General features: G+C 69.8%; 50 protein-coding genes and 1 tRNA gene (1 of these 51 cut by a window edge). 31 read left to right on the forward strand and 20 right to left on the reverse strand.

Going from position 1 to position 55,826, the window contains the following annotated elements; translation table 11 throughout:
• Positions 1–1,000, reverse strand: partial view of a purple acid phosphatase family protein gene (locus ACWDEW_RS07055; protein WP_450510388.1) — the 5' portion only. 563 nt of this gene lie to the left of the window's left edge; the window shows 1,000 of its 1,563 coding nt (coding positions 1–1,000); its start codon is at positions 998–1,000; its stop codon lies beyond the left edge, outside the window.
• Positions 1,001–1,142: 142 nt separating this feature from the next.
• On the opposite strand from ACWDEW_RS07055, the gene ACWDEW_RS07060 reads away from it, so the two are divergent.
• The 11 genes from ACWDEW_RS07060 to cimA all read left to right on the forward strand — a co-directional run bounded on the left by ACWDEW_RS07060 (position 1,143) and on the right by cimA (position 14,429).
• A complete protein-coding gene (locus ACWDEW_RS07060) occupies positions 1,143–2,186 on the forward strand; it encodes a 3-isopropylmalate dehydrogenase (protein ID WP_019068675.1) in 1,044 nt (347 codons plus the stop codon).
• Positions 2,187–2,449: 263 nt separating this feature from the next.
• The gene (locus tag ACWDEW_RS07065; RefSeq protein WP_450510390.1) at positions 2,450–3,538 is read left to right on the forward strand and encodes a branched-chain amino acid aminotransferase; all 1,089 of its coding nucleotides are present in this window, start codon (positions 2,450–2,452) and stop codon (positions 3,536–3,538) included.
• A gap of 106 nt (positions 3,539–3,644) precedes the next feature.
• Entirely contained in the window at positions 3,645–4,715 is a 1,071-nt protein-coding gene (locus tag ACWDEW_RS07070; RefSeq protein ID WP_450510392.1) for a hypothetical protein, read from the forward strand.
• Between the two features lie 15 nt (positions 4,716–4,730).
• Complete coding sequence (locus tag ACWDEW_RS07075; RefSeq protein WP_450510394.1) at positions 4,731–6,032, forward strand: KamA family radical SAM protein; 1,302 nt, start codon at positions 4,731–4,733, stop codon at positions 6,030–6,032.
• Positions 6,033–6,065: 33 nt separating this feature from the next.
• Positions 6,066–6,212 carry a hypothetical protein gene (locus ACWDEW_RS07080; RefSeq protein ID WP_450510395.1) on the forward strand — a complete coding sequence of 49 codons (147 nt, stop codon included), beginning with the start codon at positions 6,066–6,068 and terminating at the stop codon, positions 6,210–6,212.
• 82 nt (positions 6,213–6,294) lie between these two features.
• Positions 6,295–6,975, forward strand: coding sequence for an urease subunit gamma (gene ureA, locus ACWDEW_RS07085; protein WP_450510396.1), 681 nt, complete (start codon positions 6,295–6,297; stop codon positions 6,973–6,975).
• Positions 6,948–8,642 carry an urease subunit alpha gene (locus tag ACWDEW_RS07090; RefSeq protein ID WP_450510743.1) on the forward strand — a complete coding sequence of 565 codons (1,695 nt, stop codon included), beginning with the start codon at positions 6,948–6,950 and terminating at the stop codon, positions 8,640–8,642. The genes ureA and ACWDEW_RS07090 overlap by 28 nt, the downstream gene beginning before the upstream one ends.
• A gap of 50 nt (positions 8,643–8,692) precedes the next feature.
• Positions 8,693–9,709, forward strand: coding sequence for an agmatine deiminase family protein (locus tag ACWDEW_RS07095; RefSeq protein ID WP_450510398.1), 1,017 nt, complete (start codon positions 8,693–8,695; stop codon positions 9,707–9,709).
• Between the two features lie 23 nt (positions 9,710–9,732).
• Positions 9,733–10,335 carry a TetR/AcrR family transcriptional regulator gene (locus ACWDEW_RS07100; protein WP_450510400.1) on the forward strand — a complete coding sequence of 201 codons (603 nt, stop codon included), beginning with the start codon at positions 9,733–9,735 and terminating at the stop codon, positions 10,333–10,335.
• Between the two features lie 121 nt (positions 10,336–10,456).
• Positions 10,457–12,514, forward strand: a complete 2,058-nt coding sequence (locus ACWDEW_RS07105; RefSeq protein WP_450510402.1) for a hypothetical protein — start codon at positions 10,457–10,459, stop codon at positions 12,512–12,514.
• 310 nt (positions 12,515–12,824) lie between these two features.
• The gene (gene cimA, locus ACWDEW_RS07110) at positions 12,825–14,429 is read left to right on the forward strand and encodes a citramalate synthase (RefSeq protein WP_450510403.1); all 1,605 of its coding nucleotides are present in this window, start codon (positions 12,825–12,827) and stop codon (positions 14,427–14,429) included.
• A gap of 7 nt (positions 14,430–14,436) precedes the next feature.
• On the opposite strand, the gene ACWDEW_RS07115 is transcribed toward cimA, so the two are convergent.
• Together ACWDEW_RS07115 and ACWDEW_RS07120 are read right to left on the reverse strand one after the other, a co-directional pair.
• Positions 14,437–14,925, reverse strand: a complete 489-nt coding sequence (locus tag ACWDEW_RS07115; protein WP_450510404.1) for a hypothetical protein — start codon at positions 14,923–14,925, stop codon at positions 14,437–14,439.
• A 7-nt stretch (positions 14,926–14,932) separates the two neighbouring features.
• Positions 14,933–16,807 (reverse strand): ricin-type beta-trefoil lectin domain protein, encoded by a 1,875-nt coding sequence (locus ACWDEW_RS07120; protein WP_450510406.1) that lies wholly within the window; start codon positions 16,805–16,807, stop codon positions 14,933–14,935.
• Between the two features lie 134 nt (positions 16,808–16,941).
• On the opposite strand from ACWDEW_RS07120, the gene ACWDEW_RS07125 reads away from it, so the two are divergent.
• Together ACWDEW_RS07125 and ACWDEW_RS07130 are read left to right on the forward strand one after the other, a co-directional pair.
• Entirely contained in the window at positions 16,942–19,953 is a 3,012-nt protein-coding gene (locus ACWDEW_RS07125; RefSeq protein WP_450510408.1) for a glycoside hydrolase family 3 protein, read from the forward strand.
• Between the two features lie 127 nt (positions 19,954–20,080).
• Positions 20,081–21,424, forward strand: a complete 1,344-nt coding sequence (locus ACWDEW_RS07130) for a hypothetical protein (RefSeq protein ID WP_450510409.1) — start codon at positions 20,081–20,083, stop codon at positions 21,422–21,424.
• 6 nt (positions 21,425–21,430) lie between these two features.
• On the opposite strand, the gene ACWDEW_RS07135 is transcribed toward ACWDEW_RS07130, so the two are convergent.
• Both ACWDEW_RS07135 and ACWDEW_RS07140 read right to left on the reverse strand, forming a co-directional pair.
• Positions 21,431–22,954: a WD40 repeat domain-containing protein gene (locus ACWDEW_RS07135; RefSeq protein WP_450510411.1), complete on the reverse strand. Its 1,524-nt coding sequence runs from the start codon at positions 22,952–22,954 to the stop codon at positions 21,431–21,433.
• Positions 22,955–23,015: 61 nt separating this feature from the next.
• Positions 23,016–23,441 carry a MarR family winged helix-turn-helix transcriptional regulator gene (locus ACWDEW_RS07140; RefSeq protein WP_450510413.1) on the reverse strand — a complete coding sequence of 142 codons (426 nt, stop codon included), beginning with the start codon at positions 23,439–23,441 and terminating at the stop codon, positions 23,016–23,018.
• A gap of 62 nt (positions 23,442–23,503) precedes the next feature.
• Between ACWDEW_RS07140 and ACWDEW_RS07145 the strand changes: the two genes are divergently transcribed.
• Complete coding sequence (locus ACWDEW_RS07145) at positions 23,504–24,571, forward strand: FUSC family protein (RefSeq protein WP_450510415.1); 1,068 nt, start codon at positions 23,504–23,506, stop codon at positions 24,569–24,571.
• Here ACWDEW_RS07145 and ACWDEW_RS07150 read toward each other — a convergent pair.
• Positions 24,535–25,197: a response regulator gene (locus ACWDEW_RS07150; protein WP_450510417.1), complete on the reverse strand. Its 663-nt coding sequence runs from the start codon at positions 25,195–25,197 to the stop codon at positions 24,535–24,537. The two genes, ACWDEW_RS07145 and ACWDEW_RS07150, sit on opposite strands and share 37 nt — an antisense overlap.
• The gene (locus ACWDEW_RS07155) at positions 25,194–26,426 is read right to left on the reverse strand and encodes a sensor histidine kinase (protein ID WP_450510419.1); all 1,233 of its coding nucleotides are present in this window, start codon (positions 26,424–26,426) and stop codon (positions 25,194–25,196) included. Before ACWDEW_RS07155 ends, ACWDEW_RS07150 begins: the two co-directional genes overlap by 4 nt.
• Positions 26,427–26,620: 194 nt before the next feature.
• On the opposite strand from ACWDEW_RS07155, the gene ACWDEW_RS07160 reads away from it, so the two are divergent.
• Genes ACWDEW_RS07160 through ACWDEW_RS07170 form a run of 3 tightly spaced genes read left to right on the forward strand, consistent with a single transcriptional unit; the run spans position 26,621 to position 29,852 of the window.
• A complete protein-coding gene (locus ACWDEW_RS07160; RefSeq protein ID WP_450510421.1) occupies positions 26,621–27,565 on the forward strand; it encodes an ABC transporter ATP-binding protein in 945 nt (314 codons plus the stop codon).
• Complete coding sequence (locus tag ACWDEW_RS07165) at positions 27,562–29,109, forward strand: hypothetical protein (protein WP_450510422.1); 1,548 nt, start codon at positions 27,562–27,564, stop codon at positions 29,107–29,109. The genes ACWDEW_RS07160 and ACWDEW_RS07165 overlap by 4 nt, the downstream gene beginning before the upstream one ends.
• Positions 29,106–29,852, forward strand: a complete 747-nt coding sequence (locus tag ACWDEW_RS07170; protein WP_450510424.1) for an ABC transporter permease subunit — start codon at positions 29,106–29,108, stop codon at positions 29,850–29,852. Before ACWDEW_RS07165 ends, ACWDEW_RS07170 begins: the two co-directional genes overlap by 4 nt.
• On the opposite strand, the gene ACWDEW_RS07175 is transcribed toward ACWDEW_RS07170, so the two are convergent.
• Together ACWDEW_RS07175 and ACWDEW_RS07180 are read right to left on the reverse strand one after the other, a co-directional pair.
• A complete protein-coding gene (locus ACWDEW_RS07175; RefSeq protein WP_450510426.1) occupies positions 29,833–30,108 on the reverse strand; it encodes a DUF397 domain-containing protein in 276 nt (91 codons plus the stop codon). The two genes, ACWDEW_RS07170 and ACWDEW_RS07175, sit on opposite strands and share 20 nt — an antisense overlap.
• Entirely contained in the window at positions 30,108–30,926 is an 819-nt protein-coding gene (locus ACWDEW_RS07180; protein WP_450510428.1) for a helix-turn-helix domain-containing protein, read from the reverse strand. The genes ACWDEW_RS07175 and ACWDEW_RS07180 overlap by 1 nt, the downstream gene beginning before the upstream one ends.
• A 112-nt stretch (positions 30,927–31,038) precedes the next feature.
• Between ACWDEW_RS07180 and ACWDEW_RS07185 the strand changes: the two genes are divergently transcribed.
• Positions 31,039–31,452 carry an ATP-binding protein gene (locus ACWDEW_RS07185; protein WP_450510430.1) on the forward strand — a complete coding sequence of 138 codons (414 nt, stop codon included), beginning with the start codon at positions 31,039–31,041 and terminating at the stop codon, positions 31,450–31,452.
• Here the strand turns inward: ACWDEW_RS07185 and ACWDEW_RS07190 are convergent.
• On the reverse strand, positions 31,445–31,891 hold the full coding sequence (locus ACWDEW_RS07190) for an anthrone oxygenase family protein (protein ID WP_450510745.1): 447 nt from the start codon (positions 31,889–31,891) through the stop codon (positions 31,445–31,447). The two genes, ACWDEW_RS07185 and ACWDEW_RS07190, sit on opposite strands and share 8 nt — an antisense overlap.
• Positions 31,892–31,982: 91 nt before the next feature.
• Here ACWDEW_RS07190 and ACWDEW_RS07195 point away from each other — a divergent pair, with 91 nt between their 5' ends.
• Together ACWDEW_RS07195 and ACWDEW_RS07200 are read left to right on the forward strand one after the other, a co-directional pair.
• On the forward strand, positions 31,983–32,561 hold the full coding sequence (locus ACWDEW_RS07195) for a TetR/AcrR family transcriptional regulator (protein WP_450510432.1): 579 nt from the start codon (positions 31,983–31,985) through the stop codon (positions 32,559–32,561).
• 127 nt (positions 32,562–32,688) lie between these two features.
• A complete protein-coding gene (locus ACWDEW_RS07200) occupies positions 32,689–33,867 on the forward strand; it encodes a hypothetical protein (protein WP_450510434.1) in 1,179 nt (392 codons plus the stop codon).
• A gap of 24 nt (positions 33,868–33,891) precedes the next feature.
• On the opposite strand, the gene ACWDEW_RS07205 is transcribed toward ACWDEW_RS07200, so the two are convergent.
• The gene (locus ACWDEW_RS07205; RefSeq protein WP_450510436.1) at positions 33,892–35,073 is read right to left on the reverse strand and encodes an MFS transporter; all 1,182 of its coding nucleotides are present in this window, start codon (positions 35,071–35,073) and stop codon (positions 33,892–33,894) included.
• A 54-nt stretch (positions 35,074–35,127) separates the two neighbouring features.
• On the opposite strand from ACWDEW_RS07205, the gene ACWDEW_RS07210 reads away from it, so the two are divergent.
• Complete coding sequence (locus ACWDEW_RS07210; RefSeq protein ID WP_450510438.1) at positions 35,128–35,874, forward strand: AraC family transcriptional regulator; 747 nt, start codon at positions 35,128–35,130, stop codon at positions 35,872–35,874.
• The gene (locus tag ACWDEW_RS07215; RefSeq protein WP_450510440.1) at positions 35,867–36,937 is read left to right on the forward strand and encodes a DNA glycosylase AlkZ-like family protein; all 1,071 of its coding nucleotides are present in this window, start codon (positions 35,867–35,869) and stop codon (positions 36,935–36,937) included. The genes ACWDEW_RS07210 and ACWDEW_RS07215 overlap by 8 nt, the downstream gene beginning before the upstream one ends.
• Here the strand turns inward: ACWDEW_RS07215 and ACWDEW_RS07220 are convergent.
• Entirely contained in the window at positions 36,924–37,532 is a 609-nt protein-coding gene (locus tag ACWDEW_RS07220) for a YceI family protein (protein WP_450510441.1), read from the reverse strand. The genes ACWDEW_RS07215 and ACWDEW_RS07220 overlap by 14 nt on opposite strands.
• Positions 37,533–37,933: 401 nt before the next feature.
• Here ACWDEW_RS07220 and ACWDEW_RS07225 point away from each other — a divergent pair, with 401 nt between their 5' ends.
• The 3 genes from ACWDEW_RS07225 (at position 37,934) to ACWDEW_RS07235 (ending at position 40,390) form a co-directional block, all read left to right on the forward strand.
• Positions 37,934–39,517: an acyl-CoA carboxylase subunit beta gene (locus tag ACWDEW_RS07225; RefSeq protein WP_043259487.1), complete on the forward strand. Its 1,584-nt coding sequence runs from the start codon at positions 37,934–37,936 to the stop codon at positions 39,515–39,517.
• Positions 39,518–39,574: 57 nt separating this feature from the next.
• The gene (locus tag ACWDEW_RS07230; RefSeq protein ID WP_019068709.1) at positions 39,575–39,763 is read left to right on the forward strand and encodes an acyl-CoA carboxylase subunit epsilon; all 189 of its coding nucleotides are present in this window, start codon (positions 39,575–39,577) and stop codon (positions 39,761–39,763) included.
• A 99-nt stretch (positions 39,764–39,862) separates the two neighbouring features.
• Positions 39,863–40,390: a hypothetical protein gene (locus tag ACWDEW_RS07235; protein WP_450510442.1), complete on the forward strand. Its 528-nt coding sequence runs from the start codon at positions 39,863–39,865 to the stop codon at positions 40,388–40,390.
• A 57-nt stretch (positions 40,391–40,447) separates the two neighbouring features.
• Here ACWDEW_RS07235 and ACWDEW_RS07240 read toward each other — a convergent pair whose 3' ends face one another.
• The 8 genes from ACWDEW_RS07240 to ACWDEW_RS07275 form a co-directional block, all read right to left on the reverse strand.
• Positions 40,448–41,029, reverse strand: a complete 582-nt coding sequence (locus tag ACWDEW_RS07240) for a GTP-binding protein (RefSeq protein WP_009314218.1) — start codon at positions 41,027–41,029, stop codon at positions 40,448–40,450.
• Positions 41,010–41,582, reverse strand: a complete 573-nt coding sequence (locus ACWDEW_RS07245) for a DUF742 domain-containing protein (protein WP_026178547.1) — start codon at positions 41,580–41,582, stop codon at positions 41,010–41,012. Before ACWDEW_RS07245 ends, ACWDEW_RS07240 begins: the two co-directional genes overlap by 20 nt.
• A 94-nt stretch (positions 41,583–41,676) precedes the next feature.
• Positions 41,677–42,090: a roadblock/LC7 domain-containing protein gene (locus tag ACWDEW_RS07250; RefSeq protein WP_005479603.1), complete on the reverse strand. Its 414-nt coding sequence runs from the start codon at positions 42,088–42,090 to the stop codon at positions 41,677–41,679.
• A 10-nt stretch (positions 42,091–42,100) separates the two neighbouring features.
• Complete coding sequence (locus ACWDEW_RS07255; RefSeq protein ID WP_450510445.1) at positions 42,101–45,421, reverse strand: nitrate- and nitrite sensing domain-containing protein; 3,321 nt, start codon at positions 45,419–45,421, stop codon at positions 42,101–42,103.
• Between the two features lie 401 nt (positions 45,422–45,822).
• A complete protein-coding gene (locus tag ACWDEW_RS07260) occupies positions 45,823–46,398 on the reverse strand; it encodes a GTP-binding protein (RefSeq protein ID WP_006375318.1) in 576 nt (191 codons plus the stop codon).
• Positions 46,379–46,777, reverse strand: a complete 399-nt coding sequence (locus ACWDEW_RS07265) for a DUF742 domain-containing protein (RefSeq protein ID WP_019058642.1) — start codon at positions 46,775–46,777, stop codon at positions 46,379–46,381. Before ACWDEW_RS07265 ends, ACWDEW_RS07260 begins: the two co-directional genes overlap by 20 nt.
• 111 nt (positions 46,778–46,888) lie before the next feature.
• A complete protein-coding gene (locus ACWDEW_RS07270) occupies positions 46,889–47,302 on the reverse strand; it encodes a roadblock/LC7 domain-containing protein (protein ID WP_005479910.1) in 414 nt (137 codons plus the stop codon).
• 9 nt (positions 47,303–47,311) lie between these two features.
• Complete coding sequence (locus tag ACWDEW_RS07275; protein ID WP_450510447.1) at positions 47,312–51,163, reverse strand: sensor histidine kinase; 3,852 nt, start codon at positions 51,161–51,163, stop codon at positions 47,312–47,314.
• Between the two features lie 571 nt (positions 51,164–51,734).
• Between ACWDEW_RS07275 and ACWDEW_RS07280 the strand changes: the two genes are divergently transcribed.
• The 6 genes from ACWDEW_RS07280 (at position 51,735) to ACWDEW_RS07305 (ending at position 55,749) form a co-directional block, all read left to right on the forward strand.
• The gene (locus ACWDEW_RS07280; protein WP_431253189.1) at positions 51,735–51,920 is read left to right on the forward strand and encodes a hypothetical protein; all 186 of its coding nucleotides are present in this window, start codon (positions 51,735–51,737) and stop codon (positions 51,918–51,920) included.
• 79 nt (positions 51,921–51,999) lie between these two features.
• On the forward strand, positions 52,000–52,776 hold the full coding sequence (locus ACWDEW_RS07285) for a fumarylacetoacetate hydrolase family protein (RefSeq protein ID WP_019068715.1): 777 nt from the start codon (positions 52,000–52,002) through the stop codon (positions 52,774–52,776).
• Positions 52,760–54,244 carry a glutamate--tRNA ligase gene (gene gltX / locus ACWDEW_RS07290; RefSeq protein WP_450510449.1) on the forward strand — a complete coding sequence of 495 codons (1,485 nt, stop codon included), beginning with the start codon at positions 52,760–52,762 and terminating at the stop codon, positions 54,242–54,244. The genes ACWDEW_RS07285 and gltX overlap by 17 nt, the downstream gene beginning before the upstream one ends.
• A 146-nt stretch (positions 54,245–54,390) precedes the next feature.
• Positions 54,391–54,789, forward strand: a complete 399-nt coding sequence (locus tag ACWDEW_RS07295) for a hypothetical protein (protein ID WP_450510451.1) — start codon at positions 54,391–54,393, stop codon at positions 54,787–54,789.
• 64 nt (positions 54,790–54,853) lie between these two features.
• Complete coding sequence (locus ACWDEW_RS07300; protein WP_450510453.1) at positions 54,854–55,585, forward strand: HAD family hydrolase; 732 nt, start codon at positions 54,854–54,856, stop codon at positions 55,583–55,585.
• Between the two features lie 92 nt (positions 55,586–55,677).
• Positions 55,678–55,749, forward strand: a tRNA-Gln gene (locus ACWDEW_RS07305).
• Positions 55,750–55,826: the final 77 nt, after the last annotated feature.

The following is a 55,826-nucleotide window of genomic DNA, read 5'->3' on the forward strand; positions in this document are numbered from 1 at the left end:
TCTGCTTCCCGCCCGTGTAGCCGAGGTTGGCGGTGATCTCGTACGACACGTCGTTCGCGTCCAGCGCCACGACGCCGACGTTGCCGTAGACGAAGGAGTACACACCCGGCGCGTGCGAGGGGTCGAAGCCGTTGTCCGGGAGGGACCAGCGGGCGAGCTGGCCGCCGTAGCCGTCGGGGGAGTACCAGGCCTCCATGTCGTGGTTGCCGGTCGTCACCATCCACGGGACGGTCCGGGAGACGCCCTCGTTCTGCTTGAGGAACAGGTCCCAGTACGTCGGGTCGTAGCCGTCCGTCGTCTTGCCCTGCCCGTTGGTGTCGGCGTAGCAGATGTCGCCGGCGTGCAGATGGAAGGCCGGGTTCTCGCGCAGGACCACGCGGTCGTTGGCCGCTGCCGCGTTGCTCACGCCCTGGTCGCCGAAGGCCGTGAACACGAACTTCCCCGGGCTCGCCGGCGCGGTACGGAAGGAGGCGATCGTCGAGCGGTGGGCCGGGGCGGCCGGGTCGAAGCCCTCGTGGCCGACGCCGTAGTAGTACGTGGTGCCGGGGCGGAGGCCGTCCAGGGCCGCGTGGACGTAGTACTGCTCCACCGCGGGGCGGACGCCGGTCAGGCCGGGGGTGTGCAGGGGGCGTACCTCGGCGGTGATGCGGTGGCTGAGGTCGTCGGGCCTTGGACCCACCCGTACGTACGGCTTCCTGACCGCGAACGGCACCTGCCAGGAGATCCGCATCTCCGTCTTCGGGTCGGCGCCGAAGGCGAGATGGCGGCCGAAGGGGGTGACCACGGCACCGGGCACCTTCGACGTGGCGGGGGTGGGGGTCGCCGACTTGCTGTCGGTGGCGCTCTTTCCCGCGCACCCCGTCAGCAGCCCGCCCGCCACCGCGCCCGCCGACACCAGCGTGCGGCGCCGGGTCAGCTTGGTGCGAAGGTACTCGTACTGCTCGGCCATGCTCATCCGGACCGCGAGGTGTTCCGGGATGCCGACGTCGGGTGTCTCCATGTCGATGAAACTCCCCCAGGAGTCCAACGGGCGCCATGCGTAAGGGTGAACGTACGTCGAACGGCCGACACCGTACCGCGAGGCGCGTCCGCATCATGGACACCCGGTGTCATCCCATGGGACGCGGAGTACGGTGTCGGGCATGTCTCGCAGCATCGATCTCGCAGTGATCCCCGGTGACGGCATCGGTCAGGAAGTCGTGGCCGAAGGTCTCAAGGTCCTCTCCGCCGTCCTTCCGCAGGACGTGAAGCTGGAGACCAAGGAGTTCGACTTCGGCGCCCGCCGCTACCACGCGACCGGTGAGACCCTCACCGACGCCGACCTGGCCGCACTGAAGCCGCACGACGCGATCCTGCTGGGCGCGATCGGTGACCCGAGTGTCCCGTCCGGGGTCCTTGAGCGCGGCTTCCTGCTGAAGCTCCGCTTCGCCTTCGACCACCACGTCAACCTGCGGCCGAGCAAGCTGCTCCCGGGTGTGGCGACCCCGCTCGCCGGTGAGCCGGAGATCGACTTCGTCGTGGTCCGTGAGGGCACCGAGGGCCCGTACACCGGCAACGGCGGCACCATCCGCAAGGGCACCGAGCACGAGGTCGCCACCGAGGTCTCCGTCAACACGGCCTTCGGTGTCGAGCGCGTGGTCCGGGACGCCTTCGCCCGCGCCCAGGCCCGTCCGCGCAAGAAGCTCACGCTGGTCCACAAGAACAACGTGCTGACCTTCGCGGGCCACCTGTGGACGAACGTCTTCAACAAGGTCGCGGCCGAGTTCCCCGAGGTCACCACCGACTACATCCACGTCGACGCGGCGACGATCTACCTCGTCACCGACCCGGCCCGCTTCGACGTGATCGTCACCGACAACCTCTTCGGCGACATCATCACCGACCTCGCCGCGGCCGTCTCCGGCGGCATCGGCGTCGCCGCGAGCGGGAACATCAACCCGTCCGGCGAGTTCCCCTCGATGTTCGAGCCCGTGCACGGCTCCGCGCCCGACATCGCGGGCCAGGGCAAGGCCGACCCCACCGCTACGGTCCTGTCCGTCGCCCTCCTGCTGCGTCACCTCGGCTACGAGTCCGAGGCCGTGCGCATCGAGGAGGCCGTCTCCGCCGACCTCGCGGAGCGCACCGGCAAGCCCGCGCGCAGCACCACCGAGATCGGCGACGCGCTCGCCGTACGAGTAGCCGGCTGACCCGCCGCACTACTCGAAATCTCTCGCAGTATTTCGAAGCCGCCGGGTCGCAACCGCACCCGGCGGCTTTTCTTACGTCCCCGCCGGGTGCCACCATCATCCCTGGGTCGCATTCACGCCGTTTTCGTCCACGGTCCACCACGCGCGATAATCGAACGCGGAGCCGCGGAATGAGGCAATGCTCGGACGTCCTAACACTGGCCACTGGCAGTCGAGGGCGTGAGCGCGGCCCGTCACACACAACCGGTGAAGGACAACCACTCATGACGACGCCCACGATCGAGCTCAAGCCCTCGGCCTCGCCACTTTCCGCCGCCGAGCGCGACGCGATTCTGGCGAACCCCGGGTTCGGCCGCCACTTCACCGACCACATGGTGACGATCAAGTGGACCGAGGGCCGCGGCTGGCACGACGGCCAGCTCGTGCCGTACGGCCCGCTCTCCCTCGACCCCGCGAACATGACCCTGCACTACGCGCAGGAGATCTTCGAGGGCCTCAAGGCCTACCGCCAGGCCGACGGCTCCGTCGCCACCTTCCGCCCCGAGAAGAACGCCCGCCGCTTCCAGACCTCCGCCCGCCGCCTCGGCATGCCCGAGCTGCCGGTCGAGACGTTCATCGAGGCCTGTGACGTGCTGGTCCAGCAGGACCGCGACTGGGTCCCGGCGCACGGCGGCGAGGAGTCCCTCTACCTGCGCCCGTTCATGATCGCGACCGAGGTCGGCCTGGGCGTGAAGCCCGCCAACGAGTACCTCTTCCTGGTCATCGCCTCCCCGGCCGGCGCCTACTTCCCCGGTGGCGTGAAGCCCGTCTCCATCTGGGTCTCCGAGGACCACGTCCGCGCCGTCCCCGGCGGCATGGGCGACGCCAAGACCGGCGGCAACTACGCCGCCTCCCTCCTCGCCCAGGCCGAGGCCGCCGAACAGGGCTGCGCCCAGGTCTGCTACCTCGACGCGGTCGAGCGCAAGTGGGTCGAGGAACTCGGCGGCATGAACCTGTACTTCGTGTACGGCAACAGGATCGTCACCCCCACCCTCACCGGCTCCATCCTGGAGGGCGTCACCCGCGACTCCCTCCTCACCCTCGCCCGCGACCTCGGCTACGAGCCCGAAGAGGGCCGGATCTCCATCGACCAGTGGCAGCGCGACTCCGAGAACGGCACGCTGACCGAGGTCTTCGCCTGCGGTACGGCCGCGGTCATCACCCCGGTCGGCACTGTCAAGCGCACCGGCGCCGAGTGGCAGCAGTCGGGCGGCGAGCCCGGCGAGGTGACCCTGCGCCTGCGCGGCGCCCTCCTCGACATCCAGCGCGGCGACACCGTGGACAAGCACGGCTGGATGCACCCCCTGGGCTGAGCGGGGCTCCCGGTCGAGGGCCGGAAGCCGGTTCGACGCGTATCGCCTCCCCCGTGCGGGTATCCACTGATTCCGCAGGAGACGGGAACACGGGGGAGGGGACGCGGTGAGTGGTGGGCCGATACCGCGACTGCGCTGGCTGCTGCGCGCGTTACGCACTCCGCGCCGCCCGCAGAGCCTCACCGTGCTCGTGCTGCTCGCCGCTGCCGCCGGGCTGCTGCTCTGGCGGGCCGACACGATGGCCAACTACAGCGAGAACCTCGCCCTCAACCTGGGCACCGACCTGGTCGGCGTGGTCATCACCGTCTTCGTGATCGGCCCGCTGATCTCCCGGGCCCAGGAGGGCCGGGTCCGCGAACACACCCGGCTCGACTACGAGTGGTTCGCCGCGCAGGTGTACGGCTCCACGTCCAACGTGAAGGTCCTCGACACCTTCTCCAACCTCTTCGGCCCGCAGTTCTCCGAGCGCCTCTACCGCGGTGTCCGCTCGGCCACCGCCCACGGCGCCCGGGTGCAGATCCTGCTCCTGGACCCCGACTCCCTCGCGGTGATCCTGCGCGGGCGTGAACTCGGCGAGCAGAGCGCCGACATCCGCCGCGACATCATGCGCAACCTGCGCACCCTGGACCGGTTCGCCGAGCGGCTCGACGAGCACTCCCGGAGCCTGCTGGAGGTACGGCTCTGCTCGACCTCCCCCGGCGTGACCCTCTACCGCTGGGACGAGCGCTGCCTCGTCTCCTTCCTCACCGTCGGCCGACTCTCGGGCGAGGGCGTCCAGTTGGAGGTCGCGGTCCGCTCCCCGCTCGGCACCTTCGTCGAGCAGCGCTTCGACGAGCTGTGGCAGCAGGGCAAACCGATGGACCACTTCACCCATCTGCCGGTCACCCTGGTCGACGCGGCCGACGGACGGCGGGAGTTCAGCTGCCGCTTCGTCTACGTCGACGACCGCCTGTACGTCGAGGCCCCCGACCTCGTCACCTACCTGGCGCGCCGCCGCCTCGACCAACTCTCCGCCCACAGCGGGGTGCTGGGCCCGGGCGAAGCGCACGAGGTCATCGTCGTGGACGACCGCAGCGAGCTGCACGGGCGGCTCATCCACCACTTCACGGAGAAGTACGATGCGCAGGCGGCGGCCTTCGTGGAACTACGGCCGCCTACGGTCCTGGTCACGGAATAGAGGGCCCCGGCACACATGAGCTCAGCGCACCACCCCCGCTTTCGCGCCTTCACGCCCCGTGACCTGGACGGACTGCTGAAACGCGTGTCCCTGACGGCCGCCGAACGGCTCGCCCTCCGAGCCGTCTCCACGGTCCTGCCCTTCCGCACGAACAGCCACGTCGTCGACGAGCTGATCGACTGGTCGGCGGTGCCGGACGACCCGATCTTCCGGCTGACGTTCCCGCAGGCCGGGATGTTGCCCGAACCCGATCTCAAGCAGATGGCCGACCTCCTCTCCCAGGAGGCACCGAAGGCCGAAGTCCTGCGCGCGGCCCACGAGATCAGGATGCGGCTCAACCCGCACCCGTCGGGCCAGCTCGACGCCAACGTGCCCGTGCACGAGGGCGAGCGGTTGGAAGGCCTCCAGCACAAGTACCCGGAAACCGTGCTGGTCTTCCCGCGCCAGGGGCAGACCTGCCACGCCTACTGCACGTACTGCTTCCGCTGGCCCCAGTTCGTCGGCGAGTCCGAACTCCGCATCGCCACCGACGACATCGCGACCACGTCCGCGTACCTCCGCGCCCACCCCGAGGTCACCAGCACGCTGATCACCGGCGGCGACCCCCTGGTCATGAGCACGGAGGTCCTTCGCCGCTACGTCGACCCGCTCCTCGACATCGACACGGTCCGCTCGATCCGCATCGGCACCAAGTCCCTCGCGTTCTGGCCGTACCGCTTCACGACCGACCGCGACGCCGACGACCTGCTGCGCCTCTTCGAGAAGGTGGTGGCGAGCGGCCGTCACCTCGCCCTGATGGCCCACTTCACCCACCCCCAGGAGCTGCGCCCGCCGGTCGTACGGGAGGCGATGCGCCGGGTACGGGGCACGGGCGCCGTGATCCGCTGCCAGGGCCCGCTGGTGGCCGGCATCAACGACAACGCCGACGCCTGGGCCGAACTGTGGGACGAGACGACCACGCTCGGCGCGGTGCCGTACTACCAGTTCGTCGAGCGCGACACCGGCCCCCAGGGCTACTTCGGCGTCCCGCTGGCCCGCGGCCACCAGATCTTCCGCGACGCCTACGCCCGTGTCTCCGGCCTCGCCCGCACGGTCCGCGGCCCGGTCATGTCCGCGATGCCCGGCAAGGTCTGCGTCGACGGCATCGCGGAGGTCGCCGGCGAGAAGGTCTTCGTCCTCCACCTGATCCAGGCCCGCGACCCGTCCCTGGTCGACCGCCCGTTCTTCGCGGCCTACGACGAGACCGCGACCTGGTTCACCGACCTGAAGCCGGCGTTCGGGGCGAGCGAGTTCCTGCCGGGGCTGGAGGTGGGGTGAATGGGCGCCGCGTCATCACAACCGTCGGCCGCGGTGGCCGGTCTTTCCCTGGCCCTGGCCTTCTTGGTGTCGCTCGTGATCGCGCTGCTCGCCGTGATCGTCAACGGGAGTCCCGGCAGCCGGTTCATGGGCACCCTGCCGATGGCCGCCACCGGGTTTCTAGAGCACCGCACAAGCTGACATCGAACCACTTCAAACGGACTTGTTTCCTTTTTTCGTGAGCCGAGTTTAGAGTGCTGCTCTAAACGAAGGGACGACCCCTATGCGGCTCACCCCCACCGAACGCGACCGCCTGCTGCTCTTCGGTGCCGCCGAGCTGGCCCGCGCCCGCAAGGCGCGCGGTCTCCGGCTGAATGTGCCGGAGGCCACCGCGCTCATCGCGGACACCGTGTGCGAGGCCGCCCGGGACGGTCTCAGGCTCGCACTCGCGATCGAGCGGGCCTGGTCCGTATTGGGGCCCGACGACGTCCTGCCGGGTGTCGCGGACGTCGTCACCGAGATCCATGTCGAGGCCGTCTTCGACGACGGCTCCCGGCTGGCGGTCGTCTCCGACCCCATCGGCGGCGGACTCGGCGGCGAGGCACCGGGCGCGCTCCTCCCCGGACCCGCGCACGCCGAACCCGAGGCGGTCGTCCGGCTCACCGTCACCAACACCGCGACCGTCCCCGTCTCCGTGACCTCCCACTTCCACTTCTTCGAGGCCAACCCGCGCCTCGACTTCCCGCGCGCCGAGGCCTACGGCATGCGGCTCGCCGTACCCGCCGGGTCGTCCGTCCGCTTCGGGCCGGGCGAGAGCGCCGAGGTCGGCCTGCTGCCGATCGGCGGCGAGCGGATCGCCATCGGTTTCGCCGGGCTCGTCGACGGACCGCTGGACGCACCGGGCGCGAAGGAAGAAGCCCTGCGCCGGGCAACCGCCTGCGGTTACCTGGGAGTCGAGCTGTGAACCCGTACGAGTACGCCGCCACCCACGGCCCCCGCGCCGGCGACCGGCTCCGCCTCGGCGACTCGGGCCTGACGATCCGCGTCGAGTCCGACGCGCAGCGCTACGGCGACGAGTTCCTCGCCGGCTTCGGCAAGACGGCCCGCGACGGACTGCACCTCAAGGCCGCCGCCGTGCGCGAGACCTGCGACGTCGTCGTCAGCAATGTCGTCGTGATCGACGCGGTGTCGGGCATCCGCAAGGTGTCCATCGGGATCCGGGAAGGCCGGATCTGCTCGATCGGGCGGGCCGGTAACCCCGACACCCTCGACGGGGTCGACGTCGTCGTCGGCACCGGTACGTCCATCGTGTCCGGCGAGGGGCTCATCGCCACCGCGGGCGCGGTCGACACCCACGTCCATCTGCTCTCACCTCGCATCATGGAGGCATCTCTCGCCTCCGGGGTCACCACGATCATCGGGCAGGAGTTCGGCCCGGTCTGGGGCGTCGGCGTCAACTCGCCCTGGGCGCTGCGCCACGCCTTCAACGCCTTCGACGCCTGGCCGGTCAACATCGGCTTCCTGGGCCGGGGTTCGTCGTCCGACGCGGCCCCCCTGGTGGAGGCGCTCGCCGAGGGCGGCGCGTCCGGCTTCAAGGTGCACGAGGACATGGGCGCCCACACCCGCGCGCTGGACACGGCGTTGCGGGTCGCCGAGGAGCACGACGTCCAAGTCGCCCTGCACAGCGACGGGTTGAACGAGTGCCTGTCCGTCGAGGACACCCTGCGGGTACTGGAGGGCCGGACGATCCACGCCTTCCACATCGAGGGCTGCGGCGGCGGACACGTGCCGAATGTCCTGAAAATGGCGGGAGTTGCGAACGTCATCGGCTCCTCCACCAACCCCACCCTGCCCTTCGGCCGGGACGCGGTCGCCGAGCACTACGGCATGATCGTCTCCGTCCACGACCTGAAGACCGACCTGCCCGGCGACGCGGCGATGGCCCGTGACCGCATCCGCGCCGGGACGATGGGCGCCGAGGACGTCCTGCACGACCTGGGCGCGATCGGCATCACCTCGTCCGACGCGCAGGGCATGGGCAGGGCGGGTGAGACGGTCCGCCGTACGTTCGCGATGGCCGGGAAGATGAAGGCCGAACTCGGTGCACCGGAGGGCCACGACAACGAACGGGTCCTGCGCTACATCGCCAAGCTGACCATCAACCCCGCGATCGCCCACGGACTTTCGCACGAGGTGGGGTCGCTGGAGGTCGGCAAGCTCGCCGACATCGTGCTGTGGCGGCCCGAGTACTTCGGCGCGAAACCGCAGCTCGTGCTGAAGTCCGGATTCCCGGCCTACGGAGTGGTCGGCGACCCCAACGCGGCGACCGACACCTGCGAACCCCTGGTCCTGGGACCGCAGTTCGGCGCCCACGGTACGACCCCCGCCGACATCTCCGTGGCGTTCGTCGCGCAGGCGGCCCTGGACCAGGGCGGGGACTCCATGCCGACTCGCCGTCGCCGGGTGGCAGTTCGCAGCACACGCGGCATCGGCCCCGCCGACCTGCGCCTCAACTCCCGTACCGGAGCGGTCGACGTCGACCAGCGCACCGGCCTGGTCACCCTGGACGGCGAGCCGATCCGCTCCGAGCCCGCCGACTCGGTCTCCCTCAACCGCCTCTACTTCCTCTAGAACCTCAGAACTCAGAACTCGGAACTACGACATAGGACTTGGGACTTCTGATGAGCTTCCGTATGCCGCCTGAGTGGGCACCGCACGAGCGGACCTGGATGGCCTGGCCAGGACCCAACCCCACCTTCGCCACCGCCGAGGAGCTGGCGGAGGCCCGTACCGCGTGGGCGGCCGTGGCCCGTGCCGTGCGCCGCTTCGAACCGGTGACGATGGTGCACGGACCGGGCCAGGGCGAGTCGGCGCGCGAGCTCCTCGGCCCGGACGTCGACCTGGTCGAGCGCGACCTCGACGACGCCTGGATGCGGGACATCGGCCCCACATTCGTCACCGACGGCCGCGAACTGGCCGCCGTGGACTGGACGTTCAACGGCTGGGGCGCCCAGGACTGGGCCCGCTGGGAGCACGACTCCACGATCGCCCGCCATGTGGCGGACCTCGCCGGAGTACCGGCACTCAGCAGCCCCCTCGTCAACGAGGGCGGCGCGATCCACGTCGACGGCGAGGGCACGGTCCTCCTCACCGAGACGGTCCAGCTCGGCGAAGGCCGCAACCCCGGCTGGACCCGCGAGCAGGTCGAGGCGGAGATCCACGCCAGGCTCGGCACCACCAAGGCCATCTGGCTCCCGCACGGCCTCACCGGCGACTACGGCGTCTACGGCACCCAGGGACACGTCGACATCGTCGCGGCCTTCGCCAGGCCCGGCACCGTACTGGTCCACAGCCAGCGCGACCCGGCCCACCCGGACCACGCCCGCTCCCAGGAGTACCTGGCCCTCCTGCGCGCCGAGACCGACGCGAAGGGCCGCCCCCTGGAGGTCGTCGAGGTCCCGGCACCGACCGTCCTCAAGGACGAGGACGGCGACTGGGTCGACTACTCCTACATCAACCACTACCTCTGCAACGGCGGGGTCGTGCTCTGCGCCTTCGACGACCCGCAGGACGAGATCGCGGCCGGCGTCTTCCGGCGCCTCTTCCCCGAGCGGACGGTCACGCCGGTGGACGCCCGTACGATCTTCGCGGGCGGTGGCGGCATCCACTGCATCACGCAACAGCAGCCGAGGGGCTGAGGACGGCGAGAGGGAGGCGGGCGATGGCCGGTGCGCGGAAGAACGCGCCGCCGCGCGAGGACGTCCTCGCCGCAGCCATGGGCATGATCGCCGAACGCGGTCTGGAGAAACTCACCATGGCGGCGCTCGGCCGCGAGGTCGGCATGAGCAGCGGCCACCTCCTCTACTACTTCCACTCCAAGGACGAACTGCTCCTCCAGGCCCTGGAGTGGAGCGAGGGCAGACTGGGCGCCGAGCGCGGACGCCTGCTCACCCGCACCGGAGCCACGGTCCGCGAGCGTCTCGACGCGTACGTCGACCTGTACGTCCCGGAAGGCCACCGCGATCCGCACTGGACCCTGTGGCTGGAGGTCTGGAACCGCTCGCAGAACGCCGCCGACGACGCCCGCGACCGGCAGGCCGCCATCGAGGGCGTCTGGCACCGCGACCTGGTCGCGCTCATCGCGGAGGGTGTGTCACGGGGCGAGTTCCGCCGCGTCGACCCGGACCGTTTCGCCGCCCGGCTCCGTGCCCTCCTCGACGGTTTCTCCATCCATGTGGCGATCGGCCTGCGCGGCACGGACCGGGCGCAAGTTCTCGGCCACGTAAGGGAGTTCATCGACGAGGGGCTCCTCGCGGACGCCTGACGGGGCGCCCGGGTTGTACGCAGAGGTGCGCATTGACCCGAGGTGCCCGGTGCGCTTGCATCCCAGTGAGTCCCCGGTGCGGGACCGGGGGGAAGACGAGGTTTCGGGGGAAACCATGTTCATGTCCAGACGCACCGCCGGCATGTCCTTGGGGGCCGCGCTGCTCCTCGCGCTGAGCGGTGCCGCCGTCCCGGCCGACGCGGCACCGCACCGGCCGCCCGGCGCGGAACGGGTCAGCACCACGGCCGACGGCGGCCAGGCCGACGGATCGTCCGCCGATGCCGCGATCAGCGCCGACGGCCGGTCCGTCGTGTTCGCGTCGACCGCGCCGAGCTTCGGCTGCGCGGGGTACTTCAACTGCCTGCGGCTGAAGGACCTGGCCACCGGCGGGCTGACCGCGATCGACCTGGGGCCCGGCTACATGTACGGCTCGCCCGTGCCGAGCGCGGACGGGAGCCGTATCGGCTACTCCGCGGGCACCCGGTTCACGGCGCCGTACCTGTACGACCGTGCCACCGGCGGCTCGACCAGGCTGTGGCCCGAGAACCCGCCCGGATTCAACGAGTTGGGCCGCGTGGAGTCCCTCAGCCCGGATGGCACGCACGTCGCGTACACCCTCGGCAACCGCAACGGACCGCAGGCCACCCGGCTCCTGTACGTCCGCGACACGGCCACCGGCGCCGACGAACTGGTCTCACCGGCCGAGGAGGGCGACAAGAACGGGGCCTCGGTGAGCGCCGACGGCGAGCGGGTCGCCTACGGCGTCCGCACCGGCTCCGAGGAGGATCCGGCCGACGTCTACGTCAAGGACCGCGCGACGGGCGAGCGGACCCAGGTCGACAAGGGCCTCGGCGCCGCCTACCTGGTCCGCGTCACCGCGGACGGCCGCCGCGTCCTCCTCGACGCCGAGGGCGGTCTGTACGTGGTCGACCTGCGCACCGGGACATCCCGGCGGGTGGCCGAGGGCAACCCCTCCGCGGCCACGGCGGACGGCCGGTACGCCGTCGTCTCGGGCGCGGACGGCACCCGGGTGCGGGACCTGCGGACCGGGCGGAAGGGAGCCGCCCTCCCGGCGTACGCCCAGGTGGGACCGGACGCGCTGACCGCGGACGGGCACACGGTGCTGTTCGCCTCGGAGGCGCCGTACCTCGTGCCGGACGACACCAACAGGGCATCGGACGTGTTCGTCTACACGGGGAAGCTCGCCACCCACCCGGCCCCGATGCCGTACGTCACCGAACGGATCAGCGGCACGCGGGACGGGCAGCAGCTCACCACCGCGTCCCACGATCCGATGCTCGCCGACGGACGGAACCTCTCCTTCACGTCGGACGGCACGGTCTTCGTCAACGCGCCCGGCGGCATCTCCCAGGTCAGCGACAGCGCCCAGAAACCCTCGTCCGAAGGGACCCCCTGCACCAGCGGGCGCATGGTCGGCTATGTGGCGCCGCACGCGACCGACGGCGCCCCGGAGGTCTTCGTCCGTGACCGCTCGGTCGGCAAACTGGGCGGCATCGGCTCCTACCAGGGCGTCCGCTTCACCTGGATGGGACAGCCCGCGATCGACCCCGGCTGCCAGTGGATCACCTACGCCGCCACCCTGCCCGCCACCGCCGCCGACCCCTCGCCCCAGCCCCGCGTCTATCGCTTCAGGTTCAACGGCGGCACCACCGACGTGGTCAGCGCCCCCACGGGCGGGGCGGCCGGTCGTCCGTCCATCGCCGACAACGGCCGGTACATCGCCTTCGAGCAGGGCGGCGCCGTCTACGTCCGCACCCTGGACACCGGCGCCCTGGAGAAGGCCGGCGACAGCGCTTCGGCGCCGTCCCTCAGCGCGGACGGCCGCAAGGTCGCCTTCCGGCACGACGGGGCCGTCTACGTCCGCGACCTCGACGCCGGGACCACGACCCGGGTCGGCCGGGGCGCAGAGCCCTCGCTCTGCGGGGACGGCACGCGGGTCGCGTACACCTCGGGACGCTCCGTGTACCTGCTCGATCTCCCCACCGGCAAGCGGCAGTTGATGAGCGTCGACCGCTGGGGCGGCCGTAACGACCTGCCGGCCCTGCACCCGTCGGTCAACGCCGAGGGCACGGCCGTCGCGTTCGAGTCGGCGTCGCCCGACCTGGTGCCGGGGGACACCAACGGGGTCTCGGACGTGTTCGTGCGCCAGGTGAGTTGATCAACCGACTGTTCGCATCATGAGACGGACGGTGAGCGCGGAGGCGGTCTGTGCCAGACTGCCCCCGTGTTCTCGTTCGCCACGATTATTGGCAGCAGGCGCGCCGGTCCGCAGTGACCGCCTCGTACGACCAGGTACGGGCGATCACCGTCGTCTCTCGACCCGCGCGCAGACCTCTCGCACCCGCGAGGGGTTTTTCGCTTTTCTGGCCCACCTTCAGCCGGGAAAGCAGTGCGAGGGATCATTGAGGGACGGTGGAGCCGGTCATTCCGGTACAGACCGAGATTCAGATCCTCAGGAGCCAGACACCATGACGGAAACCAGCGCACTCGACGATGCGTTCCACGTCTTCGACACGACCCTGCGTGACGGCGCGCAGCGGGAGGGCATCAACCTCACCGTCGCGGACAAGCTGGCCATCGCCCGGCACCTGGACGACTTCGGCGTCGGTTTCATCGAGGGCGGCTGGCCGGGCGCCAACCCGAGGGACACCGAGTTCTTCGCCCGCGCCCGGCAGGAGATCGACTTCAAGCACGCGCAGCTGGTCGCGTTCGGCGCCACCCGCCGCGCCGGCGCCAAGGCCGCCGAGGACCCGCAGGTCAAGGCGCTCCTGGACTCCGGCGCCGAGGTCGTCACCCTCGTCGCCAAGTCCCACGACCGGCATGTCGAGCTGGCCCTGCGCACGACCCTCGACGAGAACCTGGAGATGGTCCGCGACACCGTCTCCCACCTGGTCGCGCAGGGTCGCCGCGTCTTCGTCGACTGCGAGCACTTCTTCGACGGCTACCGCGCCAACCCCGAGTACGCGAAGGCCGTCGTACGGTCCGCCGCCGAGGCCGGCGCGTCCGTCGTGATCCTCTGCGACACCAACGGCGGGATGCTCCCGGCGCAGGTCCAGGCGGTCGTCGCCACCGTCCTCGCCGACACCGGCGCCCGGCTCGGCATCCACACCCAGGACGACACCGGCTGCGCGGTCGCCAACACCCTCGCCGCCGTCGACGCGGGCGCGACCCACGTCCAGTGCACGGCGAACGGCTACGGTGAGCGCGTCGGCAACGCCAACCTCTTCCCGGTCGTCGCCGCCCTGGAGCTGAAGTACGGCAAGAAGGTCCTCCCGGACGGAAAGCTCCGCGAGATGACCCGCATCTCGCACGCGATCGCCGAGGTCGTGAACCTCACCCCCTCCACGCACCAGCCCTACGTCGGCGTATCGGCCTTCGCCCACAAGGCCGGCCTGCACGCCTCCGCGATCAAGGTCGACCCCGACCTGTACCAGCACATCGACCCCGAGCAGGTCGGCAACACCATGCGCATGCTGGTCTCCGACATGGCCGGCCGCGCCTCCATCGAGCTCAAGGGCAAGGAACTCGGCGTCGACATCAGCGGCGACCGCGAACTGGTCGGCCGGGTCGTGGACCGGGTCAAGGAGCGCGAACTCAAGGGCTACACCTACGAAGCGGCCGACGCGTCCTTCGAACTCCTCCTCCGCGCCGAGGCGGAGGGCAAGGCCCGCTCCTACTTCCAGGTCGAGTCCTGGCGCGCGATCGTCGAGGACCGCCCCGACGGCAGCCACGCCAACGAGGCCACCGTCAAGCTGTACGCCAAGGGCGAGCGCATCGTCGCCACCGCCGAGGGCAACGGCCCGGTCAACGCCCTCGACCGCGCCCTCCGGGTCGCCCTGGAGAAGATCTACCCCCAGCTCGCCAAGCTCGACCTCGTCGACTACAAGGTCCGCATCCTGGAAGGCGTCCACGGCACGTCCTCCACGACCCGCGTCCTGATCTCCACGTCCGACGGCTCGGGCGAGTGGTCGACGGTGGGCGTCGCGGAGAACGTCATCGCCGCGTCCTGGCAGGCCCTGGAGGACGCGTACACCTACGGCCTCCTCCGCGCGGGCGTCGAGCCCGCCAAGTAGGCCGTCCTCAGCAGGAGTTCTCGGCGAGTTTCTCGAACTCGCCGAGGCTCATGGCCTTGTCGTCGGCCCAGACCTGGCCGGGTTTCAGGGCGGACAGGTCCTTGGCGGTGAAGGTGACGGTGCCGGTGTACTCGTAGTCGGGCTCGGCCTTGCCGAAGGCGAGTTCGTACGTGTAGCCCGGCACCACCCGCTGCGGGCCCACGGGTGTGGCGTGCCAGACGGCCGGTGGTGAGAACAGCGGGAACCGTGCGTCGGCCCCGCGCCGGTCGTCCTTCGCGTCCCAGCCCGAGAGGTTCTTCTCGGGATCGCCGTGCGTGCCGAAGAGCGACAGCCCGGTGATCTTGTCCTCGCCGCACGGCCGCACCACCGCCGTGAAGCCCCCGCGCGCATCGCGCTGTACGGCGACCAGCGGCCGGATCTCGGCCCCGCACCCGCTCAACACCAACGCGCCGGCGACCGTGCCCAGCACGGCCGCCGCCCCCCGTGTACGTTTCATGACCCTCCTACTGCAGATGCCACTTCTGGTTGGCGGCTCCCGTGCAGGTCCAGATCTGCGCCCGCGTCCCGTTCGTCGACGTATTGCCCGTCACATCAAGGCACTTGTTGGCTGCCGTATTCACCACATCACCGGTCGCGGAGTTGTACGACCACTGTTGCGCGGCGGTTCCGTTGCAGTCGTACAACTGCACCTTCGCCCCGTCCGCCGTCGAGGCCGACGTCACGTCGAGGCACTTGCCGAGCGCCCGCACCGTGCTGTCGGTGCCCACGGTCCACTGCTGCGCGGTCGAGCCGTTGCAGTCGTAGAGCTGGACGGCCGTGCCGTTGGTGGTCGAAGCACCGGCCACGTCAAGGCACTTGCTCGCCAGGCCCACGAACGCACCGGTCTGGGCGCCCCCGCCGGACTGCGTCCCCGTCCAGGTGAAGGTCGCGGACGTCTTGCCGGGGAGGGAGTAAGTCGCGTGCTGGCCGCCCCAGTTGATGGTGACGGTCTTCGCGGTGGACGCGTCGTTGTACGCGATCAGCGCCTTCGAACCGTCCGGGTTGCGCCACGCCACGTTGGGCACGTTGGTGGAGGCCGTAGAAGCGATCCGCTGGGCTCCCGGCCGTACGAACTTCGTCAGCTGGCCCATCGTGTAGTACTCGACCGTGTAGTCGACGGTCCCGCTCGCGCCGTCACCGTTGTGCACGGTGATGAGACCCGTGCAGGTGCCGCAACCGCCGTTGTGCGGGCCCATGTTCTGGTCCACCGCGAGCGACCACTTGGTCACCGACTTCGCCCAGTTGCGGGTGTAGTCGATGATGTTGTTCATGTCCTCGCGCTGCTGGTTGGCGATCCAGGTGCCGCCGGAGTGCTCGGTGCCGAAGGCGTCCAGCGTCGGGTACTGGTTGTGCACGGTGGTCTGCTTGGTGACGCCGCTGATGTCGCTGTAGCCGTGCCAGGCGATGCCGCCGAAGTTGGGGTTGGAGCGGACGGCCGCGTCGTCGACCGTCGCCGCCGCGTAGGAGTCGTAGACGTCCCAGTTCCAGTCGTGCGCGAGGACCTTCGTGGTCAGGCCGGACGCGTTGAGCTTGGGCAGCAGCTCGCTCTTGGTGAAGTAGGCGAGCCCGGACGCGTTCCAGCTCATCGACGGGTAGCCGGAACAGCAGGTCGGCTCGTTCTGGACGGTCACGTACGAGACCGGAACGCCCTGGTCCTTGTACGCCTGGAGGTACTTGACGAAGTAGTTGGCGTACGCGCCGTAGTCCTCGGACTTCAGCCAGCCGCCGTTGAGCGAGCCGCTGTCCTTCATCCACGCGGGTGCCGTCCATGGCGAGGCCATGACAGTCAGAGAGGGGTTGAGGGAGAGCGCCTGCCTGGTCAGCGGGACGACGTCCGCCAGGTCGTGCGCGATCGAGAAGGAGGTGAGGTTCGGGTCGGTCGCGCCGGAGGCCACGTCGTCGTACGTGTACCCGTACCGGGCCAGGTCCGAGGCGCCCATCGGATTGCGCAGGAACGACAGCCCGATCCCGTCCGTCGGCGAGAACAGTTTGGTCATCGTCGCGTTCCGGGTCGCCGTCGACAGCGCGCCGCTGCTGTTCATCAGCCAGGCCGCGGTGTCCGTGAAGGACGCGCCGCCGCCGGTGAAGGTCTGGTAGCGGGTGTTCTCGTCGACGGTGATGTTCTCGCCGCTGCCGCCCGTCCCGGACGAGAAGGCGAACGGGGTCTGGGCCTGGAGGCCGCGCGTGACATGGCGTCCCGCGGCGTCGTCGGTGGTGGTGAGCCAGGCCGTGACCTGTTCACCGGCCGCGTGCGCGGGGGGTACGGCCGCGGTGAAGCCGGCCACGGAGAGCAGCCCGGCGAGCAGCAGCCGGGCCGTGCGGGGGGTTCTCCTGGACATGGATGCGTTAGCCCTTCCTGACGAGACGTCTTGACGGGTCTGCGGGCCGTTAGTTAACTCACGGCGTGATCTAAGTCATGAGTGAACTGTGCGATCCCAGAGTGAACCAGAGCTCCAGAGCCGAGGGAAGGTCCATGCCAAGAACCGCCCTGCTCGTTTCCACCGCCCTGTGCGCCGCGCTGCTGTCACCGGCCGCCGTGTCCCAGGCGGCAGCCGCCGCCGACCCAGCCCCCACCCCCGTCGACCGCTTCGAGGGCGAGGTGCCCTTCGCGAGCCAGCCCGCCGAGGGCATCTTCACCTGGGGCAGCGACAACGACGACCCGCCCCAGCTGGCCCTGACCGCGAGACCCGACGCCCCCGAGGGCGACAAGGTACTCACGGGCACCTACGACATCAGCGGCTACGGCGGCTTCACCCACGACTTCGCCGCGACCGAGCCCGCCCACGACTGGTCCGCCCACCAGGGCATCCGTTTCTGGTGGGACGGCCGGAACACGGGCAAGTCGACCAACTTCGAAATCAAGGACGGCGGCGCCAACGGCGAGGCCTCCGAGCTGTGGACGACGTCCTTCACGGACGACTTCACCGGCTGGAAGCAGATCGAGATCCCGTTCACCAACTTCGTGTACCGCACGGACTACCAGCCCGTCGGCGGCATCGACCACGTCCTCGGGCTGACGCAGATGTGGGGCTACGCGGTCACCCTCCCCGTCGGCATCCACAGCCAATTCGCCATGGACGACGTCGAGTTGTACGGCAAGGCGGATCAGTCCCTGCGCGCCAACGTCACCACCGACTCGGCCGTCTATCCGGTGAAGGAGGGCGGTACGGCCACGGTCAAGGTCACCGTCGCCACCACCGGCTCCGCGCCGATCGACGACCCGGTGACCGTCGCCTACACGTCCGACGGCGGCACCGCCACCTCCGGCAAGGACTACACCCCGGTCTCCGGCACCCTCACCTTCCCGGCGGGCACCGCGTCCGGCACCACGCAGACCGTCACGGTCCGCACGCTGAAGGACAGGTCCGCCGAGAACGCCGAGACGATCCCGCTGAAGCTCACGGTCACCGGCGCCAAGGCCCCGGCCGAGACGCCCCAGGTCGTCATCGACGCGCACGGACTGCCGTATCTGGACAGCAAGTTGCCGATCAAGAAGCGCGTCGCCGACCTCGTCAAGCGCATGTCGCTGGAGGAGAAGGCCGGGCAGATGACCCAGGCCGAGCGCGGCGGCATCGGCACGGGCGCCGACATCGCCACCTACGACCTCGGCTCACTGCTCTCCGGCGGCGGCTCGACCCCGACGCCCAACACGGCGGTCGCCTGGGCGAAGATGATCGACTCGTTCCAACTCCGGGCCCAGGCAACGCGGTTCCAGATCCCGCTGATCTACGGCGTCGACGCCGTCCACGGCCACAACAACCTGGCCGGCGCCACGATCATGCCGCACAACATCGGCATCGGCGCCACCCGTGATCCCCAACTCGCCGAGAAAACAGGCGCGGTGACGGCCAGTGAGGTCCGCTCGACCGGTGTCCCGTGGGACTTCGCGCCCTGCCTCTGCGTCACCCGTGACGAACGCTGGGGCCGCTCCTACGAGTCCTTCGGCGAGGACCCGGCGCTCGTGCAGTCCATGGAGACGATGATCCAGGGCCTCCAAGGCGCCGCGAACGGAAGGCAGTTGAAGGACGACGACAAGGTCCTCGCCACCGCCAAGCACTTCGTCGGCGACGGCGGCACGGCCTACGGCTCCTCCACCACCGGCACCTACACCATCGACCAGGGCGTCACCACGGTCACCCGCCAGCAGCTGGAAGCCATCCACCTCGCCCCCTACCAGACGGCGGTCGACCGGGGCATCGGCACGGTCATGCCGTCCTACTCCTCGCTCGACATCGTCGGCGACGGCCTCGGCCCGGTGAAGATGCACGCCCGCGCCGACATGATCAACGGCGTCCTCAAGAACCGGATGGGCTTCGACGGCTTCGTCATCAGCGACTGGAACGCCATCGACCAGCTCCCCGGCGACTACGCCTCCCACGTCGACACGGCGGTCAACGCGGGCGTCGACATGATGATGGTCCCGTACAGCTACAAGGACTTCACCTCGACGCTGATCGCCGAGGTGAAGGCGGGCCACGTCACCGAGAAGCGGATCGACGACGCCGTGTCCCGCGTCCTCACCCAGAAGTTCAAGCTGGGCCTCTTCGAGAAGCCGTACGCCGACACGAGCAACGCGGCCCAGATCGGGTCCAGTTCGCACCGGGCCGTGGCACGGCAGGCGGCGGCCGAGTCGCAGGTGCTGCTGAAGAACGCGGGGGGCGTGCTCCCGCTGAAGAAGTCTCAGAAGGTCTACGTCGCCGGTTCCAACGCCGACGACCTCGGCAACCAGACCGGTGGCTGGACCATCACCTGGCAGGGCTCGTCCGGCACGAACACCACCGGCACGACGATCCTGCAGGGCATGAAGAACGCCGGCGGTGACGTCACCTACTCCAAGGACGCCTCCGCCCCGACCAGCGGCTACGACGTCGGTGTGGTCGTGGTCGGCGAGACCCCGTACGCCGAGGGCGTCGGCGATGTCGGCAACGGCAACGACCTGACGTTGACCCCCGCCGACCAGGCAGCCGTGGACAAGGTGTGCGCGGCGATGAAGTGCGCGGTGCTGATCGTCTCCGGGCGCCCGCAGCTGATCGGCGACCGCCTGCCGAAGATCGACGCCCTGGTCGCCTCCTGGCTGCCGGGCACCGAGGGCGACGGCGTGGCCGACGTCCTCTACGGCAAGCGCTCCTTCACCGGCCAACTCCCGGTCACCTGGCCGAAGTCGGAGGCCCAGCTGCCGATCAACGTCGGCGACACGACGTACGACCCGCAGTTCCCGTACGGCTGGGGTCTGACGACCGGGTCGAAGGCGCCGACGGGTGGCGCGTCCACGCTGAAGGCGCTGGAGGCCGCGGCGGCGAAGGCCCGGTCGGCGGCGACGGGCAAGGCGCTCGTCACCCAGGCGCGGCTGATCGTCCAGCAGAAGGTGGGGCAGAACATCACGGCGGCGGTGTCGAAGCCGTTCGCGGACGCGGACCATCTGCTGCTGACCGGGAAGTACGGCGCGGCCGTAAAGAAGCTGGAGGAGGCTTACCGGGCGGCGTGAGGGAGCCGTTGTAGGGGCGTGTGGGGTTGTCGGTCGGCTGCGGCTTCGTCGTGGCGCGCCCACGCGGCGGAGCCGCATATCGATACTTCCCCGCGCCCCTATGGGGCGCTTCCGCTAGCGTCGGATTATGAAGGTCGTCGCTTGGAGCCGGAGCCTCCCGGGGTTGTTCGTGGCCCTGCTGCTCACCGCGCTGACCATGGTGTCCCCGGCCGCCGCGGACACCGGCGTCTCGACGATCGGCCGGGCCCTGCGCGAGGGGCCGGTCTACGTCGACCCGGCGGCTTCCGGACTGCCGTCCGCCGACGCGCTCGCGCAACGCATCAAGAAGGCCGACAAGCCGGTCTTCGTCGTGGTCCTCCCGGCCGGCTACCCGACGGCGAACCTCTTCACGAACCTCCGCACCGCCACCGGCATCACCGGCCTCTACGCGATCCGCCTCGGCGACCGTTTCGACGCCCGCGCGGACTCCTCGGTCCTGTCGAACGCGGCCGTGAAGAACCTGGTCGCCAGCGTGCAGGGCGAGGACGCGAAGACCCAGCTCAACGACTTCACCGACCGGGCCATCGCCAACATGGGCGGCTCGGCGCCCGCGTCCTGGGGCGGCTCTTCCAGCAGCAACGGAGTCTCCGGTACGGCGCTGATCGTCGCGGGTGGGGTCCTGGTCGCCGGTGGCGCGGGGGCGTACACCCTCGTACGGCGTTCCCGCCGCCGCAGGCTGGAGGAGCAGCTGGCCGCGCTGGACAAGCTGCGGGTGGTGGTCGACGAGGACATCACCGCGTTCGGCGAGGAACTGGACCGTCTCGACTTCCACCCGGCCGAGCCACGCGCCGACGACGCGATGCGCGCCGACTACGAGCGTGCCCTCGACGCCTACGAGCAGGCGAAGACGTACATGGCGGCGGCCACGAAACCCGAGGACGTCCGGGCCGTCACCCAGGCCCTGGAGGACGGCCGGTTCTCGCTCGCGCAGCTTGCCGCCCGGCGCGAGGGCCGTCCGCTGCCCGAGCGCCGCGCCCCCTGTTTCTTCGACCCGCGCCACGGCCCCTCGGTCGCCGACGCCACCTGGACCCCGGCCGGCGGCGCGCCCCGCGAGGTGCCGGTCTGCGCGGCCGACCAGGCTCGGCTCGCGGACGGCCGGGACCCGATGATCCGCGAGGTCGACACGGACTACGGCCGCCGCCCGTACTGGGACGCGGGCCCGGCCTACGGTCCCTGGGCGGGCGGCTACTTCGGCGGCGGCCTCCTCCCCGGCCTCCTCGTCGGCACGCTGCTCGGCAGCATGATGGCCACCCCGTCCTACGCCTCCGACTACGGCACCGGCTACGGAGACTTCGGCAGCGGCGGCTACGACGGCGGGGACGTCTCCGGGGCGGACTTCGACCCCGGGGACTTCAGCGGCGGTTTCGGGGGAGGGGACTTCGGAGGGGGCGGCGACGGGGGAGGCGGCGGCGACTTCGGCGGCGGTTTCTGAACCGCGTCAGGTCACGATGGCCGCCGTGTCCCACACGATGAGTGTTTTGCCGCGGTCCAAGGTCATCAGGTGTTTGCGGTCGGGCGACATGCGGCAGTCGAGTACGAGGTCCGTGTGGGCCACAAGGGTGTGCAGGAGCTCGCCGGTGCCGGTCGACCGGATCTGCACTTCTTCGCGGGCGGGGACGGCGAGCCATTCCTCCGTGGTGGCGAAACGCGTACCCCTCAGCTTGAGCGTGAAGCGCTCGCGATGGCCGGGCAGTTCCAGCACTCGGAGCGTGTCCAGGTCGCCGATCGCGATCCATGAGCCGTCGGCGGCGAGGCCGAGCCGGTGGACCGACTGCGGCTGGGCGGGCAACTCGGCGAGCAGCCGGCCGGAACGCGGGTCCCAGAGCAGGATCTGCCTGCCGAGGCCACGGGTGGCCAGGGTCTTCCCGTCGGCGCTGAGCGTCAGATGCGACATGCCCTTCGTCGTGGGTTTCGTGCCCCGGCGTTCGTTGGTGAGCGGGTCGACGAAGCTGCCGGTGAAGCAGTTGTAGGCGATCCACATGCCGTCCGGACCGTGCACGGACTCGTCCACGGTGCCGACCTTGAAGGGGAGCCTCTCCTCGCCGCTGACGGCGTCCCAGGCCCGTGCCTTCTCGCCCGCGCTGCTGGTGATGAAGAAGCTGCTGTCCGGAGAGACGCCGCAGTGGTGGATCGTGTCGGTCAGGTCGGGGATCACTCGTCGCAGGGCCTGGGTCTCCACGTCGTGGACGTGGACACGCCCCTTGGCCCCGACCGTCACCAGCCAGGTGCCGTCCGGTGACAGGGCGAAGTCCCAGGGGGACGCCGACAGCCGCAGCACGGCACGGACCGCCGAAGGCGGCTGCGGGGTACCGAGGGTCCGCAGCAACTCGGCCTGCTGCGACTCCGAATGGCCGACTGCGGCCAGATCGTCCAGCAGGCCCTGCGTTCCGAGCCGCTGGATCTTGGCGGTCTGCCAACCCGGGGAAGCCACGAGCGCGGCGGCCTGAGCCGGGTCGCTGTGGTGCAGGTGCCACACCAGGTGCCGCCACCAGTACGTGGCGCCGGCGGGCAGCGCCTGCCACGGGTCACCGGGTTTGAGCAGGGCGAAGGCGTTGTTCACGAGCCGCCCGTGCCAGTCGGCCTCTTCCTCCGCCGACCAGCGCGACTTCAAGCGCTCGTGCAGCTCCTGCGGGACGGTCAGCCACCGCCGGCCGTCGTCGGCCGTCCTGATGCGCATGAGGCCCACGCGATGGAGGTCCTCGAACAGGCCCAGAGTGCTGTGGATGTCGCCGTACTCGTGTCCCACTTCGTCCCAGGCCGCGGTGAGTTCGCTCACGCTCAGTTCGACGCCCGGGGGGACGATCGCCAGACGCCGGACATGGAGGGATTCCGTACGCCTGCGATCCAGGCTCTCCAATGCCCTGCCGACATGGTCGTCGCCCCAGTCCTCATGGCCTGTCTCCCGCTGCCAGCGCTCGATGAACCAGCGGTCGCGCCGACGCTGACGCCACTTCCCGATCACCTGTGCCTCCCCCTTCACCCGGAGGTTCAGTGAAACAGCTCGAACGCCCGTACGCAGGCATTCAGGGCGCATCGGCCAACCGCTCCATCAGCGCCCCCGCCAGCTCCAGCACCCCCCGCTCCGTCGCGCTCAACGAGGCCAGCGCGCCCGCCAGCCACACATCCCGCTCGGCCATGTCCCGGTCCAGCGCCCGCCGCCCTTCTGCCGTCAGCGTGAGCACGGACTGACGCCGGTCCACGGTGCCCGGCTCGCGCGCGATCAGTCCCTCCGCCTCCAGTTCGGCGAAGGTCCGGGTGAGGGACTGGGGCCGCTGCCGCTCGGCCGTCGCGATCTCGCCGGGTGTCGCCGACCGATGCCGGTGCAGATGCCCGAGCACGATCAACTGGTTCGGACTGAGCCCGCTCTCATTGCCGCGCTCCTGCCGCAGCCGCCGGTTCAGCCGGACGACACCGCGACGGATCCGGGCGGCTTCGAGGTGATGATCCATGTCAGAGATGGTACGTGAATTCTTACTATCCATGCATGGATTGCCCGGCTACTGTGGAGCAAGTGACCGCAAAACTGATACGCAATGCGTACGAAGCGGCCCTGACGATGACCGCTGTGCTGCTCTGCTGGGGCATCGCCCTCTGGCTGGAGGGCGCCGAAGGACTCCACACGGACGTGCTGGTCCTCGCCGTCGCCCTGACCCTCACCCTGTCCTCCACCCAGCGCACCGCCGACACCCGCCGCAGGCTCACCGCACTCGCACTGCTGCCCGTCACCGCCGGCGCCTCGATCTTCCTCGGCAGGTTGCTGGCCTCCCACTACACACTCGGCGCCGCCGTCTACACGGCGGGCATGGCGCTGGCCATCTGGATCCGCCGCTACGGCCCCGTCGCCACGAAGGCCGGCACGCTGCTGGCCCTCCCGCTGGTGGCCCTCCTCGTCGTACCGGGTCCCGCGCTGCCGCCCAAGGCACAGAGCGGGCTGGTCACTTGGGGCTGGTCCGCGCTGGTCGGGGCGCTGTCGTGCGGGGTGGTGTGGCTGGTGCAGGGTCTGGGGGACCGGTTCGGGCCCCGGCCCTGGCGGGCCGAACCCGACCCCGGACAACCGACGCGCCCCTCCCGCCTCCACCCCCGCCCCAGCACCCGCATGGCCCTCCAGATGGCGGCCGGGATCGCCGCCGCCTTCGCCGTCGGGCGGCTGTTCTTCGACGACCACTGGCCGTGGGTGGTCCTCACCGCGTACGTCGCCGCGAGCGGCAACCGGGGCCGAACGGACGTACTGCGCAAGGGAATTGAACGGCTCGCCGGGGCCGCGGTCGGCACCCTGCTGGCGGCGGGCATCGCGTCGATCGGCGTCACCGGCGACACCTCCGTGGCGCTGATGTTCGCCGTCCTCACGGTCGCTTTGTGGCTGCGTCCCCTCAACTACGCCTACTGGGCCGCCGGGATGACCTGCGCCCTGTCCCTCCTCCTCGGCTACTTCGGCCAGGACGCCCTGCACCTGCTCCCCACCCGGCTCGAAGGGATCGCGGTCGGCGCGGTGCTGTCGGTGGCGTCGGCGTGGTGGCTGCTGCCGGTGGCGCGCGCCCGCCGTCAGCCCGTTCTCGGCACGACCAGCCCCGTCTCGTAGGCCATCACGACGGCCTGTGTACGGTCCCGCAGTCCCAGTTTGGACAGGATGCGGCTGACGTGGGTCTTCACGGTCTCCTCGCCGACGTGCAGGCGGACGGCGAGCTCCGGGTTGGACAGGCCTTCCGCGAGCAGCCGCAGGACGTCGGTCTCGCGTGGGGTGAGGGCGTCGAGTGCGGTTCGTGCAGGGGCGGTTCGGGGGCGCTGGCGCGCGAACTCGGAGATGAGCCGGCGGGTGATCGCGGGGGCGAGGAGCGCCTCGCCGGCCGCCACGACCCGTACCGCGTCGAAGAGGCGCTCCGCCGTCACGTCCTTGAGGAGGAAGCCGCTCGCCCCCGCGGTCAGCGCGTCGTAGACGTGTTCGTCGAGGTCGAAGGTCGTGAGGACGAGCACGCGTGGCGCGTCCGGGCCCTGGAGGCGGGCGGTGGCCTCGATGCCGTCCATGACCGGCATCCGTACGTCCATCAGGACCACGTCGGGGAGCTGTTCGCGGCAGACGCGTACCGCCTCGGCCCCGTCGTGGGCCGTGCCGACGACGGTGAAGTCGTCCTGGGTGGCGAGGAGTCCGGCGTAGCCGGCCCGGACGAGTTCGTGGTCGTCGGCGACGACGATACGGATCGCTGTCATGCCGGTCCCTCCTCGTCCGGGTTGACGGGCAGACGGGCCTCTACGAGGAATCCGCCGCCGGGTGCGGGGCCGGTGCGCAGGGTGCCGCCCACGGTGGCGGCGCGCTCGTGCATGCCGAGGAGCCCGTGGCCGGAGTTGTGGCTGGCGGGTTGCCCGGGTCCGTTGTCGCGGACGCGCACCACCAAGTCCTCGTCCCCGTACCGGAGTTCCACGTCCACGGCGGCGCCGGGTGCGTGCCGGCGGGCGTTCGTCAGGGCCTCCTGCACGATGCGGTACGCCGTGACCTCGATGCCGGGGTCGAGCGTGGTGACCGGCCCGCTGATGATGAGGCGCGTGCGGGAACCGGCCGCGTCCCGTGACTCGTCGACGAGTTCCATGAGTTGACGGAGACCGGGCTGTGGCCGCCGCTGCACGCCGGTGTGCGCGTCCTCCCGCAGCACTCCCAGCAGCCGCCGCATCTCGGTGAGGGCGGTGCGCGCGGTGTCGCCGATGGCGAGGAGGCGGGTGGCGCCCTCGGCCGGCAGCCCGGGGGTGGTGAGGCGGGCGGTCTCCGCCTGGACGGCGATCATCGAGATGTGGTGGGCGACGACATCGTGCAACTCCCTTGCGATACGCGCCCGTTCGCCCCGGGCTGCGTGTTCGAGGAGGGTGTCCGCGAAGGCCTGTTCCGTGACGCTGTGGGCGAGGGCGGTGCTGCGCACATGGTGGGCGACGCCGGTGGCCGCGGCGGCGGAGGCGAGGGTCGCCACGAGGACGGCGACGATCCGGGTCGGGTCTTCGTGGCCGGCGAGCGCGATCACGACGTACGGCAGGACGAACAGCCCGCCGAGCGCGGTGGCTCCGGTCCGCCCCAGCACGTACACGCAGACCAGTTGGGCCACGACCCCGCCGACGGTGAGCATTCCGAAGGGCACGAGGGACAACACGCAGGCCGCACTGATCGCGACGGCCGCACCGCTCCGGGCGAACCGTCCGGTCCCGGTCCCGAGGACGAAGGGGAGCGGGACGGTGGTGGCGAGCGCGAGCAGCAGCAGCGAGGCGAAGCCCCTGGCCAAGTCGCCGCCGCGCAGCAGAACTTCGGAAACCGCGAGCACAGCCAGGCCGCCGGGCACGACGAGAACCGCAGGCCGCGACACGCCGGCACGGCCCGTGCGTCCCACGGCGGCCAGCCGCTCCAGGCCCGGGCCCCGAACGGTCCCGGGGTCTCGGCCCGGCTCCCCGATAGGCATCGGCCCGTTTCCCTCCGCCGCGACGGCGCTCACCTCGACGGCGTTCTCCGGCGGTGCCGAACTCTCCGTACCCGACGACCCCTCCACGCCCACCCGGACATTGTGACGACCCCCGTTCCGCCCGGCGTCCCCCTCGGGAGGGACCTCCGCGGCGTGACGACACGGTCTGGGGGGCGCGCCTAGCCTCCCTCACCATGAGCGACGCAACCATCGAAGTCCGCGACTTACGGAAGCGGTTCGGCCGGACCCTCGCGGTCGACGGCCTCTCCTTCACGGTCGAGCCCGGCACGGTGACCGGATTCGTCGGTCCCAACGGCGCGGGCAAGTCCACCACCATGCGCTCCCTGCTCGGCCTGGACACCCCCGACGAGGGCCGGGCCCTGATCGGCGGACACCCCTACCACGCCCTGCGCACCCCGCTGTTGGAGGTCGGCGCCCTCCTGGACGCCGCCGCCCTGCACCCCGCCCGCCGGGGCCGCGACCACCTGCGCTGGCTGGCCAACTCGCACGGGCTGCCGATGCGCCGCGTGGACGAGGTCCTCGAACAGGTCGGCATGGAGCAGGCGGCCCGGAGACGGGCGGGGGGCTACTCCCTCGGGATGCGCCAACGGCTCGGCATAGCCGTCGCGTTGCTCGGCGACCCGCCGGTTCTGCTGCTAGACGAACCCGTCAACGGCCTGGATCCCGAGGGCATCCAGTGGATCCGCACCCTGCTCCGCCACCTTGCCGCCGAAGGCCGGGCGATCCTTGTCTCCAGCCACCTGATGAGTGAACTCGAAGACACCGCAGACCACTTGGTGGTCATCGGCCGGGGACGTCTCATCGCCGACACGGCAGTCGCCGACCTCCTCGCTGCGGCCTCCGGCGACCGGGTACGGCTGCGCACGAGCAGTCGTACGGAAGCGATGGAACTGCTCGCCCGGGAGGGCGGCACGGTGGCCGTCACCGATCGCGACACGCTCACCGTCACCGGCCTGTCCGCCGAGCGGATCGTGGAACTGCTCTCCGCCTCCCGGGTCCCGTTCGCCGAAGTGGGCGCGCATCGGGCGTCGTTGGAGGAGGCGTACATGGAACTGACCAGGGAGGCGGTCGAGTTCACGTCGACGGCCACGGACGGGGACGAGGTGACGTCCCGATGACGACGACACCGACGACACCCACGAGGACGGTTCCCCCGTACCGCTCGGCCCTGCACCCGGCCCGCGCCGGCTTCGGCCGTCTGCTGCGCGCCGAGTGGACGAAGTTCTGGACGGTCAGGGCCTGGCCGCTGGTGCTGGCGATCGCCGCGGTGGTCACGGTCGTGGTCTGCCAGTTGGGCGCGAGCGGTTCCAGCGTCAGCGGCGGGCCGCCGGTCGTCCTCGGCCCGGGCGGCGAGGTCGTCAACGACTCCTTCCGCTTCACCCACCGCGCACTGACCGGCGACGGCACGGTCACGGCGCGCGTCACCGGCCTGAAGGACGCCTCCGGCAAGGGACTCGGACCCTGGGCGAAGGCCGGGATCATCGTCAAGTCGAGCCTGAAGCCGGGCTCGCCGTACGCGGCGGTGATGGCGACCCCCGGCCACGGCGTCCGTATGCAGTGGAACTTCACGCACGACAAGGCGGGCCCGACCAGCGACCTGACCGAGGCCCCGCAGTGGCTCCGCCTGCAAAGGCTGGGCGGGAAACTGACCGGCTACGCGTCGGTGGACGGTCAGAAATGGACCCGGCTCGGGGAGGTGCGGCTCGACGGGTTGCCCTCGACGGTCCAGGTGGGGCTGTTCCTGGCAGCCCCGGTCAACGAGATCGTCCACCGCTCCTTCGGCGGCACGAGCGAGGTGGCCGGCAGCGGCCAGGCCACCGGCACCTTCGACCACCTGACCCTCCAGGGCAGTTCGACGGACAGCGCCTGGTCGGCCACGGACGTCGGCGCCCCCGACCCCGACGCCCCGCCCGGGAACAGCCGGCCGGGCGCTTCGACGGTGTCCCCGACCGGCACCTACACCCTCACCGGCCAGGGAGACATCGCCCCCGACGAGAACAACCCCGACATGGTCCAGATGAGCTTCCAGGGAGTCTTCGTGGGCCTCCTCTTCATGGTCGCCCTGGGCACGCTCTTCGTGACGACCGAATACAAACGGGGTCTGATCCGTACGACGTTCACGGCGACGCCGTCCCGGACGAAGGTGCTCGCGGCGAAGGCGACGGTGATCGGGCTGATCACCTTCTCGACGGGCCTGCTGTCCACGGCCATTGGCTTCACCGTGGCCCAGAAGACCCTGCGCTCGAACGGCTTCAAGCCGCCCCAGTTCCCCGACCTCTCCCTGCTGGAGAACCCGGCGTCGAGGGCGGTCGTGGGCAGCGCGGTGCTGCTCTCCCTGGTGGCGGTCCTGGCCCTGTCCCTGGGAGTGGTCCTGCGCAGCAGCGCCGGCACGATCGCCACGGTGGTGGTCCTCGTGATCCTCCCGCAGATCCTGTCCTTCGCCCTCCCGCTCCCCGTCGCGCAGTGGCTGCTGCGGGCGACACCGGCGGCGGCCTTCGCCATCCAGCAGGGCCTCACCCACTACCCCCAGGTCCAGCACAACTGCCTCCCGGAGAGCGGCTGTTATCCCCTCACCCCCTACCACGGCCTGGCGGTACTCGCGGCCTACGCGGCGGCGGCGCTCCTGCTGGCGGTCTGGACGCTACGGAGGCGGGACGCGTGAGGTCACTGCACGCCGAATGGACCAAACTCCGCACACTGCCCAGCACTTGGTGGCTCCTGGCGGCAACGGTCGCCCTGACGGCGGCGGTCGGGGCGGCGGCGGTCTCGTCGCTCACCACCCGGGTGTGCCCGACACCGGCCGCCTGCCACGAGGACACGGTCAAACTGGCCCTCACCGGAATCCAGTTGAGTCAGGCGGTCTGCCTGGTCCTCGGCGCGCTGTCGATAGGCGCGGAGTACGCCACGGGCACGATCCGCACGACGCTCACGGCGATGCCGGGGAGATGGCGGGTCCTGGCATCGAAGGCGGCGGCTCTGTCACTGCTGACGGCATCGGCGGGAGCCCTCGCGGTCCTGGCCTCCCTGGGCCTGGCCCACCTGATCCTGCCGCCCCCGACGAACACCGCGACGCTCCGGGCGGCGGCCGGCTCGATCCTCGTCCTCGTCCTGGTGACGCTCCTGGGCCTGTCCCTGGCGACCCTGCTCCGCGACACGGGAGGCGCGATCACACTGGGCCTGGGCGTCCTCTACGTCGTCCCGCTCCTGTCCCACCTCGTCAGCTCCCCGACCTGGCAACACCGTTTCCAGCGCTGGGCCCCGATGCCGGCGGGCCTGTCCATCCAGGCGACAACGAACCTGGACAGGTTGGCGATCGCTCCGTGGCCGGGCCTGGGGGTTCTGGCGGCCTACGCGGTGGGCCTGTTGGGGGTCGGGGGAGTGTGGTTCAGGCTCCGGGACGCGTGACTTCGCCGAGGAACGTGGTCCAAGTCCTGGGGGAGACGGTGAGGATGGGACCGGCGGCGACCTTGGAGTCCCGGACGTGGACGGCGGAGGGGTGGGCGGCGACTTCGATGCAGTCCCCGCCCTCGCTGCTGCTGTAGCTGGACTTCCGCCAGGCGTAGGCGACTTCGATGCAGTTGCCGCCTTCGCTGCCGCTGTAACTGGACTTGAACCACGCCAGCTCGTCCGGTCGGTGCTGCTGCCGTGCTGCGGTGTTCATCAGTCTCCTAGCAGTCCGTTCAAGAGGCGCACACTCTCGGCAGGAGTGAGAGCCTGAGACCGCAGCATTCCATACTTGTGGTGATAGTCGCTGACCTCGTCGGGATCATCCACGAGGAAGCTTGCCCGCTGCACCTCCAGCCAGACCAGGCGATCGTGCTCAGGCGTTTCCAGCAGCACCATGGGACCGTCGAGACAGGCGTGCGGAGTCCGATCCATCGGCATGATCTGCAAGCTCATGTTCACCGGCTCGGTGAAGTCCAGCAGCTGCTGAATCTGCGTCCGCATGACCTCCGCACTGCCGACCTGCCTCCGCAGGACGCTCTCCTCGATGATGAAGTGCCCGACCGGCGGCCGTTTGCGCTGCCAGATCAACTGCTGCTGCATCCGGTTGTCGACCCACTGCTCGGCTGTCTCGTCCCCGAGTGCTGGATAGCGGTACTCGAAGACGGCGCGGCAGTAGTCCCTGGTCTGGAGAAGCCCTGGAATGACCAGGCTCTCGTACGACAGGATGCTGAGCGCCTCCTGCTCATTGTCGACGAGCCCTTGCGCGAACGCGGGCATCCGCTCCCGCACCGGCAACTTGTCCACCAGCGCGAACAACGCCCCACCCGTACCGAGCAGTTCATCGAACTCCACCGCCCGGTAGTCCTGCAACGCCAGCCGCCCCTGCTCGATCGACCGGATCGTATCGACGTGCAGATTCGCGAGCTCGGCGAACCGCTCCTGCGTGAGCCCCGCCTTCCGCCGGAAATGGGCGACCAGCCCACCCACCGCTTCCCAAGTGCCGACCTTCTTGGGCCTCTTCGCCGATTGCATGCGTGTCCCTTTCCCCCGCGCACACCCGAAGACGTCGTAGTGAGGTCGTAGCAATGAGAACTACGACCTCACTCACTGACCCACGATAGTGACTCCCTGTGACAGTGGTCCCGTGAATGAACAACTCCAACAAGGCCACACCCGCGAGGCGTTCTACCGCCGGGACCGCAGATCGGTCGCCCTGGCCCGCGACTTCACCCGGGAGACGATCACGTCCTGGTCGGTCACGGACCGGATGGACGACGCGCTGCTCTGCGTAAGCGAGTTGGCGACCAACGCGATCCTCCACGGTGTACCGCCGGGCCGGGGCTTCGCCCTCCACCTCTCCCTGCACCCCGACGGAGTCCTCCGTATCGAGGTTCACGACAGCGGCACCACCGAACTCCGCAAGGTCCGCACCCCGTACCGACAACTGGACGCGGAGGAGGGGCGAGGTCTGATGCTGGTCGCCGCGCTGTCGGACAAGTGGGGGGTCGGGGAACGGTCGCCCGGCACGGTGGTGTGGTGCGAGTTCGCGCTCAGGTGAGGGCCGCTGCAAGAAGAGCGAACGCGGCGATGATGACGGCGACGCGGACGTAGTGGTAGCGGTCCCAGCGGTTCATCTGCTCCTTCCAGTCGTCGGGCCGGTTCTCGGGGGTCCATGTCTTGCCCCGGTTGTTGATCGGGACGAGCAGCAGGATCGACATGATCACGCTCACGATCAGCAGTCCGGCGGCGGTGACGACGAGGCCGGCGCCGTCGTGGTGCCATCCGGCGACGGCCCAGACCGCGCTCAGGACGAGCGAGCCGATGTACCAGACCGGCATCACCGCGCCGAGCATCCGGCCCCCGTGGGCGCGGCCGAGCTGGCCGCTGTCCTCGGGAAGGGCGTTGAAGATCCGGTTCATGACGAAGGCGACGGAGAACTCCACCCCGACCATCACGCCGACGACCACGGTGGTGAAGACCTCAAGTGCGGTGAGCATCATGACTCTCCCTGATTTCTAGCATTGCTAGACGATGAGGCAACGCTAGACCTACTGCCGCTCGAATGTCTAGCGGTGCTAGGGTCGAACCATGTCGGTACAGGAACGCAAGGAGCGCGAACGGGCGAGCCGTGAGCGCCTCATCTTGGCGACGGCCCGCGAACTCGCCGAGCAGCAGGGCTGGGACGCGGTCACCACCCGCAGGCTGGCCGAGCGCATCGAGTACAGCCAGCCCGTCCTCTACAGCCACTTCCGCGGCAAGCGGGAGATCATCGGCGCCGTAGCCCTCCAGGGCGCCACGGAGATGGCCGCGGAGCTGCGGGCCGCGGCCTCCGCCGCGAAGGGCCCGCACGCCCGGGCCGCCGCCATCGCCCGCGCCTACCTCGACTTCGCCGAACGCAACCCGGCGGTCTACGACGCCATGTTCCAGCTCGACGGCGGCCTGGCCTTCGCGCAGGAGGACACCCCCGAGCCGCTGAAGGGCGCCTTCGCCGCCCTGCTGGAAAACCTCGACGCGGTCGCCGGAGAGGGAGTCCAACCGGGCCTGTTCACCGAGGTGTTCTGGGCGTCCCTGCACGGCCTGGCCACCCTGACCCGAGCGGGCCGCCTGCCCCCGGCCGACGCCGAACGAAGGACCCGGCTACTGGTGGACCGGCTCGCCGTGGTCTGACGTCGCAAGTCCGTAGCCCGCGCTTTTACCAGACCGGAAGGCGTGCGGGCGCGGAAGAACGAAACGACGCCCGGCACGCCGGTCGCGTGCCCATGCTGCTCCCAGCGTCGAGAACGGGGGAGAGAGCGTGCAGGCGTTTCTGGCGGGGGTCGTCCTTCTGGTGGGGCTGAGTGTGACACTGATCAGTGGCGTGCAGATGCCGCGGCTGAGGTCCAAGCGGCTGTTCCCCGAGTTCCTGGGCGGGGCGCCGTTCGCGGTGGGGTTCGGCTCGTGGGTGATGTGGGTGCTGATGTTCACGGCGCTCCGGGTCGGCTTCACCGGCACCAGGAACACCTGGATCAGCGTGGGTCTGCTCGCGCTGTGCGTCCTGGTGGCCCGTCCGATGGTCCGGATGGTGGCGCCCGCGCGGCTCAAGGGGAGCCGCCTGCTGGTCGCGGCGCGCGCGGTGGGCCTCTGCTCTGTGGTGACGGGCGTCATGGCGTTCCTGGACACCGGGATCGGCAATCAGGCCATGGCCGGGCTGACCATGGTCTACGCGACGACCGCCGCCGTACTGGGTCTGCTGCGCACGGTGGACCACGGCTACTTCCCGCTGGTCATGTTGTGGTCGGCGCTGCAGAAGGCGCTCCTGGCCGTCGCGACCGGGTACTGGATCGACCACACCGGCGGCACTCTCGCCCCCGACTCGGACCACGCCACCGCCGGAGCGCTGCTGCTCGCCGTTCTGTGGTGGTCGACGGTGGCGGTGTCCGCCGGGTGCGCGGTGGCCGCGGCCGTCCGCCTGGTGCCCTGGCTGAGGACCGGACCGCCGGCCGACCCCGCACCTCCCGGAGTGAAGTCCTGGCCCCCGGCCGTGGGCGATGTCTGGACGGCCGAACTCACCCACGACGACAACAACTACAAGGAGCGTCCGGTCCTCGTGCTGGAGCACACCCCGGGCTTCGTCCGCGTGCTCGGCGTCACCAGCGTCGACAAGTCCGACCGGAAGCGCGGATATCTGAAGCTCCGCCGGTCCGAGTGGGAGGGCGTGCTGAAGAAGGACGGCTGGCTGAACCTGGAGATCGCGCACATCCCGTACTGCGATTTCCTCTGGCGGCACGGGGAGTGCCCGGACCGGGTGTGGAACCTGCTGTGCACGAAGGCCGATGTGCGGGAGCGGCCGGCGAAGGCGGGACCGGCTCCCGGTTTCACGTTCCACCACCGGCTGCGGTCGGCGATGAACGGGCACGTCGGCCGTGACGCGCGCAAGGTCCGCGCCGACGCCGGCAGCCGGATGCGCCAGCCGTGGGCGCGGGAACGGGTCTGACCCGACGACACGGCGGCGGTGGGCTCAGGCAGTCGCGCCGGTCGTCTCCGGCGTCGGCAACACCCGCCGCGGGGGCGTCGGTTCGGGCAGCCCCCGGAACAGCAGCCAGCTCAACACCGGCAGCACGATCAGCGGGGTCAGCGCCGTCCGCAGGGACGTCGCGTCGGCGATGGTCCCGATCAGCGGAGTGACCATGCCCCCGATGCTGACGGTCAGGCCGAGCGTGATCCCGCTGGCAGTGCCGACGCGGGTGGGCAAGTAGTCCTGGCCGAGGGTGACATGCAGGGAGAAGGGGACGTACAGGGCGAGGGACGCCAGCGCCACGAAGATGTAGAACGCGGGGCCGGGGACGAACACCGTGCCCGCGATCGCCGGGATCGTCAGCAGGTACGACCAGCGGGCCACCGTCACCCGGTCCCAGCGGCCCGCGAGACCGCCGCCCACCACGGAGCCCAGGGCGCCGCCGGCGTAGAGGACGAACAGCGCCACGGTCCCGGCCGCCGTACCGCCTCCCATGCGCTGCTGCGCGTAGAGCGAGATGAAGGTGCTCAGGCCGATGAACTCCATGGAGCGGAGGACCACGGACATCGAGAGCCGCACGAATGACGCCTTGTCGTCGATGCCGACCGGGACCGTGCCGTGGGCGGCACCACTTTCCCGCTTCCCCAGCGCGCGCAGCACCGGTGGGCACAGCACGCTGCCCGCGAGGGCGGGGAGCACGAGCAGCGGTGACAGGCGCAGGCCGCCGGTGCCGACGACACCGCCGACCATGAGCGGCGCGGCGGCGAAACCGAGGTTCCCGCCCACCGAGAACCAGCCCATCGCGCTGTGGCTGCCCTCGCTGACGAGCCGGGCGACCCGGGCGGACTCGGGGTGGTAGGCGGCGACCCCGACACCGGACACCGCCACGAACACCAGGGTGAGTCCGTAGGAGCCGCTCAGGCCGCTCAGGGCGATGCCGAGTCCGCCGAGCACCGTGCTCAGCGGCAGGATCCACGGCATCGCCCGGCGGTCGGTGAGCAGACCGAACACCGGCTGCGCCACCGAGGAGAGCAGGGACGCGGCGAGCACGATGCCCGACACCGCGGCATAGCTGTAGGCGCGCTCGGCGACGAAGAACGGGATGAGCGCGGCGACCGAGCCCTGGTAGATGTCCACACAGGCATGGCCGACAGCGAGCAGCGTGATCGCTTTGTTCCTTGACATATCGCCATGTTCATCGCCCGGCGGTCTGTCGCGCTTCCGATAAACTGCCAGACAATGACAGAAGTCCGCCATGAGCCGGTGGCGCCGACCCGCACCCAGTGGCTGGCCCCCGGCGCCGCCATCGGCGCCCACCGCCACGACGACCACCAGATCGTCTACGCGGGGCGGGGCGTGGTGGCCGTGACGACCGGCGCGGGGTCGTGGATCGCGCCGGGCACCCGCGCCATCTGGGTACCGGCCGGCACCGTGCACGCCCACCAGGCCCACGGCGAACTCGAACTCCGGCTGCTCGGCCTGCCCGCGAGCGACAACCCGCTGGGGCTCGACCAGCCGACCGTCCTCGAAGTCGGGCCGCTGCTACGGGAGTTGATCCTCGCGTACACCCACTCTCCGGACGACGACAGTCCCGAACGCGCGCGCCTGCGGGCCGTGCTGCTGGACCAGCTGAAGGCCTCACCCCAGCAGCCCCTCCACCTGCCCACCCCAACTGCCCCTCTCCTGACGGCAGTCTGCGAGACCCTCGGCGCCAACCCGGCCGACGACCGCACCCTGGCAGCCCTCGGCAGAGAGGTCGGCGCGAGCGACCGTACGCTCTCCCGGCTCTTCAAGTCCGACCTCGGCATGACCTTCCCGCAGTGGCGCACCCAACTCCGCCTGCACCGTTCCCTGGTGCTGCTGGCCGAGGACACCCCGGTCACCGCCGTCGCCCACCAGTGCGGCTGGTCGTCCGCCAGCGCCTTCATCGACGTCTTCCGCCGTACCTTCGGACACACCCCGGGAGCACATCAGCGCCATGCATGAACTGACCCGTACCGAAGCCCGCCGTATCGCCGTCCAGGCGCAACTCCTCGACGCCCAGCGTCCCACCGAACTCCATGCCGTCGTACGCCGGTTGACCCTGCTGCAGATCGACCCCACGGCCGCGATAGCGCCCAACGCCGACCTGGTCGCCTGGAGCCGCCTCGGCTCGTCGTACGCCCGGGAGGACCTCACCGCCGCGCTCGCGAACCGCACACTCCTCGAACTCCGCGCGATGATCCGCCCGAGCGAGGACCTGGCGCTGTACCGCGCCGACATGGCCGTATGGGAGAAGGAGTCGAAGCACTACCGGGAGTGGGTCGCGGCCAACGACGCGTGCAGGCGCGACATTCTCGACCGGTTGGGGAGCGAAGGGCCGCTCACCTCAAGGGAGTTGCCCGACACCTGCGCGGTGCCGTGGCAGTCGTCCGGCTGGACGCACAACCGCAACGTCAGCCAGCTCCTGGAGCTGATGACGCTGCGCGGGGAAGTCGCGATCGCTGGGCGGGCGGGACGCGAACGGCTCTGGGACCTGGCGTCCCGCGTCTACCCGGACGAACCAGCCGTCCCCGTCGCGGAAGCCCGCCGTCTCCGGAACGAACGGCGGCTCCGCGCACTCGGTATCGCCCGCGCCACCGGCACCGCGCTCCCGGTCGAACCCGCCGTCGTCGGCGAGGCCGGCGAACCGGCCGTCGTGGAAGGGGTGAAGGGGGAGTGGCGGGTCGATCCGGCGTATCTCGACCGGCCGTTCAGCGGGCGGACCGCACTGCTCTCACCCTTCGACCGACTGATCCACGACCGGAAGCGCACCACCGAACTCTTCGGCTACGACTACCAGTTGGAGATGTACAAGCCGGCCGCGAAGCGCCGCTGGGGCTACTTCGCGCTGCCGATTCTCTACGGCGATCAGCTCGTCGGGAAGCTCGACGCGACGGCTGACCGCAAGGCGGGCGTGCTCCTGGTGAACGCCGTCCATCAGGACGTGGAGTTCAGCAGGAGCATCGCCGATGCCGTGGAGGCCGAGATCGATGATCTGGCCGCGTGGCTCAACCTCAGGCGCTCTTGATCGCCGAGATGTCGAAGTTCAGCTTGATCTTGTCGGAGACGAGGACGCCACCGGTCTCCAGCGCCGCGTTCCAGGTGAGGCCCCACTCGGAGCGCAGGATCTCGGCCTTGCCCTCGAAGCCGACGCGCTCGTTGCCGAACGGGTCCTTCGCGGCGCCGTTGAACTCCAGGTCGATGGTGAGCGGCTTGGTGGTGCCGAGGATCTCCAGGTCACCGGTGATGCGGTAGTCGTCGCCGCCGAGGGCCTCCGCGGAGGTGGAGCGGAAGGTCATCGTGGGGAACTCCTCCGTCTTGAAGAAGTCCGCGCTCTTGAGGTGACCGTCACGGTCCGGGGAGCCCGTGTCGATGCTCTCCATCTTCACGTCCAGGGAAGCGGTCGACTTGGCGGGGTCCGAACCGTCCAGGTGCAGCGTGCCGCTGAAGTCGAGGAACTTGCCCTTGACGTTGGTGACCATGGCGTGGCGGGCGACGAAACCGAGCGTCGTGTGCGACGGGTCGATGGTGTACTCGCCGGTCAGCGCGGCCAGGTCGGGGTTGACTGCGGCGGGCGCCGAGGTGGTGTCGGTGTCGTCGCTCTTGCGGCCGAAGATGCCCATGACGTGCTCCTAAGGGGGACGGGAGTGGTGCGGGGTTGAATCTGTTGAATGTTCAACGATGCCAACACGAAGGACCGTAGACCTATTCCATTCAATTTTCAACATCATCCGCAGGGTGTTGCGCCAACTACTACGAGTACGCTCTCGCGGAGTGCTCGGCAACGCGGGAATCGACCCCGGGTTCCCTCCGGGAATCACTCCGGCGATGGCACCCTCCCGAGGTGAATGTGAGGTGGCTCTCAGCTATCGCCTTTGTGTAACCCCTACAACGGCCACGCCCCCTGAGCAGTCGGAACGGCTGCATGCCGGTGAGGTTCTGTTCGGTGGTACCAGGAAAACGGTCCCGAGACTGTGCAGAGTCGACGGCGCACAATCCTTGGTGTGCTTCGTAGGGTCGGTACATGACCGTTTTGGATGAGGCGCCGGGTGAGCCGACGGACGCGCGCGGGCGAGTGGCCGAACTGCACGAGATCCGTGCGTTGGCACTGGCCGGCCCGAGCGAGAAGGCGACCGAGGCGCAGCACGCCAAGGGGAAGCTGACCGGCCGGGAGCGCATCGACCTGCTCCTGGACCCCGGGTCCTTCCGCGAGGTCGAGCAGCTGCGCCGCCACCGCGCCGTCGGCTTCGGCCTGGAGGCCAAGAAGCCGTACACCGACGGTGTCATCACCGGCTGGGGCACCGTCGAGGGCCGCACGGTCTTCGTCTACGCCCACGACTTCCGGATCTTCGGCGGCGCGCTGGGCGAGGCCCACGCCACGAAGATCCACAAGATCATGGACATGGCCATCGCGGCCGGCGCTCCGCTGGTGTCGTTGAACGACGGCGCCGGCGCCCGCATCCAGGAGGGTGTCTCGGCCCTCGCCGGCTACGGCGGCATCTTCCAGCGCAACACCAAGGCGAGCGGGGTCATCCCGCAGATCAGCGTGATGCTCGGCCCGTGCGCGGGCGGCGCGGCGTACTCGCCCGCCCTGACGGACTTCGTCTTCATGGTCCGCGAGACGTCCCAGATGTTCATCACGGGTCCGGACGTGGTGAAGGCGGTCACCGGCGAGGAGATCACCCAGAACGGCCTGGGCGGCGCCGACGTGCACGCCGAGACGAGCGGCGTCTGCCACTTCGCCTACGACGACGAGGAGACCTGCCTCGCCGAGGTGCGCTACCTCCTGTCGATGCTCCCGCAGAACAACCGCGAGAACCCGCCCCGCGCCGAGTCCTCCGACGCCGCCGACCGCCGCTCGGACATCCTGCTCGACCTGGTCCCGGCCGACGGCAACCGGCCGTACGACATGGCCAAGGTCATCGAGGAGATCGTCGACGACGGCGACTACCTGGAGATCCACGAGCGCTGGGCCCGCAACATCATCTGCGCGCTGGCCCGCCTCGACGGCCAGGTCGTCGGCATCGTCGCCAACCAGCCGCAGACCCTGGCCGGTGTCCTGGACATCGAGGCGAGCGAAAAAGCTGCGCGCTTTGTCCAGATGTGTGACGCTTTTAACATTCCGATCGTTACGTTTCTGGACGTCCCGGGATTCCTTCCCGGCGTCGACCAGGAACACGGCGGAATCATCAGGCACGGAGCGAAGCTGCTCTACGCGTACTGCAACGCCACCGTGCCGAGGATTTCGCTCATCCTGCGCAAGGCGTACGGAGGTGCCTACATCGTCATGGACAGCCAGTCCATCGGCGCCGACCTCACGTACGCCTGGCCCACCAACGAGATCGCCGTGATGGGCGCCGAAGGTGCCGCCAACGTCATCTTCCGCCGCCAGATCGCCGACGCCGAGGACCCCGAGGCCATGCGGACGCGGATGGTCAAGGAGTACAAGTCCGAGCTGATGCACCCGTACTACGCGGCCGAGCGCGGACTCGTCGACGACGTCATCGACCCGGCCGAGACCCGCGAGGTACTCATCCAGTCGCTCGCGATGCTGCACACCAAGCACGCGGACCTGCCCTCGCGCAAGCACGGCAACCCCCCGCAGTAACCCGGCGGACCCTCCGCGCTACCCCCGCGGAAACCTCTCTCACGGAGACTGAGACCTATGACCACGCCTGACATTCGTGTCGAGAAGGGCCACGCCGAGCCCGAGGAAGTCGCCGCCATCACGGCGATCCTGCTGGCTCGTGCGGCGGCTGCCCCCACGACTGAGACCCACCGTCCCCTTCGCAAGGCCGGCTGGCGCCGGTTGGAGCGCGAGGGTGGATTCCGGGCGCCGCACAGCTGGCACTGAGCCCCCGAAGCACGCACAGGGCCCCGACCTCCTTCACCGGGCGGCCGGGGCCTCTGCATGCCTACAGTGGGCCCTCGGACGGCGACGGAGGGGGAACTCATGGGCGTGCCGGGCGAGTTGGCGGACGAGGTGGAACTGGTCGACGCGCTGCTGAAGCCGTTGGCGCAGGGTCCGGTGGACATCACCGACTCCGACTGGCTGGTCCGTCTGCGCGACGGGCCGAACCCCCTGGACGAGGCCGGTGTCCGCGAGGAGGCCGAGGCGGCACTGCGCCGGCTGCTCGCGCTCTACGAACGGGGCGACGAACCGACCCGGAGTGCCGTGCGGGCGCTGCTGGACCGGTGCGGCTCGTTCTGCTGGGCCGCGGAGGTGCCACCGGGGCGGACGCCCGAGGCCTTCCGGCAGCAGCTGCTGTACCTGTCCGCCCGGGACCAGAGCATCGACACCCGGGACGAGATGGTCACCCTGAACGGCATGTGCGAAGAGGCCCGTGCCGCGGGGGTCGACATCCGGCCCCTCCTGCTGGAGGCGGCCGAACTCTCCAGTGCCGAGGACAGGTACGGGATGGGTTCTGTCCGGGAGATCCTGCGGCGGGCGGCCGCCCGTGACCCCGCCGGGCTCTGGTGAACGCAAACGGGCCCCCGCGCCTCCCTCCGGAGACACAGGGGCCGCAGCACGTCGGTCCTACCGCAGCCGCGCCATCAGCGCATGCTCCACCAGCGTGATCAACGCCGACTTCGCGTCCGCGCGGTGCCGGGCGTCCGTCGTGATGATCGGGGTGTCCGGGCCGATCTGGAGCGCTTCCCGGACCTCGTCCGGGTTGTACGGCTGCTGGCCGTCGAAGCCGTTGAGGGCGATGACGAAGGGGAGGCCCGAGTTCTCGAAGTAGTCGACCGCGGGGAAGCAGTCGGCGAGACGGCGGGTGTCGACCAGGACGATCGCGCCGATCGCGCCTCGTACCAGGTCGTCCCACATGAACCAGAAGCGGTCCTGACCGGGGGTGCCGAACAGGTACAGGATCAGGTCCTGGTCCAGGGTGATGCGTCCGAAGTCCATGGCGACCGTGGTGGTCGTCTTGTCTCCGGTGTGGGTGAGGTCGTCGATGCCCGCGGAAGCGGACGTCATGACGGCCTCGGTACGCAGCGGGTTGATCTCCGAGACGGCCCCGACGAACGTGGTCTTGCCCACGCCGAAGCCACCCGCCACCACGATCTTCGCCGAGGTGGTGGAGCGGGAAGGACCGCCGCTAGAGCTTGCGAAGTCCACTGAGCACCCTTTCGAGCAGTGTCACGTCTGGCTGGCCGCCGGCGTTCTCGTCGCCGCCGGGCTGATGAATGGCGACCAGGCCCGCCTCCGCCAAGTCGGCGACGAGGATCCTGGCCACACCGAGAGGGATCGTCAGGAGGGCCGAGATCTCGGCCACCGACTTGATCTCCCGGCAGAGGTTGCAGATCCGCTGATGCTCGGGCAACTGGCCCTGCATCTGGTGCGGCTGCGCGGTGGTGTGCACCAGCGCCTCGATGGCGAGCTGGTAGCGGGGGCGGGTCCGGCCGCCGGTCATGGCGTACGGACGCACCAGGGGATTGCTCGACGAACCCGCGGGCGCGGCCTCGGGGGAGCGTCGGTGCGGCTGCACGGGCTGGATGCGCGGCGCCGGCGGCTGGTCGTACGGTGACGGACCGGGGCCCTGCGGGTACTGAGGGTGACGCGGGGAGGGCGAGGAGGGGAAGTTGTACCGGTTCTGGGAACCGTCGCCCTGCCCCTGCCCGGGGCCGTACGACCAGTTGCCCGAAGACGAACCGCCTGGGGGTGTTGCCACTTTCTCCTCCTCCGACTGTGCCGGGCACCCATCAATGTGGAGCCGCGTCCCGAAACCTTATGGCCTCGGGACGCCAAAACGCACCGTCCGTTTGTTAGTTGAGAAGGCTCCCCTGGAGCTCTGCTCGAAGGTCAGGGGTCAGGACCGTACCGGCACGGTCCACCAGGAGGGCCATCTCGTACCCAATGAGGCCGATGTCCGCCTCGGGGTGTGCGAGAACTGCGAGGGAGGAACCGTCTGACACGGACATGATGAAGAGGAATCCCCGCTCCATCTCCACAACCGTCTGGTTCACGCTGCCGCCCTCGAAGATGCGCGAGGCGCCGGCGGTCAGTGAGGTCAGACCCGACGCGACGGCCGCCAGCTGATCGGCACGGTCACGCGGGAAACCTTCGGACATCGCCAGAAGGAGTCCGTCGGCGGAGACCACCACCGTGTGCGACACACCGGGGGTGTTGTCCACGAAGTTGGTGATCAACCAGTTCAGGTTCTGCGCCGCCTGGCTCATCGGGCTCACACTAACGCTCCTGGTTGTAGGTGCTGCCAGAGCCGAAGCCCTGACCGTTCGTTTCGCTTCCTTCACTGCGTCCCCGCTGGACCCCGCGGCGCAGGTTGCTGAGCCTGCCCCGGATGTCCTCGGGAGCGCGGGAGACCTGGGGGCCGCCCTGAGGGGTGCTCTCGGCGGTGCCCTCGACCAGGTTGGCCTTGGGCACCCGCCTCGGCAGACCGGAGGAGGTGACCCCGCCGGCCTTCGGCTTCTTCAGCGCCGAGGCCTGCTGCCACCGCTCGTCGTTCGCCGAGCGCCAGTCCACGGTCCCGGTGCTGCCGTTGGCGCTGCCGTTTCCGTTCGCGGTGCCGTTCGCCGTACCGAAGATGTTGGTGCTGCTCTCCGGGGCGGAGGCCGTCGACTCCTGGCGCGCGGGCTGCGAACCGTTGGTGCCTTTCGCGGCCGAACCGCGGCGCGGCAACCCGGCGTCGGTCAGCGCGTGGACAGCCGAGGGGGCCGGTCCCGGACGGTCGAAGCCTACGTGATCCCGCTCACTCACGTCAGCGGCCTGCGAAGGTTCCGGTTCCGGAGCGTACTGGTCCGGGTAGCCGTTGCGGTAACCGTCCTGCTGCGGCCAGTCATCCTGATAGGACGGCTCTTCGAAGCCCGGATACGTCTCCGGGGCCGCGGCGTGCGCCGACGCGTGCTCCTCCTGCACCGGCTCCGCATACCCGGGCTCCGGGTAACCGCCGTTGGACGGGAAGGAGTCGGCGAAGGTGTCGTTCTGCGTCCCGTTGCCGTTCGGCGCGAAGTACTGCTCGTCGTACGCGGGCTGGAGCGGCTCGTCGTACGACGTCTGCTGCTGCTCCTCGTACGTCGGCTGACCGTTGTACGCCGTCGGCTGCTCCTGGTACGCCTGCTGTCCGTTCTCGGCGTACGGCTGCTGCTGGGGCTCCTCGAACTCGGCGAACTCCGGGTAGGCGCCCGGCTCCAGGGCCTCCTGGCCCGGCTTCTGGGACTCCAGGGCCGCCCGGCGCTCCTCGCGCATCAGCGAGCGGCCCACCGGGTCGAGCTCGCGGATGTCGTCCGGCACCTCGGGGTAGCGGGTGTCGTCGAAGCCGAGCTCGGCGGCCGTGCGGATCGGGGTCTGGTTGAAGTCCTCGCCCTGGTACTGCGGCTGCTCCGGCATGATCTGCGAGACGGTGAACTCGTCGCGCTGGAGCTGCTGTTCGCCACCGCCACCATGGGTGATCGCGTCCGGCAGCATGACCAGCGAGGTGGTACCGGCCTGCTCGCCCGAGGGACGGAGCTGGACCCGGATGCCGTGCCGGTCGGACAGCCGGCCGACCACGAACAGGCCCATGCGCTGGGAGATCGCGACGTCCACGGTCGGCGGGTTGGCCAGCTTGTGGTTGATGTCCGCGAAGTCCTCGGCGGTGAGGCCGATGCCCTTGTCGTGGATCTCGATCATGACGCGGCCGTCGGGGAGCCGGGTCGCGGTCACGCGGACCTTGGTCTGCGGGGAGGAGAACGTCGTCGCGTTCTCCAGCAGCTCGGCGAGCAGGTGCACGAGGTCGGTCACGGCGCGGCCGTGGATCTCGGCCTCCGGGACGCCGGAGAGCTCGATGCGCTCGTACTGCTCCACCTCGGAGGAGGCGGCACGGAGCACGTCGACCAGCGGGACCGGCTGGTCCCAGCGGCGGCCGGGCTCCTCGCCGGCGAGAACCAGGAGGTTCTCGCCGTTGCGGCGCATACGGGTCGCGAGGTGGTCCAGGCGGAAGAGGTTCTCCAGCTGGTCCGGGTCGGCCTCGTTGTTCTCCAGGTCGGTGATGAGGGTCAGCTGGCCCTCGATCAGGGACTGGTTGCGGCGCGAGAGGTTGGTGAAGATCGCGTTGATGTTGCCTCGCAGGAGGGCCTGCTCGGCGGCGAGCCGTACGGCTTCGCGGTGGACCTGGTCGAAGGCTCTGGCGACTTCGCCGATCTCGTCCGTGGTGGTGATGGGGATCGGCTGGACGCGGGTGTCGACGCGGCCGGGGTCGGTGCGCGAGAGCTGGTCGACCAGCATCGGCAGGCGCTGCTCGGCGATGCCGAACGCCGCGTTGCGCAGCTGGCGCATCGAGCGGCTCATCTGGCGGGCGACCGCGCCGGCGAGGATGAAGGCGAGGAGCAGGGCGACGACGACGGCGGCACCGGTGATGATGGCGTCACGCTTGGCGTTGTTGGCGATGTCGGAGGCCTCGCTCACCGCGATGTCGGCCTTGTCCTCCTCGATCTTGCGGTACGCCTCGTACTTGAGGGTCGTGCCCGCCCACCAGTTGGTCGCGGTGATGCCCTCCTGGGCAAGGGCCTCGCGCGCCGAGGGGTCCGTGGTCTGCAGCTGCGACATGGCCGTGACCGTCTTGACCGGATCGGTCGGCGGCGGCACATACGTCTTGCCGGCGGCCTTCGCCTGCGCGGCGGCCTGCTTGACCATGGCCGCGCCGTCGGTCTGCACCTTCGCCAGGGCCGTGTTCAGCTTCGTGATGTCCGCGTCCGTACCACCGGCCTGGTACTCCTGGATGGCGATGCCCTCCAGGTAGGCGTACGAGGTGAGGGCGGTGCGCTGGGTGGCCAGGCTGTTCGCGTCGGGGCCGGGGTGCAGCAGCAGGTGGGTGCCGATGGAGCGCTCCAGGGAGAGCGCGCCCTTGGCCAGCGCGATGGCGTAGACCGAGCGGCCGTAGCTGGTGATGTTGCCGGTGCCGAGGCCCAGCTCGTTGGAGAACTCCAGGAGCGGGTGCTCCAGGTTGACGTAGCTCTCCTCGGTCTGGACGCCCTTCATCTTGGAGGTGTAGGCGTTGGCCCGGACCGTCTGCAGCGACGGCTCCACCTTGCGGAAGCGGCTCAGGCGCCGTTCCAGGCCGGGGGAGTCCGGCATGTTCTGTACGGCCTTGTCGAAGACGTCGGCGGCGTCGTCCGTGGCCTTGCGGGCCGCCACGACGGTCGCGTCCTTCTGGCCCTTGCCCTCCAGCAGCGGTGCGGCGGTGACGTCACGCTCGTTGGTGACCGCGTTGCTGTAGGTCAGCGCGGCCTGCACCACGCGGGCTGTCTTCTCCGCGTCCTCGGCGTTCTGCCAGGTGTCGATCGAGCTCTTGACCTGGAAGCCGCCCATGATGAGGCCGACGCCCACGGGTATGAGCAGGATCGCGTTCAGCCGGGTCGGCACCCGCCAGTTGCGGGGCGAGAACCGGCTCCCGCTGGGAGGGGGTGGTGCCGAGGGCTCCGAGCCTGGCACAGGGGCGGGCGCCGCTCCGCGCGGCGGCGGGGTGAAGTTGCCCCGGGCCGACGGCTCGGGACCGTTCTTGCTTCGCCTCACTCGACCAACAACCTTCCGGCGGTCGGCACCTATCCTCGTGCCGCAGTGTCTCAGGCCCGTCAACGAGCTCTGACTATCAGTACGTCGTTGACTATTGGGCAGTTCAGGCATTCCAGCACGTCAGCCTGCGCGATTCCAAACAGTCGGAACCGCGGATTCCGAGTGATGTAAGCCCCAGATAAAACGGTCATAAAGAGCGAGCCCCGCCAAAAGACGGGGCTTTGTTAGCGCAGTGGCACCGGATGACCGCGACGCGTTGCGGTACCACCCGATTCCTCTGCCGAAACGTTATGAACACCGGGGCCGACCGTGTCAAAGGCCACAGCCGGCTCCGGGGTGTCTACGACAACTGCCGTATGGCGCTGCCGACTTGAGAACTGCATGTCGAGGCCCGCCAACAGCTACCGGAGCCGGGCCATCAGTGCGTGCTCGACCAGCGTGATCAGCGCACTCTTGGCGTCCGAGCGGTGCCGGGCGTCCGTCGTGATGATCGGCGCGTCCGGCCCGATCTGCAGGGCCTCGCGCACCTCCTCCGGGTTGTACGGCTGGTGGCCGTCGAACCCGTTGAGGGCTATGACGAAGGGCAGCCCGCTGTTCTCGAAGTAGTCGACCGCCGGGAAGCAGTCGGCGAGACGGCGGGTGTCGACCAGGACGACGGCGCCGATCGCGCCGCGCACCAGGTCGTCCCACATGAACCAGAAGCGGTCCTGACCCGGCGTACCGAAGAGGTACAGGATCAGGTCCTGGTCCAGGGTGATACGGCCGAAGTCCATGGCCACCGTGGTGGTGGTCTTGTCCCCGGTGTGGGTGAGGTCGTCGATGCCCGCCGAGGCGGACGTCATGACGGCCTCCGTGCGCAGCGGGTTGATCTCGGAGACGGCACCCACGAACGTGGTCTTGCCGACGCCGAAGCCACCCGCCACCACGATCTTCGCGGAGGTGGTCGCCCGCCCTCCGTCAGAGCTTGCGAAGTCCACTGAGCACCCTTTCGAGCAGCGTCACGTCCGGAGCGCCGCCGTTGTTCTCGTCGCCGCCCGGCTGGTGGATGGCCACCAGTCCGGCCTCGGCGAGGTCCGCGACGAGGATCCTCGCCACACCGAGGGGCATGGCGAGGAGTGCCGACACCTCCGCGACCGACTTGACCTCACGGCACAGGTGGCAGATGCGCTGGTGCTCAGGGAGCAGTCCCATCAGCGCTGCCGGGTCGGCCGTGGTGCTGATCAGTGCCTCGATGGCGAGCTGATAGCGCGGCCGGGTCCGGCCGCCGGTCATCGCGTACGGACGTACCAGCGGCTGGTCGCCCTCGTCCCCGTACGGCTCGGCGTACGGATCATGAGAGGCGGTGGGCGGGGTCATGAATCCTCCGGGCGGGACAGCAAGTCGGTCGGGCTAGCCGTCTGACAGGGCCGGTGGGGGGATTGTGGCGGCCGGACGGTGATTTGGTGAGACGGGTGGTACCGGGGCCGGTCAGTGAAGCAGACTGCCCTGGAGTTCGGCGCGCAGGTCCGGCGTGAGGACCGCCCCTGCACGGTCGACGAGCAGTGCCATCTCGTAGCCGACTAGGCCGATGTCGCACTCGGGGTGCGCGAGCACTGCCAGGGACGAGCCGTCCGAGACGGACATGAGGAAGAGAAACCCTCGCTCCATCTCCACGACTGTCTGTGCCACGTCGCCGCCCTCGAAGATCCGGGAGGCGCCGGCCGTCAGCGAGGTCAACCCGGATGCCACGGCCGCGAGTTGGTCGGCGCGGTCGCGCGGGAAGCCTTCCGACATGGCCAGAAGGAGTCCGTCGGCGGATACGACGACGGTGTGGGACACACCGGGGGTGTTGTCCACGAAGTTGGTTATCAACCAGTTGAGGTTCTGTGCCGCCTGGCTCATCTGGCTCAACTAACGCTCCTGCTGGTGAGTGGGGCTGGGGAAGCTGCCGGTCTGGCCGGTACCCGTACCGGCCTGGCGGCCCTGTGCGATGCCCCGACGGAGATTGGTCAGCCGGCCGCGTACGTCGTCAGGCGCACGCGAGACCTGCGGACCGGTTTGGTGCTGTTGCTGCTGAGCCGTGCCCGGGACGAGGTTCGCCCTGGGCACCCGGCGCGGCAGGCCGGAGGTGGTGACGCCGCCCGCGGCCGGTTGCCGTACGCGCTCCGCCTGCCGAACGAGATCGTCGTTCGGCGAGCTGCGCCAGGTACCGCCCGTGGGACGCTGAGGGGGTGTCGCCGGAGCCTGCGGTGCCTGCGGCTGCGGGGCGGGGGCGGAGCCGTTGCTCTGGCTCTGCGCTTCCGCCTGCTGGCCGTGGAACCAGTTGGTCTCCAGCGTGTCGTACAGCGGCGTCCTGCCGTCGCCGGGACCCGTGGCAGGCGGCAACGCCTCGGGCTCCTGGCGGGTGGGACGCTGCGGGGCGGGCGGACGCGCGGTGCCGAAGTCGGCGCCGTTGCGGTTCCCGTTGACCTGCGGACGGTCGAACTGCCCGGTGTTCCCGGGGTTCTGACGGCCCGGCAGATTGTGCTGACCGGTGGACCCGTTGTCAAAACCGGGAGTCGCGAACTGGCCGGTGGAGCTGCCGTCGTAGGCCTGCGGGACGGCGAACTGTCCCGTGTTGGCCGGGTTCGACGGGTTGTTGGCCGGGCTGTTCGGAGAGCCGAAGACGTCCGAGCGGACGAACTGGCCGCCGTTCTGCTGCGAGTTGGAGCCGGGACGCGGGTTGTCGAAGTCCTGCCTCGGGAACTGGCCGTTGGCCGGTGCCCCGTTGGCGCCCGGACGCGGCAACTGACCCGTGTTCTGGGACTCGTTGAGGTTCGGCCGGGGGAAGGAACCCGTGTCCTGCGGTCCGCTCGTACCCGGACGCGGGAACTGCCTGCTGTCCTGCGCGTCCAGGCGGGGGATCGCCGGCATCTCCTGCGTGCCGGGGCCCTGACGGTCGTCGATGCGCGGCATCCGGGAGGTCTGCTCGGCGTCCCGCTCGTCGTGACCGCGCGGGGCGTCGAGGTTGCCGCGGCCCAGCGGGGGCTGCGCGTTCTCGTCGCTCCAGCTGGGGCGCTGGTTGTTGCCGCCCGGCAGCTCGGCCCGCGCACCACCGCGCGGCGGGAGCTGCGGCTGGCGCCCGCGGCGCCGGCCGCCGCCACGGGGCGGCTCGGGCTCGTTGTTCGCGCGCTGCGGCGGAACCGAGCCGTTCTGGTTCTGCTGCGGAGGGGTCCCGCCGAAGGCGTCCTGGCGTCCGTCGCCGAAGCCCTGCGGGGTACCCGTACCGGCGGCCTGCAACCCCTGCGGGGCGCTCGGCGCCTGGCCGAAGAGACCGGCACCGGAGCCGGCGGCCGGACGGCCCTGCGGCGCCGAGGGACCCTGCGGTCCACGCGCACCGCCGGGAGCACCCGGACCACCCGGACGTCCACCGCCCGCACCGGGCAGCGCGGCCCGCGGGCCCTGACCGGAACCGACCTGGCCGCGCGGAGCGGCACCGGCACCGAGCAGTCCGCCGTTCCCCGGCGCACCCCCGCCGAGGGCGGAGCCGCCCTGACCGTTGCCCCGGCGAGCCGCACCGGCACCGGCCGCGGCGGCGGCCGCGCCGACAGCGGCCTGGCCGGGAGCGGGCTTCTTGCCGCCCTGGGCGACATCGACCGGGAGCATGACCAGCGCGGTCGTACCACCGGAGTCGGACGGACGCAGCTGGATGCGGATGCCGTGGCGCTGGGACAGCCGGCCGACCACGAACAGACCCATGCGGCGGGAGACCGAGACGTCCACGGTGGGCGGCGAGGCGAGCCGCTCGTTGATCGCCGCGAGGTCCTCGGGGGAGAGGCCGATACCGGTGTCGTGGATCTCGATCAGCACGCGGCCGTCGGGCAGCGCGTGACCGGTGACCTTGACCTTGGTCTGCGGCGAGGAGAACGAGGTCGCGTTCTCCAGCAGCTCTGCGAGCAGGTGCACGAGGTCGTTGACCACGCGGCCGGCCACTTCGGTGGTCGGCACGGAGGAGAGCTCGATGCGCTCGTACTGCTCCACCTCGGAGGCGGCGGCGCGGAGCACGTCGACCAGCGGGACCGGGCGGGTCCAGCGGCGGCCGGGCTCTTCACCGGCGAGAACGAGAAGGTTCTCACCGTTACGGCGCATGCGGGTCGCGAGGTGGTCGAGCTTGAAGAGCGAGGACAGCTGGTCCGGGTCGGCCTCGCGGGACTCCAGTTCGGAGATGAGCGAGAGCTGACGCTGGATGAGGCCCTGGGAGCGGCGCGAGAGGTTGGTGAACATCGCGTTGACGTTGCCTCGCAGGAGGGCCTGCTCGGCAGCGAGGCGGACTGCCTCGCGGTGCACGTCGTCGAAGGCCGCGGCCACCTGGCCGATCTCGTCCCGGGAGTGCACACCGACCGACTCCACGGACGTGTCGACGTCCTGCGGGTCGGACTCGGAGAGCTGCTTGACCAGCTCGGGCAGCCGGTCCTGGGCGACCTTGTTGGCGGTCTCCTGGAGCCGGCGCAGCGAGCGGATCATGGAACGGGCGATGACGAAGGCGCCGACGAGGGAGACGCCGAGCACGAGCAGGATCAGCGCACCGGAGATGATCGCCTCACGCTCGGAGGCGGAGCGCAGCTCGCGGGCCTTCTGCTCCATGTCCTCAAGGAGCGTGTGCTCGATCTTCTTCATCTGCTCGATCTTGGTCGAGCTGTCGTCGATCCAGTCCTTGTACGAGCGCTTGTCCTGCGAGGCCAGGCCGTTCGTGTTGGCGAGGGCGCGCTCCGCGTACTTGTCCGCGGCGTCGATCGTGGCGTTGCCGTCCTCGATCGGCTGGATGAGGTCCTCGGCACCCTGGTCGCCGTAGATGTTGCGGAAGATCGCCAGGTCCGACTTCTCGCTCTCCAGCGCGGAGTCGGCGTACAGCCGGTCGTTGTCGGAGAGCTTGCCGGTCGTCGTGTTGTTGTCGGGCAGGGCCGCCGCGATGACGGCGCGCTGCACGGACGCGAACTCCTTGGCCGAGGAGAAGGCGGCCAGGGCGCGCGTGCGCTGGATCATCTCCGGGTTGCTGGTCGCCTCGGCCATGTCCTGGGAGAGGTCGAGCAGCTGGGTGATCAGACGGTGGTAGGCGTCGACCGTCTGCGTCGAGTTGCCCTTCGACTGGTACGCCGTCTTGCGGATCTTGTCGAGGTTGTCCAACTCGGTGGCGAGACCGACCACGGTCTCGCGGACGCCCTGCAGGTTTCCGTTCCTGCTGGCGCTGTCCACCTCTTCCGAGGAGTTGATGAAGTTGTCGCGGGCGCGGTCGGTCTTCTCCTCGTAGCCCTTGACCTCGTAGTCGGTGGCCTTGCCGCCGTGCGACAGCGGACCGGCCGACTGGTCGCGCTCCTCCTGGAGCGCGGTGGCCAGCTCGGTGGCCTGCTTGGTCATGTCCGTCAGCAGCTTCATGTTGTCGAGCTGCTGGATGTCGGTCATGGAGTCGCTGATGCGCAGGGCGCCCAGCGAGGTGGCCGCGACCACGGGGAGCGCGAGCAGCGACACAAGGCGCGTCGAAATGCGCCAGTTGCGCAGCGCGACGCGCGAGCCGGGCCCTGGCGTGCCGCTCGGCGGCTTCACCGGGGGCGTTGGGGTCGGGGCTGCGGACACACCGGGGCGCCCGGGGCCCCCGCCGTCGCCTGACGGTGCCGGGCCCGGGTTCTGGGCGTGCTGGGGCGAGGAGCTGCCGGTGTTGGGGCCAGCCCCGCCATGCGGCTCCGGCTCCGCCGGAGCACTGCCATCCCTCTTGAAACGTCCCTGCACTAGCGTCGCAACCTCTGGACCAGGCGTCCCCCGCGCGAACGGAAGGACGGTGTCGGCGTCTTGGGGAGCGCCCTGAACGCGCACCCCATGTGTGGTCGTGAGTGACCGGCGCTGCTCCCCCCTTCCGCCGCCCTCGGCGCTGCGTTGCGCCCCCTGCGCGCCGGGCTGATTCTGCGGCGGTCCGTGGAATTCCAGCACAGTGCCGGATCTCCAACAAGGCCCGTAGGCCAGGCTGTGACCTGTGTGACACCCCGTGAGGACTGTGTCACGAGACGTAGAAAGCTATTCACTCCAAAGTGGGCAAATACCCACCATCCCGCCGGGCGCGGGATGTGCCCAAGTCGCCATGATCAGGAGCGGAATGGCAGCTTCAGGTGTGCAATGTCCGTTTCGTTGAGGTGAGTTGACGGTCCGAATTGGCCGGTATGCCTATGGGGTGGTGAGCAAACTCACACGCGAATCATGGGCTCTTCACGCGTTCGGCCGGGAATTGGATGTTTAGCCTGACGCTTTACATGAGGGCACAATCCGTCAACCACCCACCCAGGACAGACGAGGGTCGAGTACAACAGTGAAGACGACGATGATGTTCCGCAACATTGCCAACCCGCGACGCACGACGCTGGCGCACCTGTCGGACGCCGACGAGCTGCAGACGCCGGAGCAGCAGGAACACTCGCTCGACCTGCCGGCCCAGACCGCCAACCCGCGCCGCACGATCCTCACCGAGATCCCGGTCGGCGCCGCCGCGGAGTAATCGCGCGAGCAGGGGTCCCGCACCGCGTTAGCCTGGAGCGTCAGACTCCAGCCAGCTCAGTGAGGGGCGCCAGGATCCCGTGCGCATCGCCAGATTCTCCATCGACGGGAACGTCGCCTTCGGCGCGGTCGAGGGCGACAAGCCGGACGAGCTCGTCCTCGACATCATCAAGGGCATCCCGTTCGCGGACTTCGAACTCTCCGGTACGAAGGTCCCGCTGAGCAAGGTCCGGCTGCTGCCGCCGGTGCTCCCGAACAAGGTCGTCGCCTACGGCCGCAACTACGCCGAGCACGCCCGGGAACTGGGCAACGAGGTGCCGGACGCCCCCTTCGCCTTCTTCAAGCCGTCCACCTCGGTGATCGGCTCCGGCGACGACATCCAGTACCCCTCCTTCACCGAGGACCTCCACCACGAGGCCGAACTGGCCGTGGTCATCGGCCGGATGTGCCGCGAGGTCCCGCGCGAGCGCGTCAAGGACGTCATCCTCGGCTACACCTGCGCCAACGACATCACCGCGCGCGACGTCCAGAAGCGCGAGAAGCAGTGGGCCCGCGCCAAGGGCTTCGACACCTCCTGCCCGCTCGGCCCCTGGGTGGAGACGGACCTCGACCCGAGCGACCTCACCATCCAGCTCACGGTCAACGGCCAGCAGCGCCAGCTCGGCCGCACCAGCGAGATGATCCACTCGATCGAGGACCTGATCGTCAACATCACCGAGGCCATGACGCTGCTCCCCGGCGACGTGATCCTCACGGGCACCCCGGCAGGCGTCGGACCGCTCACCGTCGGCGACGAGGTCGCCGTCACCATCGAAGGCATCGGCACTCTCACCAACAAGGTTGTCAAGCGTGGCTAGCGCACCCGTACGCGTCCGTTTCTGCCCCTCGCCGACCGGCAACCCGCACGTGGGCCTGGTCCGCACCGCCCTGTTCAACTGGGCCTTCGCCAAGCACCACCAGGGCACGCTGGTCTTCCGCATCGAGGACACCGACGCGGCCCGCGACTCCGAGGAGTCCTACGGCCAACTCCTCGACGCGATGCGCTGGTTGGGCTTCGACTGGGACGAGGGCCCCGAGATCGGCGGCCCGCACGCGCCCTACCGCCAGTCCCAGCGCATGGACATCTACAAGGACGTCGCGAAGAAGCTCCAGGACGCCGGCCACGCCTACGACTGCTACTGCTCCACCGAGGAGCTGGACGCCCGCCGCGAGGCCGCCCGCGCCGCCGGCAAGCCCTCCGGCTACGACGGCCACTGCCGCGACCTGAGCGCCGAGCAGGTCGCTGCCTACAAGGCCGAGGGCCGCACGCCGATCGTCCGCTTCCGGATGCCCGACGAGACGATCACCTTCACCGACCTGGTCCGCGGCGAGCTGACGTTCACCCCGGAGAACGTCCCGGACTACGGGATCGTACGAGCCAACGGCGCCCCGCTGTACACGCTCGTCAACCCGGTCGACGACGCCCTGATGGAGATCACCCACGTCCTGCGCGGCGAGGACCTGCTCTCCTCGACGCCCCGTCAGATCGCCCTGTACAAGGCGCTGATCGACCTCGGCATCGCCAAGTCGGTCCCGTCCTTCGGCCACTTGCCGTACGTGATGGGCGAGGGCAACAAGAAGCTCTCCAAGCGCGACCCCGAGTCCTCGCTCAACCTGTACCGCGAGCGCGGCTTCCTGCCCGAGGGACTGCTCAACTACCTTTCCCTGCTGGGTTGGTCGCTCGCGGCCGACCGGGACGTCTTCTCGATGGACGAGATGGTCGCGGCCTTCGACATCGCGGACGTGAACCCCAACCCGGCGCGCTTCGACCTGAAGAAGTGCGAGGCGATCAACGCCGACCACATCCGGCTGCTCGACGTGAAGGACTTCACCGAGCGCTGCGCCCCTTGGCTGAAGGCCCCGTTCGCCCCCTGGGCGCCGGAGGACTTCGACGAGGCCAAGTGGCAGGCCGTCGCCCCGCACGCGCAGACCCGCCTGAAGGTGTTGTCGGAGATCACGGACAACGTCGACTTCCTCTTCCTGGCCGAGCCGGTCGAGGACGAGGCCTCCTGGGCGAAGGCCATGAAGGAGGGCTCCGACGCCCTCCTCCGTACGGCCCGCGAGAAGCTGGAGTCGGCGGACTGGAGCTCGGCCGAGTCCCTCAAGGAGGCCGTCCTGGCCGCCGGCGAGACCCACGGCCTCAAGCTCGGCAAGGCCCAGGCCCCGGTCCGCGTGGCCGTCACCGGCCGCACGATCGGCCTGCCGCTCTTCGAGTCCCTGGAGATCCTGGGCAAGGAGAAGACCCTCGCCAGGATCGACGCGGCCCTGGCGAAACTGACGGCCTGACCGAAGCGCACGACAGGGGCGGTGTCCGGTGATCCGGGTACCGCCCCTGCTTCGTCAAATCATCGTAGTGAAATGTTCACGTCATGGCTAAGATCCCCTCGATCCGGCGTTACGGGGAGCCGGCACGTGCATGGGGAGGGGTCTGCGTGTTCAAGAAGATTCTCACGGTGGTCGTCGCCGCCGTCGCCCTGGCGGTCGCCGCGACGGCACCCGCGGCGGCCATCGACAGCGGGTCCAGCAAGAACGCCTGCGGGGTGGTGTATTTCTACCCGGACGGCGACACCTTCAAGTTCCTGGACACCTGCTCCGACGGCCACGGAGTCCTCCTCTACTGGACGACACCGACCACGGGACAGCCCCACACGACCGACTCCGCCCAGTCCAAGGCGTACACCGGCGGCTACACCGGCTGGGACCTGGACAACGCCTATGTCTACGACAAGGACTTCACCGAGGGCGCCTGCTTCTACTACCGCGTCGGCCTCACCGAGAGCGGCGGCTACATCATCGGTTCCTACGGTTCCTGGACCCTGTCCTGCGCCTGAGAGTTGACGACCGTGGGGCCCCGGGGCGCTGACGTGCTCCGGGGCCCCACGTTATTGTCGGATCATGAGTATTCGGGCCGTGGTCTGGGACGTCGACGACACCCTGTTCGACTACACCGGAGCGGACCGCGCCGCCATGTCCGCGCACCTGGCGGCCGAGGGACTGCTCGACGGGCACACGAGCGTGGTGGACGCGCTGGAGCGCTGGCGGGTGGCCACCGAGTTCCACTGGGCGCGATTCGCGGCCGGGGAGGTCACGTTCGAGGGCCAGCGGCTGGACCGGGTCCGGCACTTCCTGGACCAGGAGCTGACCGACGCCGAGGCGGATGACTGGTTCCGGCGCTACAAGACCCACTACGAGATCGCCTGGGCCCTCTTCCCGGACGTCCTGCCCGTCCTCGACACCCTCGCGGCCAGCCACCGGCACGCCGTCCTCTCCAACTCCAGCATCACCGTCCAGGACCGCAAACTGCGTGCCCTCGGGGTGCACCACCGCTTCGAGGTCATCCTGTGCGCGGCCGAACTGGGCGTCTCCAAGCCCGAGGCCGGCGCCTTCCTCGCGGTCTGCGAGGCGCTGGAACTTCCGCCGCACGAGGTCGCGTATGTCGGAGATCACCCGGAGATCGACGGACGGGGTGCCGCGGACGCCGGTCTGCTCTCCGTCTGGATCGACCGCCACGGCGGCCACACCTCCGTCGAGGCCCTGGTGGGGCGGCACCGGATCGGCTCGCTCGCCGAACTCCCCGCTCTGCTCGGCGCCGATACCCGTTTTGGAGCCCCGTCCACCTTCGGGTAATGTTCTTCCTGCGCCGCCGGAGAGCGGGCCGAAAGGCCGGGAACCGGAGGCGCAGACTAGAACAAGAACCCCCACAGGGGATTGCGTTCCAGTGGCCTATGGTGTAATTGGCAGCACGACTGATTCTGGTTCAGTTAGTCTAGGTTCGAGTCCTGGTAGGCCAGCTCGCAGAGCTCATCTGCAAAGCCCCCGTTGTGTAGCGGCCTAGCACGCTGCCCTCTCACGGCAGTAGCGCCGGTTC

It is taken from the genome of Streptomyces sp. NPDC001100, assembly GCF_053598575.1.

Excerpts from the sequence above, each read along its gene's own strand:
- ACWDEW_RS07075 (WP_450510394.1), top strand. The coding sequence starts at position 4,731 with ATGAGCTCAGCGCACCACCCCCGCTTTCGCGCCTTCACGCCCCGTGAC.
- ACWDEW_RS07195 (WP_450510432.1), top strand. The coding sequence starts at position 31,983 with ATGTCGGTACAGGAACGCAAGGAGCGCGAACGGGCGAGCCGTGAGCGC.
- ACWDEW_RS07230 (WP_019068709.1), top strand. The coding sequence starts at position 39,575 with ATGACCACGCCTGACATTCGTGTCGAGAAGGGCCACGCCGAGCCCGAG.
- ACWDEW_RS07250 (WP_005479603.1), bottom strand. The coding sequence starts at position 42,090 with ATGAGCCAGGCGGCGCAGAACCTGAACTGGTTGATCACCAACTTCGTG.
- ACWDEW_RS07060 (WP_019068675.1), top strand. The coding sequence starts at position 1,143 with ATGTCTCGCAGCATCGATCTCGCAGTGATCCCCGGTGACGGCATCGGT.
- ACWDEW_RS07130 (WP_450510409.1), top strand. The coding sequence starts at position 20,081 with ATGAAGGTCGTCGCTTGGAGCCGGAGCCTCCCGGGGTTGTTCGTGGCC.
- ACWDEW_RS07270 (WP_005479910.1), bottom strand. The coding sequence starts at position 47,302 with ATGAGCCAGGCGGCACAGAACCTCAACTGGTTGATAACCAACTTCGTG.
- cimA (WP_450510403.1), top strand. The coding sequence starts at position 12,825 with ATGACGGAAACCAGCGCACTCGACGATGCGTTCCACGTCTTCGACACG.
- ACWDEW_RS07210 (WP_450510438.1), top strand. The coding sequence starts at position 35,128 with ATGACAGAAGTCCGCCATGAGCCGGTGGCGCCGACCCGCACCCAGTGG.
- ACWDEW_RS07225 (WP_043259487.1), top strand. The coding sequence starts at position 37,934 with ATGACCGTTTTGGATGAGGCGCCGGGTGAGCCGACGGACGCGCGCGGG.
- ACWDEW_RS07160 (WP_450510421.1), top strand. The coding sequence starts at position 26,621 with ATGAGCGACGCAACCATCGAAGTCCGCGACTTACGGAAGCGGTTCGGC.
- ACWDEW_RS07105 (WP_450510402.1), top strand. The coding sequence starts at position 10,457 with ATGTCCAGACGCACCGCCGGCATGTCCTTGGGGGCCGCGCTGCTCCTC.
- ACWDEW_RS07205 (WP_450510436.1), bottom strand. The coding sequence starts at position 35,073 with ATGTCAAGGAACAAAGCGATCACGCTGCTCGCTGTCGGCCATGCCTGT.
- ACWDEW_RS07180 (WP_450510428.1), bottom strand. The coding sequence starts at position 30,926 with ATGCAATCGGCGAAGAGGCCCAAGAAGGTCGGCACTTGGGAAGCGGTG.
- ACWDEW_RS07120 (WP_450510406.1), bottom strand. The coding sequence starts at position 16,807 with ATGTCCAGGAGAACCCCCCGCACGGCCCGGCTGCTGCTCGCCGGGCTG.
- ACWDEW_RS07220 (WP_450510441.1), bottom strand. The coding sequence starts at position 37,532 with ATGGGCATCTTCGGCCGCAAGAGCGACGACACCGACACCACCTCGGCG.
- ureA (WP_450510396.1), top strand. The coding sequence starts at position 6,295 with ATGCGGCTCACCCCCACCGAACGCGACCGCCTGCTGCTCTTCGGTGCC.
- ACWDEW_RS07300 (WP_450510453.1), top strand. The coding sequence starts at position 54,854 with ATGAGTATTCGGGCCGTGGTCTGGGACGTCGACGACACCCTGTTCGAC.
- ACWDEW_RS07215 (WP_450510440.1), top strand. The coding sequence starts at position 35,867 with ATGCATGAACTGACCCGTACCGAAGCCCGCCGTATCGCCGTCCAGGCG.
- ACWDEW_RS07125 (WP_450510408.1), top strand. The coding sequence starts at position 16,942 with ATGCCAAGAACCGCCCTGCTCGTTTCCACCGCCCTGTGCGCCGCGCTG.
- ACWDEW_RS07100 (WP_450510400.1), top strand. The coding sequence starts at position 9,733 with ATGGCCGGTGCGCGGAAGAACGCGCCGCCGCGCGAGGACGTCCTCGCC.
- ACWDEW_RS07115 (WP_450510404.1), bottom strand. The coding sequence starts at position 14,925 with ATGAAACGTACACGGGGGGCGGCGGCCGTGCTGGGCACGGTCGCCGGC.
- ACWDEW_RS07065 (WP_450510390.1), top strand. The coding sequence starts at position 2,450 with ATGACGACGCCCACGATCGAGCTCAAGCCCTCGGCCTCGCCACTTTCC.
- ACWDEW_RS07235 (WP_450510442.1), top strand. The coding sequence starts at position 39,863 with ATGGGCGTGCCGGGCGAGTTGGCGGACGAGGTGGAACTGGTCGACGCG.
- ACWDEW_RS07190 (WP_450510745.1), bottom strand. The coding sequence starts at position 31,891 with ATGCTCACCGCACTTGAGGTCTTCACCACCGTGGTCGTCGGCGTGATG.
- ACWDEW_RS07155 (WP_450510419.1), bottom strand. The coding sequence starts at position 26,426 with ATGCCTATCGGGGAGCCGGGCCGAGACCCCGGGACCGTTCGGGGCCCG.
- ACWDEW_RS07165 (WP_450510422.1), top strand. The coding sequence starts at position 27,562 with ATGACGACGACACCGACGACACCCACGAGGACGGTTCCCCCGTACCGC.
- ACWDEW_RS07265 (WP_019058642.1), bottom strand. The coding sequence starts at position 46,777 with ATGACCCCGCCCACCGCCTCTCATGATCCGTACGCCGAGCCGTACGGG.
- ACWDEW_RS07175 (WP_450510426.1), bottom strand. The coding sequence starts at position 30,108 with ATGAACACCGCAGCACGGCAGCAGCACCGACCGGACGAGCTGGCGTGG.
- ACWDEW_RS07095 (WP_450510398.1), top strand. The coding sequence starts at position 8,693 with ATGAGCTTCCGTATGCCGCCTGAGTGGGCACCGCACGAGCGGACCTGG.
- ACWDEW_RS07140 (WP_450510413.1), bottom strand. The coding sequence starts at position 23,441 with ATGGATCATCACCTCGAAGCCGCCCGGATCCGTCGCGGTGTCGTCCGG.
- ACWDEW_RS07150 (WP_450510417.1), bottom strand. The coding sequence starts at position 25,197 with ATGACAGCGATCCGTATCGTCGTCGCCGACGACCACGAACTCGTCCGG.